Here is a 56,953-nt window from a genome sequence, read left to right as displayed (position 1 = left end):
TCGACGAGCGTCGTCCATGCGGGGACGTACTCGTCCTGGTGCGGGTTCGGCCAGTGGATCAGATGGAGATCGGTCGCATCGAGCCCGAGCCGGGAGCGGCTCTCCTCGATGCTGATCCGCGCCCGGTCCGCGGGGTGGTGTCGGCCGGGCAGCTTGGTGGTGACGATGATCTCGGCGCGGTCGACGTCGGCGGCGGCGACACCGCGCCCGACGGACCCCTCGTTCTCGTAGTTGAAGGCCGTGTCGATGAGGCGGTAGCCCGCGCCGATGGCCGCGGCGACGGCGTCGGCTCCCGCATCGCCGTCGAGGCGATAGGTGCCCAGCCCGATCGCGGGAAGGGTGAAGCCGTTGTGGGCGGTGACGGTGGGGATGGCGGGCATCGGTGCTCCTTCGGTGGCTTGTGTTCAGCGTAGGCCTTGTCCGCAATATCCCTAAGAGGTATATCTGGAGCATGCAGTTCCTCATCCTCGGGATCCTTCTGGACGCTCCGCTCACGCTCTACGACGTGCACAAGCGGTTCCGCGCCGGGATCTCGCTCTTCTACGCCGCGAGCTTCGGAAGCATCCAGCGCGCCCTCCGTCAGCTCGAGTCGCAGGGCTGGGCACGCGTGGACGAGGCGGCCGCGAACGGTCGGGGAAGGAAGCTGTACCGCGTGACGGCGGAGGGGCGTCGGTCCTGGCACACGTGGATGACGTCGCCGCTCACCGGATCCGACCCCGAGCCCGTGATGCTCGCGCGGATCCACCTCCTGGGACACCTCCCGCCCGCGGAGCGTCCGCTGTGCGTCGAGGTCATCCGCACACGGATCGCGGAGGACCAGTCCCGGCTCGCCGCCCTGGCGGAGGAGCTCGATGCGACCGACGTGCCTGAGGCCGTGCGCGAGCTGTACCGCTTCCGTCGCGCGACCCTCGACTACGGTCTCCGCTCGCACGGGCTCGCGCTCTCCTGGCTCGACGATCTCGACCTGTCCGCATGACTCCCGACACCCTGGAGGTCTCCGCATGCTCGCCGTCGCTCTGACGGGCGCCCTCGTCCTTCTCGCGGCTCTGACGCTGTTCCAGGTCGCCCTCATCTTCGGCGCGCCGCTCGGCCGCTTCGCCTGGGGCGGTGCGCACCGCGTTCTGCCCGTGCGGCTCCGCGTCGGCAGCATCGTCTCGGTCGTCCCCTACGCCGGGTTCGCCGCACTGCTGCTGAGCCGTGCGGGAGTCATCGCCGGGGGTGAGCTGCCCGTCGTCGTCGTGTCGTGCTGGGTGCTGTTCGCGTACTTCGTGATCGGGATCCTGCTCAACGCGATCTCGCGGAGTCCCGCGGAACGGTGGACCATGACCCCGGTGTGCGTGATGCTGGCAGGCATGACCCTGATCGTCGCGCTCTCGTGATGTCGTCCGCACGCTGCCCCTGCGGCTCCGGCAACCCGTTCGACGAGTGCTGCGCGCCCCTTCTCGGAGGTGCGTCCGCTCCGACCGCTGAACGACTCATGCGCTCCCGCTACACCGCTTTCTCCCGGGCGGACGCCGCGTACCTGCTGCGCACCTGGCATCCGAGCACGCGGCCCCGCGACGTCGAGTTCGACCGGGGTCTGGAATGGCGTCGGCTGCTGATCGTCGACCGCGTGGCCGGGGGACCGTTCGACCGCTACGGCGTCGTGGAGTTCGAGGCGTTCTGGCGGCACGGCGCCGAGCGCGGCTCCCTGCGCGAGCGCAGCCGATTCGTCCGCGAGGGCCGGACGTGGCTCTACGTCGACGGCGTCATCGGCTGAGGCCCGGACGACGGCCGACCGACTAGATTTGAGAGCGTGAACGCCACCCCGGAGAACCAGCGCACCCTGCTCGACATCGCGGACCTCGACCGGCGCATCGCGCAGGCCGAGCGCGCCCGCACCCAGCCGAGTCAGGCGGCGCGGATCACCGAGCTCGTCGCCGTCCGCCAGGAGCAGCTCCGCGAGCTCACGGTTCTCACCGGCGCGCGGGACGATGCGCGGGCCGAGCTCGCGCGGCTGGAGTCCGACGTGTCCCTGGCCGAACAGCGTCGTGACCGCGACACCGCGCGTCTGGCGGCGGCGACCAACGCGAAGGAGGCGCAGGCGCTCGAGCACGAGCTCGCCAGCCTGGCCAAGCGCCTGAGCGACCTGGAAGACGCGGAGCTCGACGTGATGGGGCGCGTGGAAGAGGCCGATGCCGCCGTCGCCGCTCAGCAGGCGCTGCTCGACACGACCACGACCGAGGGCACGGCCCTGACCGCGCAGGCGAAGGCCGACGTGGTGGCGGCCACCGAGCTCGGCGCTCAGCTGACGCGTGACCGGGAGGCCGTCGCCGGCTCGATCCCCGCCCCGCTGCTGGCGGAGTACGACCGCCGCGCGCAGAACAGCGCGGGGGCGGCGCTCCTCACCCGCGGCACCTGCGAGGGCTGCCGCATGATGCTCCCTGGCACCGACCTCAACGAGATCCGCCGTGCCCCGGAGGACGCCGTGGTCTCCTGCCCCGAGTGCGGCTGCATCCTCGTCCGCACCGAGGAGTCGGGGCTCTCGTGAGCGCATCCGTCGTGCACCGCCGATGACGGTGCCGGCGTCGGGCACGGAGCGCCGCATCGCCCTGATCGCGCTCGGGGCGGCCGAGTACGCGGCGGTCGAGCTCGACGAGCACGACCGGGAGAGCGGTCGGACGCTCGTGCCCGCGGGCGAACTCGCGTCCTGGGTCGCCGCGACGGAGGCGGAGGACGGCCCCCGGTGGATCCTGCGCTCGGCCGCCGAGGTGTACGCACTGCTGCTGCGGGAGGGAGTCCGCATCGGCCGCAGTCACGACCTGGTCCTGTGCCATGCGATCCTGCGGGACACCGCGACGGTGCCCGCGCCGCTGCCTCCGTCTGCCGCCTGGGAGCCGCGGCAGCCCGCGGACGCGACGCCCTCCCTGTTCGACGTGTTCGACGAGGAATCGGGGGAGCCGGCGGTCGTCGCGGCCCTGGAGCAGTACCGCGCGCAACGCCGGGTGATCGCCGCCGCGCGGGACGGTCGGCTGACGCTCCTGTGCGCCGCCGAGTCCGCAGGTGGCCTGATCGCCGAGGAGATGCGCGCCGCCGGGTTGCCCTGGAACACCGAGGTGCACGACGCGATCCTCACCGAGGCCCTCGGCGCCCGGCCCGCGGGCGGCGGTCTTCCCCGGCACATGGTGGAGCGTGCGGACGAGGTGCGAGCGCTCCTCGGCGATGCGACTCTCCACCTGGACAGCCAGCCCAAGCTGCTGCGCGCCCTGCATCGCGTCGGAGTGCAGGTCGAGTCCACGAGCAAGTGGGAGCTGTCGACGCAGGACCATCCCGTCGTCGAACCGCTGCTGGCGTACAAGAAGCTGTCCCGGCTGCTGAGCGCGAACGGGTGGACGTGGCTGTCCGAGTGGGTGCACGAGGGGCGGTTCCGTCCGGTCTACATCCCCGGTGGCGTGGTCACGGGGCGCTGGGCCTCGGCCGGCGGGGGAGCGCTGCAGCTGCCGCGGAACCTGCGACCCGCCGTGCGGGCGGACCCCGGATGGACGCTGGTGGTCGCGGATGTCGCGCAGCTGGAGCCGAGGATGCTGGCGGCCATGGCGGCGGACGAAGCGATGGCCGAGGCGGCGCGCGGTGGCGACCTCTACGCGGGTGTCGTGGCGTCGGGCACGGTCGCGACCCGTGAAGAGGCGAAGTACGCGGTGCTCGGGGCCATGTACGGCGCGACGAGCGGCGACAGCGGCCGTCTGGTGCCACGGTTGCGCCGCGTCTACCCGCGCGCCATGGCCCTCGTCGACGAAGCGGCGCGCACGGGCGAGGACGGCGGGATCGTCTCGACGTGGCTGGGCCGGTCGTCGCCGCGGCCGTCGGACGAGTGGATGCGGTTGCAGTCGGATGCGACGGCCGCGGAGGCCGATCCCGCCGTGGTGGCCCTCGCTCGTCGGCGAGCCCGGGACTGGGGACGCTTCACCCGCAACTTCGTGGTGCAGGGCACGGCGGCCGAGTGGTCGCTCATCTGGCTCGCCGAGATCCGGCACCGGCTGCAGCAGCTGCCGCCCGTGTTCGGGGCCGCCGAGGCCTCCGGCCCGTTCGCCCGCGAGCCGCATCTGGCGTTCTTCCTGCACGACGAGATCATCGTGCATACCCCGCGCGAGCACGCCGAGGCCGCCGCGGCGGCGGTGCGGGAGGCAGCGGAGGTCGCGACGACCCGCCTGTTCGGCACGTTCCCGATCGAGGTGCCGCTCGACCTGCGCATCGCGGATTCCGCGGAGAAGTGAGCGCCGTAGACTGGAGGGGCGAATGGGTCGGCTGGACGGTCGCGTGGCGGGTGACCGCACCGAGGAACGTCCGGGCTCCACAGGGCAGGGCGGTGGGTAACACCCACCCGGAGTGATCCGCGAGAAAGTGCCACAGAGAGCAGACCGCCCGTGATCCTCGGATCGCGGGTAAGGGTGAAAGGGTGGTGTAAGAGACCACCGGGGGCCGTGGTGACACGGCCCGCCAGGTAAACCTCGCCCGGAGCAAGGTCAGACAGAGGATGTTGACGCGGCCCGCCGAGTCCTCGGGTAGACCGCTGGAGCGGCACGGCAACGTGTCGCCGAGAGAGATGGCCGTCGAAGGGGCGAAGAACCCCGGAACAGAACCCGGCGTACAGGCCGGCCCATTCGCCCCACGAGGAAAGGCCCCGCAGATGCTCTGCGGGGCCTTCCACGTGTCGCGGGTGTCAGTCGCCGGCGAGTGACGCGGCGCCGATGATGCCCGAGTTGTTGCGGTGGATCGCCGGGACGATCGGGGTCTTGAGGTCGAGCAGCGGGAGGAAGTCGCCCGCGTTCTTCGACACCCCGCCGCCGACCACGAAGAGGTCGGGGCTGAAGATGAACTCGATGTGGGAGTAGAACTCCTGCAGCCGCTCCGCCCACTCGGCCCAGCTGAGCCCTTCGCGCTCGCGGGCGGAGGTGGCCGCCCAAGTCTCCACCGACTCGAAGCCGCGGAAGTTGAGGTGGCCGAGCTCAGTGTTGGGCAGCAGCACGCCGTCGTAGAGGAAGGCCGAGCCGATCCCGGTTCCGAGAGTGGTGAGCAGCGTGAAGCCGATCACGTCGCGCGCGGCACCGTGGCGAGCCTCGGCCACACCCGCCGCGTCGGCGTCGTTCACGAACACGATGTTGCGGCCGAGCCCGTCGCGGAAGAACCGCTCCGCGTCGAAGTCGATCCACTTCTTCGACACGTTGGCGGCGGACAGGGTCTTGCCGCGCTTGACGATCGCCGGGAAGGCCACGCCGAGGGGGAGCGTCGACTCGTGCACGTCGAGGGTCTTGAGCACGGTCTGCACGGCGAGGAGCACGTCCTCCGGCGCCGCACCCTCCGGGGTGGGCACGCGTACCCGATCCGAGGCCATGGTGCCGTGTTCGAGGTCGACGATTCCCGCTTTGATACCCGTGCCGCCGATGTCGACGCCGATCGCTTTTGCCATGGCCGATAGCTTAGCGACCGCTGTGTGCGCCAGTAGGATCGATGACATCACCCGAACGACTCGCGGGAAGAAGGAGAAGCCATGACCGACGGCGATCACAAGTACTGGTACAACTCCGCCACGGGCGAGGTCGAGTTCGGCATGCTGTCGCCCTCGATCGACCGCGTCGGCCCCTTCGACACCGAGGCCGAGGCGCGTCGTGCGCCCGAGGTCCTCCAGGAGCGGTCGCGTGCCTGGGCCGAGGAGGAGGCCGCGGAGCAGGGCTGGGACGCGAAGCCGTCGAGCGGCTTCGGCTCCGACGCGAAGGGCCAGGGCGCAGAGTAGCCATGGACAAGCAGAGGGACTTCGTGCTTCGCACGATCGAGGAGCGCGGCGTCAAGTTCGTGCGGCTGTGGTTCACCGACGTGATCGGCACGCTGAAGTCGGTCGCGATCGCGCCGGCCGAGGTCGAGGGGGCGTTCGCGGAGGGCATCGGCTTCGACGGCTCGGCCATCGAGGGCCTCACCCGCACATACGAGTCCGATCTGCTGGCGCAGCCCGACCCGACCACGTTCCAGACGCTGCCGTGGCGCGGGGAGATCGACCCGACGGCGCGCATGTTCTGCGACCTCACCACCCCGGACGGGCAGCCGGCGGTGGCGGATCCGCGTCACGTGCTCAAGCGCGCGCTCGCGAAGGCCGCTGACGCGGGCTTCACGTTCTACACGCACCCGGAGATCGAGTTCTACCTGCTCAAGTCCTCGTCGTTCGGGCCCGAGGGTCCGGTCCCGGTCGACTCCGCCGGGTACTTCGACAACGTGCCGGGCGGTACGGCCCATGACTTCCGGCGCCGCTCGGTGCGCATGCTCGAAGACCTCGGCATCTCGGTGGAGTTCAGCCACCACGAGGGCGGTCCCGGTCAGAACGAGATCGACCTGCGCTACGCCGACGCCCTCACCACGGCCGACAACGTCATGACGTTCCGCACCGTTATCAAGGAGGTGGCCATCGAGCAGGGCGTGTACGCCACGTTCATGCCGAAGCCGCTCAGCGGTCAGCCCGGCAGCGGCATGCACACGCACATGTCGCTGTTCGAGGGCGATCAGAACGCGTTCTACGAGGAGGGGGCGAAGTACCAGCTGTCCAAGACCGGCCGTCACTTCATCGCCGGGCTCCTGCGGCACGCGAACGAGATCTCCGCCGTGACCAACCAGTTCGTCAACTCGTACAAGCGGCTGTGGGGCGGCGACGAGGCCCCCAGCTTCATCACGTGGGGTCACAACAACCGTTCGGCGCTCGTCCGGGTGCCGATGTACAAGCCGAACAAGGGGCAGTCGTCGCGCGTGGAGTACCGCGCGCTCGACTCGGCCGCGAACCCCTACCTGGCTTATGCGCTTATGCTCGCCGCCGGCCTCAAGGGCATCGAGGAGGGGTACGAGCTGCCGCCGGAGGCCGAGGACAACGTGTGGGCGCTGAGCGACGCCGAGCGCCGTGCGCTGGGCTACTCCGCCCTGCCCGCGAGCCTCGACCACGCGCTGGAGTACATGGAGGAGTCCGAGCTCGTGGCCGAGACGCTGGGCGAGCAGGTGTTCAACTACGTGCTGCTCAACAAGCGCAAGGAGTGGGAGGCGTACCGCGGGCAGGTCACGCCGCTGGAGCTGAAGAACAACCTCGAGCTCCTCTGAGGCGCGGCATGGCCCGACCCGACGCCTCCGTCTCGCTCTCCGCGCTCGCACGGATCGGTTTCTCCGAGCTGTCCGAGGCCGCCGCGTCGCTGGCAGAGCTGGAGTCGTTGCTGGACCGACCCCGTGCGGGGCTGCTCGACGGCATGGGCGCCGCAGACCCGGATGCCGCGGTGCGCGGACTGCTCCGGGTGGCGCGCCGTGACCCGGAGGCGGTGCGGCCGCTCGTCGACGATGCGGAGACGCGCCGCACGGTGTGGCGGGTGTTCGGCGCCTCGACCGGGCTCGCCGAGTTCTTCCTGCGCCACCCCGCACAGCTCTCCGTGCTCAGCGAGCCCGTGTCAGCGCTGCCATCGGCCGACGCGCTGCGCAGCCGCCTCCTCGCCGCCGTGGACGCCAGCGACGGTGTCGCGGCGGCGGGCGACGACGACGCGGTCGTGGCGGTGCGCGTGGCGTATCGGCGTGAGCTCGCCGCGATCGCCGCGTTCGACCTCGCGCACGAGCGCCCGGAGGACGCGGTGCCCGCGGTCGCCGCGGCGCTGGCCGACCTCGCCGGTGCGGCGCTGGAGGCGGCGCTGGCGGTAGCGCGGGCGCGGCTGCGCGCGAGCACCGGCCACGACGAGCTCGCCGCGACCCGGCTCGCGATCATCGGCATGGGCAAGGCCGGCGCGCGGGAGCTGAACTACGTCAGCGACGTCGACGTCATCTTCGTCGCGGGAACCGCCGATGACGCGGTCGCGTCGGAGGCGCGGGCCATCGACATCGCGACGCGACTGGCGCGCGAGACGATGCGTGCCCTCAGCGCGATCGAGGTCGAGCCGCCCCTGTGGGAGGTCGATGCGGCGCTGCGGCCCGAGGGCAAGCAGGGGGCCCTGGTGCGCTCGCTCGCCTCGCACGCCGCCTACTACGACCGCTGGGCGAAGGGGTGGGAGTTCCAGGCGCTGCTGAAGGCACGGCCGCTCGCGGGCGACCCCGTGCTGGGCGCGGAGTACATCGCGGCCGTGCAGCCCCTCGTGTGGTCGAGCGCCGCGCGCGAGGAGTTCGTCGAGAACGTGCAGCGCATGCGCGAACGGGTCATGGAGCACATTGATCCGGAGGACGCGCCGTACCAGCTCAAGCTCGGCGCGGGCGGTCTGCGCGACATCGAGTTCACGGTGCAGCTCCTGCAGCTCGTGCACGGGCTGACCGACGAGACGCTGCGAACCCGCGGCACGCTGGAGAGCCTCGACGCCCTCGTCGACGGCGGGTACATCGGCCGGGCGGATGCGGCGACCTTCGCCGCCGACTACCGCGTGCTGCGGCTCATGGAGCACCGGTTGCAGTTGCGCGAGCTCTCCCGCACGCACCTGATGCCCCGCACGCCGGCCGGGCGACGGTTCCTCGCCCGCGCGACCGGACTGGCCGACAGCGGCGACGCCATCTGGGCGCGCTGGGAGGCCGTGCGCCGCGAGGTGCGCGAGATCCACACGCGCCTGTTCTACCGCCCGCTGCTGAGCGCGGTCGCCGGTCTGCCGGAGGAGGAGCGCACGCTGTCGCTGGAGCAGGCGCACGACCGGCTCGCGGCGATCGGGTTCCGCGACCCGGCCGGGGCGCTGCGCCACATCGGTGCCCTGACGCGAGGGTTGAGCCGCAAGGCCACGATCCAGCGGCACCTGATGCCGATCATGGTGCGCTGGTTCGCCGACGGCAGCGACCCGGACTACGCGCTCCTGGCGTTCCGTCGCATCAGCGAGCGGCTGGGCGACACCTCGTGGTTCCTGCGGATGCTGCGGGATTCCTCCGGCGCCGCCGAGAGCCTCACGCGGCTGCTGTCGTCGTCGCGCTACATCGGGGAGCTGCTCGAATGGATCCCGGAGTCCGTGGCCTGGCTCGACAGCACGGAGCGCCTGCGACCACGTGGCGCGGAGGCGCTGGACGAGGAGGCGCGGGCGATCCAGACGCGGCACGAGACGGTCGCGGACGCGCTGCGGGCGGTCAGGGCCCTGCGGCGGCGCGAGCTGCTGCGCACGGCCATGGGCGCGGTGCTCGACGTGCTCACGATCGAGGAGGTGGCGACGGCCCTCACCGACATCACCGCCGCGACGATCCAGGCCGGGCTGCGCGCGGTGATGCGTGAGGTCGTGCCGCCGGAGGACGCGGCGCTCGACTTCGCCGTGATCGCGATGGGCCGGTTCGGCGGTGGCGAGCTCGGGTTCGGCTCCGACGCGGACGTGCTGTACGTGTACGACGCGAACGGCGTGGATCCGCAGCGCGCCGAGAAGCTCGCCACGAAGATCGTGGCGGGTCTGCGCGAGCACCTCACCGACCACCGGCTGCCGCTGGAGCTCGACGCCGGACTGCGTCCGGAGGGGCGCAACGGTCCGCTGGTGCGCTCGTTCGACGCGTACACGGCGTACTACCGTCGCTGGTCCCTGTCGTGGGAGGCGCAGGCGCTGCTGCGCGCGCAGGGCGTCGCGGGGAGCGTCAAGCTGATCGCGCGGTTCACGGAGCTCGCCGATTCGATCCGCTACCCCGACACGGTCGACCTCCAGGGGCTGAGGGAGATCAAGCGCATCAAGGCGCGGGTCGAGGGGGAGCGGCTGCCGCAGGGCACGGATCCGCGGCGGCACCTCAAGCTCGGACCGGGAACCCTGAGCGACGTGGAGTGGCTCGTGCAGCTGCTGCAGTTGCAGCATGCGGCGGAGGTGCCGGGATTCCGCACCACCTCGACACTGCGGGCGCTGGACGCGGCGGTCGCTGCCGGGCTCGTGGAGGAGGAGGACGCGGAGCGTCTGCGGGCCGCCTGGCTGCTGTCGAGCCGGCTCCGGTCGGCCATCACCCTGCTCACCGGACAGACCAGCGACGTGCTCCCGGCCGACCGCCGGCAGCTCGACGCGTTGGCGCGGCTGCTGGGCTACCCGAACCGCGCGGCCACGCAGCTCGAGGAGGACTACCTGGGTGTCACGCGCCGGGCTCGGCGGACCTTCGAGCACCTGTTCTACGGGTGACTGTCAACCGAGTTGCGGGAACGGCTCCGGTCGCCCAGGCTGAGCGCATGACGTCTTCTCCTCTGGCAGTGATCTGGAATCCCACGAAGTCGGACAGGGCGGTTCTCGAGGAGGCCGTCCGGCTCGCGTTCGGCGATGACGCGGACATCCGCTGGTGGGAGACCACCCCGGAGGACGCGGGCCGTGGCATGGCGGCGGAGGCGGTCGCGGAGGGCTGCGACCCGGTCATCGCGGTGGGCGGAGACGGGACCATCCGAGCGGTCGCGGAGGCCCTCGCGGAGACCGGGGTCGCCCTCGGCATCGTGCCGCAGGGCACCGGCAACCTCCTGGCCCGCAACCTCGGCATCCCCCTGGAGGGCGTCCTTCCCGCGCTGGAGCACGTCCGCGACAGCGAGCCGCGGAACATCGACCTCGGATGGGTCGAGATCGACGGGGAGGAGCACGCGTTCTCGGTCATGGTGGGCTTCGGCGTCGATGCCCAGATGCTGGTGGAGACCAATGACGACCTCAAGGACCGCGCGGGATGGCTCGCGTACGTCGAGGCGATGGGCCGGGCACTCGCCGGCACGGAGATGACCGACATCACGCTGCAGCTGGACGACGGTGAGCCGCAGGAGCTGCGTGGGCACACCCTCCTGATCGGAAACTGCGGCATGTTGCAGGGCGGCATCCGGCTGCTGCCCGACGCCCTCGTCGACGACGGGCTCCTCGACATGCTGCTGATCAGCGCCGACGGACCGCTCCAGTGGCTCGACACCGTCCGCTCCGTGGTGTGGGACAACGGCATCCGACGGATTCTCGGGAGTGTCGATCAGGCGGTGAGCACGGACTCCACCACGCACGTCTCCGCCGAGCGCATCGAGGTGCGCCTTGCGGCTCCGCAGATGTTCGAGATCGACGGCGAGGAGGTCGGGGAGATCTCGTCGTTCGCGGTGCGCGTGCAGGCGGGCGCCGTCACCGTCCGCTGATCACGCGACCGTCACGGCCGGTGGTGTCTTCTTCCGGTCCTGTGTCGGGAACACCACCTTCTGCACGATGATGATGATGCTCGCCGCGATCGGGATGGCCACCAGCGCGCCGAGGATCCCGCCGAGCGCACCACCCGCGACGGCCGCGATCACCACGAGAGCCCCCGGAACGGCGACCGCGCGGCTCATGATGCGGGGCGATAGCACGTATGCCTCGATCTGCATGTACACGAGGTAGTAGATGATCGCGATGAGCGCGGTCGTGGGCGACTCGAACAGGCAGATCAGCGAGATGATGATCGATGCCGACAGGGTTCCGACGAGCGGGATCATCGAGCCGATGAAGGCGATGAGGGCCAGCAGCGCCGGCACCGGTGCGCCGATGATGCTGAGGAAGATCAGGCTGAGCACGCCGTTGGTCAGGGCGAGGCTCGCCTGACCGATCACGTAGCGACCGACCGCGCTCGAGACGTCCTCCAGGAGTTCGCTGAACGTGTCGCGCTGGTAGGCGGGCACGAAGCGAGCGGCGACGCGCTTCATGCTGCGCAGCGACGCCATGAAGTACAGCGTCAGGATCAGGACGATGGTGACGCCGGTGATGCCTCCGGCGATCCCGGCGCCGACCGCGAAGACACCGCCGCCGATGTCGAAGAAGTTGTCGGGGTCCTGCACGAAGCCGAGCACGCCGTTGACGGCATCGGTGATGGTCGAGCCGAACTGGGCGCTCATGTCCTTGTACCAGTCCGTCTTCATGAAGTCCTCGATCATCTTCGGACCGTCTTTGATCAGGTTGGTGATCTGTTCGACGAGGATCGGGACGATGGCGAGGATGATCCCGGCGAACGCGAGGACGACGCCGGCGACGACGATCGCGACGGCGGCGGGACGGGGGAGCTTGCGCTCGATGCTGGTGACGATCGGGTCGAGTCCGAGCGCGAGGAAGATCGCGACGCCGATGTAGACCAGCACGGTCGCGAGCTGATTGACGATGCCGCCGATCGCGAGAGCGACCAGGACGCCCAGGGCTCCCAGCAGCCCGAACATGAACGGGTTCGCTCTCGCCCCTGCGACCACCGAGGTGGGGGAGCGGCGCTGGGCCGATACGGTCTGCGCCTCGTCGGTCGCGATGATTCTCCTGCGGCGCATGTCCCCTCCAACTGTGCGTGCTCGCACTCGATCTTGCTCCACACCGGGGCCCGGCGCGCTCAGCGACACCCGAGGGCGTGCGGCTGAACGCCGGGCCTAGTCGTCCGAGCCCTTGCCCTGCGAGCCTTTGCCCTTATCGCCCTTGCCGGGCGTCTCGACCGCGGCTCGATCGTCCGTGGTCGGCGAACCCTGGTCCGCGGAACCCGGCTTTCCGCCCCTCGTGCCCTCGCCGTTGCCTTTCGCTCCCTTGCCCTTGCCGTTGTCCTGCTGTGCAGCCGGGTTGTCGTCGGCATGGTCGGTCGAATGCTCGTCGCCGACGGACTCGACGGTGAGGGACTCGGCGGGGGCGGGAGCGACGGCCGCGGGCACCTCGACGACGGTGGGCGGGGCCGTCTCGGCGGCCGTGGGCGACTCGACGGAGGAGATCCCGCTGAGCACGGCGCCGGAGCTCGCCACGACTTGCGTGCCCTGGCCCGACAGCGACACCGCGATCGTGGTGACGGCTCCGATGGCGACGACGGCGGCGAAGAGCAGACTGTCGCGTCGCCGCGGTGTCCGGCGCGGTGCAGCGACCGCACGGGCGGCGAGCCGCCGCCGGGCCTGGGCACGGGTGAGCGGCCGAGCCGGAGCCGCGGGGGCGGGGAGCGGCGGCACGGGAGGGATGACCAGCGGGGCCACGGGCGCCGAGGATGCGGCGGGCGAGGGGAAGCCGGGAATGGGCAGGACGCGCGTGGCGGCGGGCGCGACGACGGCGGGAAGGGGAGCGGTGGCGCGCTCGGCGGCCTCCGCGAGTGCTTCGCTCAACCGCCGCAGCTCGACCGCGACCTCGGCGGCGTGCGGCCGTTCGGCCGGGTCGATGCTCGTCATCGCGGTGAGCAGCCGCCCCCAGTCCTGTCCGAGCGACGCGGGAACGTCCGGCGCCAGGTGCAGGCGGGCGAGGGCGGTCTCGACGCTCAGGGTGGGCGCGAAGCCGGGTGTGCCGGTCAGTGCCTCCAGGAGCACAAGGCCCAGCGCGTAGATGTCGACCGACGGCCGTACCTCGCCGTTGCGCAGCTGCTCGGGCGCCATGTACGTGAGGGTGCCGAGGACGATGCCCGGCGCGGTGACCCGCGACGTGTCGATCATGCACGCGATCCCGAAATCCGCGAGCTTCGCCGTCCACCGGTCGCTGCCCGACGTCGGCGGGGTGAGGAGAACGTTGGAGGGCTTGACGTCACGGTGCACGATGCCCGCCGCGTGAGCGGCATGGAGGGCGGAGGCGACGTCGGCACCGATCGTCGCGACCTCCTGGGGGGTCACGGCGGAGCGGGAGAGGCGGCTGCTGAGCGTGGGGCCGGGAACGAACTCCATCACCAGGTACATCGCCCGGCCGGGGTCGAGGCGGGCGTCGAGGAGCGTGACCAGGTTGGGGTGATTGAGGGAGGCGAGCAGCGCCTTCTCGGAGTGCGCGCGGTCCGTCGAGGTCACGGCATCGTCCGAGGTGCGGAAGATCTTGACCGCGACCGTGCGCTCCAGCGCGATGTCCTCGGCGCGGTACACGGTCGCCATGCCGCCGACGCCCACGGCATCGCCCAGCCGGTATCGGCTGTCGAGCAGAGCCTCGGTCGGCGTCGCCTCCTGCGTCCACATGGTGCCGCCTCCCCGTCGCCGGGTCGGGTAGCCCGGCGACTCTCTCACGCTAGGGCCCTGCACGATTCCCGTCTTCGGGCTTGACTCCGGGGCAGGGACCTGCAAGAGGGTGTGTGGAATGACCCCCGGACACGCGGAAGCGCCCGCCAGGAATCCCGGCGGGCGCTTCGCGGTGCGGGTCAGACCCCGAAGTACAGCTCGTACTCGAACGGGTGCGGACGCTGCGCGATCGGCAGGATCTCGTTCTCGTACTTGTAGGAGATCCAGGTCTCGATGAGCTCCTCGGTGAACACGCCGCCCTCGAGGAGGAACTGGTGGTCGTTGCGGAGTGCCTCGAGCGAGTCGAGCAGCGAGTTCGGCACCTGCGGGATGTTCTTGGCCTCCTCGGGCGGAAGCTCGTAGAGGTCCTTGTCGACCGGCTCGTGCGGCTCGATGCGGTTCTTGATGCCGTCGAGACCTGCCATGAGCTGCGCCGCGAAGGCGAGGTACGGGTTGCCGGAGGCGTCGGGAGCGCGGAACTCGATGCGCTTGGCCTTCGGGTTGGAGCCCGTGATCGGGATACGGATCGCGGCGGAGCGGTTGCCGGCCGAGTACACCAGGTTGACCGGAGCCTCGAAGCCCTTCACCAGACGGTGGTAGCTGTTCAGCGTCGGGTTCGTGAAGGCGAGCAGCGCGGGAGCGTGCGCCAGGATGCCGCCGATGTACCAGCGGGCGATGTCGCTGAGCTGGCCGTAGCCGGCCTCGTCGTAGAACAGCGGCTTGCCGTCGTTCCACAGCGACTGGTGCGTGTGCATGCCGGAGCCGTTGTCACCGTAGAGCGGCTTGGGCATGAAGGTGGCGACCTTGCCCCACTCCTCGGCCGTGTTCTTCACGATGTACTTGAACTTCAGGATGTCGTCCGCCGAGTGCACCATCGTGTCGAAGCGGTAGTTGATCTCCTGCTGGCCCGCCGTGCCGACCTCGTGGTGCGAGCGCTCGAGGATGAAGCCGGCCTCGATCAGCTTGAGCGTGATGTCGTCGCGCAGGTCGGCCGTCTTGTCGACCGGGCTCACGGGGAAGTAGCCGCCCTTGTACGGGGTCTTGTTGGCGAGGTTGCCGCCCTCCTCCTCGCGACCGGTGTTCCACGCGGCCTCCTCGGAGTCGACCTTGTAGAAGCTCTCGCCCGCCGTGACGGAGTAGCGCACGTCGTCGAAGATGTAGAACTCGGCCTCGGGCGCGAAGTACGCGGTGTCGGCGATACCGGTCGACGCGAGGTACTTCTCGGCCTTCTTGGCGACCTGACGCGGGTCCTTCGAGTAGATCTCGCCGGTGCGCGGGTTGTAGATGTCGAAGATCATCACGAGGGTGCTCGCCTCGCGGAACGGGTCCATGTAGGCCGTCGTCACGTCGGGGATGAGCTGCATGTCCGACTCGTGGATGCTCGCGAAGCCGCGGATCGAGGAGCCGTCGAACAGCTGCCCGTCTGTGAAGAAGGCCTCGTCGACCGTCGCCGCAGGGATGTTGAAGTGCTGCTGCACGCCAGGGAGATCGGTGAACCGGATGTCAAGGAATTTGACGTCGTTCTCCTTGATGTAGGCCAGTACCTCGGACGAATCTTTGAACATGTAACGACTCCTGTGATGCGGATCGATGGCTTCGGGGCCACTCTGCACAGTACGGACGGGGGATTTCTCCACGGTATCCGCTTTGTTTCGAGCGTGTTACAGCGTGAGGGCGGAAGGGGCGGTTCCGGCGGCTCGGTAGGCTGGTGTGGTGACGGATGCGGTGAACAGGTACCCCGGTGAACGACTCGGACTCCCGGAGTCGGGAACGGGAAGCATTGCTCGTCCCGGACGACGCATCGGCGCTCTCGTGATCGACTATGCGGCCGCCACGATCATCGCCACCGGCTTCCTCGGCTTCGACCAGTTCGCGCTGCCGTCCGAGGCGGGTCTGACGCAGTTCGCCCCGCTGCTGGTGTTCGCGGTCCTGCAGATCCTGTTCATCCCCACCGCGGGGGGTAGCCCGGGTCACCGCATCCTCGGCATGCGCCTGGTGCGTCTCGACGGCGCCTGGATCGGGCTGTGGCGGCCGGTCGTTCGCACGCTGCTGCTGCTCGTCGTGATTCCGGCGGTCGTCTGGGATGCGGATCAGCGCGGTCTGCACGACAAGGCGGTCGGCACCGTCCTCATCCGCGCCTGAGCCGCGTCGGGTCGCCCGCTTCCCTCAGGCGCGTCCCCGGTTGCGGCGGCGTGCCTCGCGCGGTGCCCTTCCACCGAGGAACGAGCGCGCGGGGTCCACGACGTAGCCGTGACGCAGGGCCTCGCGACCGATGAGCATGCGGAACCCCATCTCGTCCCGGTTGCTGAGGGTGACCTCGGCCAGCACCTCGCGGTCGACCAGGCGGATGATCAGTTGCACCACCAGACGCTCCTGCGCGTGCCCGGACGAGCTGCGCACGGCGCGGCGATCGTGCACAGGGCACTCGACGACGACCGCGTCGTCCTGGCTGTCCTGCCACGGGTTCACGCGGAAGCGGACCCACGCCTCGCCCTCACGCTCGAACTCGTGCACGTCGAACGCGTGTAGCGATGAGGTGCGCGCGCCGGTGTCGATCTTCGCCTTGATCCAGTCGACGCCGAGATCGGGCAGGCTGACCCACTCTCGCCACCCCGTGAGGGTGTTTGAATGGGTAGACCTACTCACCTGATACATCCTGGCAGGAAATCCCCCGTGAAGATCGCAGTGCTGTCCCGTGCGCCGCAGGCGTACTCCACCCAGCGCCTCCGGGCCGCCGCGCTGCAGCGGGGGCACAACGTCAAGGTGCTGAACACCCTTCGCTTCGCGATCGACCTCACCTCCGATGAACCCGACCTGCACTACCGGGGACGCCAGCTGAGCGACTACGACGCGATCCTGCCGCGCATCGGGAACTCGATCACCTACTTCGGTACGGCGGTGGTCCGCCAGTTCGAGCAGATGGACGTGTACACCCCGAACACCGCCAACGGCATCTCGAGCGCGCGCGACAAGCTCCGCGCCAACCAGATCCTCTCCCGGCACAACATCGCGATGCCGCCCACCGCTTTCGTGCGCAACCGCGCCGATGTGCGCCCGGCGATCGAGCGCGTCGGCGGTGCACCCGTCGTGATCAAGCTGCTCGAGGGCACGCAGGGGATCGGCGTGATCCTCGCCCCACAGGTCAAGGTTGCCGAGGCGATCATCGAGACCCTGCACTCCACGAAGCAGAACGTGCTGATCCAGAAGTTCATCTCCGAGAGTCGTGGGCGCGACATCCGTGCGCTGGTCGTGGGCGACCGCGTCGTCGCGGCGATGCGGCGCTCGGCGGCCGGCGACGAGTTCCGCTCGAACGTGCACCGCGGCGGATCGGTGGAGGCGATCGAGCTCGACCCGGTGTACGAGCGGGCGGCCGTCCGTTCGGCGCAGATCATGGGGCTGCGGGTGGCGGGAGTGGACATGCTCGAGGGCGACGAGGGACCGCTCGTCATGGAGGTGAACTCCTCGCCGGGACTGCAGGGCATCGAGACGGCCACGAAGCTCGACGTCGCCGGCGCCATCATCGACTACATCGCCGGGCAGGTGGCGTTCCCCGAGATCGACGTGCGACAGCGTCTGACGGTGTCGACGGGGTACGGCGTGGCGGAGCTGATGGTGCACGGCGCCGCCGACCTGGTGGGAAAGACCCTGGGTGAAGCCGGACTGTGGGAGCGTGACATCACCGTGCTCACGCTGCACCGCGGGGTGAGCGTGATCCCGAACCCGCGCAAGCACGTCGTGCTGGAGGCGGACGACCGGTTGTTCTGCTTCGGCAAGCTTGAAGAGATGCGCTCGATGATCCCGGAGCGTCGTCGTCGCCGGGCGAAGGTGCGGCGCCTGCCGAAGCAGCCGCTGTCGGAGTGACGACGCGCGGCCGCCCTCCGAGGAGGACGGCCGCGCGTCGATCGTGCGGTGTGCGGGTCAGCGCGGACGCTGCGGGCGCACCTTGGTGGGGTCGATGCCCTTCGGGATCGGCAGCGACGAGAGCGACTGCGACACGGAGTCGACGCGACGGATCACCGCGGCCATGGTGGCCTTGTCGATGGCCTTGGGAAGCTTCTTGATGGTCTTGGCGAGGTCGGCGATGGGCACCTCGTCCTCGCCGTGCCCGACGTAGAGCACGGTCACGGGGACACCGTGCGCGACGCGCTGCGCCTTGCTCCGCTCCTCGTTGACCAGGCGCGTGAGGCGGCCGCGGGCACCTTCGCCGACCACCACGATGCCGCCGCGACCGATCGTTCGGTACACGGCCTCCTGGGTCTTCGGGTTGATCCCCACCGGGGTCTCCGATGCCTGCCAGCGACGCCCGAGACTGGTGCTCAGCACGTGACCGGTCGCCCCGGGCATGCCGTCGATCTTGGTGTACATCGCCGAGGTCGACAGTCGCGTCATGAGGAACAGCGCGCCGAGCACGCCCAGCATGAGGCCGGTGATGCCCCAGAGCACGAGGGTCCACACCTGGAACGGCGGGATGAGGTAGCCGGCGACGAGGCCGAGAAGGATGCCGCCGACGAGGATGCCGGCCTGCGCCCAGGGGAGCCACGGGTAGGCCTCGCGCGTGAACCGGAAGAGGGACTTGATCTGGGAGAAGAACCCAGGACGCTTCTCGGGTTCGGGAGCACGCTTTGCCATGACATCCAGCCTACCGAGTCCCAGACCCTGACGATGTCGTCGTTCGCGCGGAGCGGAGCAGCACGAGGACTCGCTCTGCACAGCCAGCCGCAGCCGGCGGACCTTTCCGCTCACGCCGTGGATGGCTCCGGGCGCACGATCCCTCGGGTGAGATGGGCGCATGACCGACGCCCAGACGATCGAGACGGCCCCACCGCCCCTGCTGGCACGAGCGCACCGCACGCTGCGGATGCTGTCGTCACCGGACACCCCCTTCGCGGGGGCGCTCGTCACCAGCGGCGACGGCGTGGCGGTGCGGTGTCCGAGCGAGGAGCTCGCGGGATGGGCGGGCTGGCACTTCGCGGGCGCACAGCACGTCGCCGGACCGCTGGACGTCGTCCGACGTGCGGACGGCCACGATGTGCTGCTGCCCTGGTGCACCGATCGGTTGCAGGCGTTCATCGACCGACGGTCCGCCTCGGGGCAGCGGTTGCGTCAGGGTGAGGTGTGCACGGTGGCGGTGAGTCTGCTGCGCGGCATCGGTGAACTGGCGCGCATGGGCAGCGGCGTCGAGGGTACGTGGTGGCTCACCGACGGCGGGCGACCCCTGTTCGTCATCGGTGAGGGGAGCGGGATCCGGTCCGCAGCGGCGACGATCGTCGAGACGCTCAGGGACTGCGAGACCGATCGAGCGCTGAGGCGTGTTCTGGACCGGGTGGGGGATGGACTGCGCGAACGACTGGAGCACCCCCGGGTCCCGCGGCGGCTTCTCGACGAGTGGGAGTGCGAGCTTCTCGCCCTCGTGTCCCCACGTCCCCTGGAGCATCAGACGACGAAGCCGGTGCGGGCGCGCGACCTCTCCCGCGTCGTCGAGCCCGCTGCGGGCGGGGTCGCCCCGACCCGGAGGAGCCTCGCGACGCGGAGGTCCGCGGTCCGTACCCCACGGACCACCCGGGCGAGAGTCCGCAGCGCCGTGCGGATGTTGCGGGAGAACATCGCGTCGCGGATCGCCGACGCCAGGGAGGCCGTCCGCGTGCGGCGGGCGACGAGCGGTAGGGGGCGGGATCGGGCCGCGGCTCCCCGCGCACCCCGTCGCCGACTGCTGTTGATCGCGGCAGCGGGTGCGGCCGTCGTGCTCGTGGGCGGGCTGATGTGGCCGAGCGGCGACGGCGGGAGCGACGCCCGAGGTGCCTCCACCGCCGTGGGGACGGCGCCGACGCCGACGTCGACCGCGGATGGTCGGGCGAAAGGCGGGTCATCGACGACAGGAGCCGAGCACGCGTCTGCTGCCCCCACGCCGCCCGTCGCGGAGGCGGGCGACCCCGCCGCCGCCGTCCCGACGCTCGTCTCCGCCGCTGAAGCCTGTCACTCCGCAGGGGACACGGAGTGCGTCGCCGCGATCGCGCCCGGTTCCGCAGGAACCGTCGACGCCGTGCGCGCGCTCAGCGGTGAGCTCACGGTCGAGCTGGTCGACGAGTACGGCGACGTCGCGGTCACCCGCGTCGCTCGGCCGGCGGAGGCGGGCGCCGCGAGTCCCACCGCGATGGTCGTACTCGTGCGGCAGGACGACAAATGGCTGGTCCGCGACGTGTACGACGTCGCGGACCAGCCAGAATGATCGTTCGGTCAGGCGCCCAGCTGCGGGGCGAACTGCGCCGCTTCGAGGCGCGCCTTCACCGCACCGAGGAAGCGCGCCGCGTCGGCACCGTCGATGATGCGGTGATCGTACGACAGAGCGAGGTACACATACGAACGGACCGCGATCGCGTCGGTTCCGCCGACCTTGACGAGACCCGGACGCTTGACGACCGTGCCGGTGCCGAGGATGGCGGACTGCGGAAGGAACACGACGGGCGTGTCGAACAGCGCACCGCGGGAACCGGTGTTGGTCAGCGTGAAGGTTCCGCCGGCCAGCTCGTCCGGCTTCAGCTTGTTGTCGCGCGTGCGGGCCGCGAGGTCGGCGATCTCGTGAGCGATCTGAGCGATGTTCTTCGACGCGGCGTCGCGCAGCACCGGAGTGAGCAGCCCGCGCTCGGTGTCGACCGCGATCGAGACGTTCTCGGTGGCCGGGTAGACGATCTGCTCACCGTCGACCGTCGCGTTCACGATCGGGAAGGCCTGCAGCGCCTCGGCGGCGGCCAGCGCGAAGAACGGCAGGAACGAGAGCTTGTCGCCGGTCTTCTCGAGGAACGAGCCCTTGACGCTGTCGCGGTACTCCGCCAGCGCGGTGACGTCGACCTCCACGACCGTGGTGAGCTGCGCCGTCTGCTGCATGGACTCGACCGCGCGCTTGGCGAGCACCTTGCGCAGACGCGACATCGGCTGGGTCGTACCCCGCAGCGGGGAGACCTCGAGCGGTGCGGGAGCCGGAGCCGCATTCGTGGCGGCCGGAGCCTGCGATGCGGACTCGGCAGCCTTGAGCACATCCTCCTTGCGGATGCGCCCGCCGACACCGGTACCCGTCACGGAAGCGAGATCCACGCCCTGCTGTGCGGCCAGACGGCGTACCAGCGGGGTGACGTAGAGGTTGTCGTTCTCCGTCGGCAGCGAGAGCTTCGGAGCGGGCGCCTCGGTCGCTGCGGGAGCCGGTGCGGCCTGCGCCGGAGCAGGGGCAGCCGGTGCAGGGGCCGCGGCCGGAGCCTGGGGCTGGGCGGGAGCCGCCTGCGGTGCGGCGGGAGCCTCAGCGGGTGCCGGGGTGGCGGGCGCCTCGGGCGCGGCCTGCGGCGCGGCAGGTGCCTCGGTGGCGGCAGGCTGGGCAGCGCCGGAACCGACGCGGGCCAGGACGGCGCCGACCGCGATGGTCTCGTCCTCGGCCGCGACGATCTCCTGGAGCACGCCGGCGACGGGCGAGGGGATCTCCGTGTCGACCTTGTCCGTCGAGATCTCCAGAAGAGCCTCGTCGACCTCGACCGAGTCACCGACCTGCTTGAGCCAGCGGGTGACCGTTCCCTCGGTGACGCTCTCGCCGAGCTCGGGGAGCACGATGTCGGTGGCGTCACCGGACGGCGCAGCCTCGGCGGCGGGAGCGGGAGTCTCGGCCGCAGGAGCCTCGGCCGGAGCCGGCGCTTCAGCAGGAGTCTCGGTCGCGGCAGGGGCCTCGGCAGGGGCGGCCTCCGCTTCGGGGGCGGCCGCAGCGGGCGCGTCGCCCGCCGGGGCTGCGGCGCTGCCGTCGCCGATGCGAGCGAGCAGGGCACCGACCTCGACGGTCTCGTCCTCGGCGACGAGGATCTCCTCGATCACGCCGGTGACCGGGGAGGGGATCTCGGTGTCGACCTTGTCGGTCGAGATCTCGAGCAGGCCCTCGTCCGCCTGGACGGTGTCTCCCACCTGCTTGAGCCAGCGGGTGACCGTACCCTCTGTGACGCTCTCACCGAGAGCGGGGAGGACCACGGATGTGCTCATGACTGAGTCTCCTTCAGAAGTTGTATGACGCTTGTCTAGCTTAGTGACTCGGGCACCGGTTGGTGCTCAGAGGGCGTGCAGGGGCTTTCCGGCCAGCGCGAGGAAGGCCTCGCCGAGCGCTTCGCTCTGCGTGGGGTGCGCATGGATGAGCGGAGCGATGTCCTCGGGGTGCGCCTCCCAGGCCACAGCGAGCTGACCCTCGGTGATGAGCTCGCCGACGCGGTCACCGATCAGATGCACGCCGAGCACCGGGCCGTCGTTCTGGCGGACGACCTTGACGAGGCCGCCTGTTCCGATGATCTCGCTCTTGCCGTTGCCGGCGAGGTTGTACTCGTAGGACGACACCGCGTCGGCGCCGTGCGCGGCCACGGCCGCCTCCTCGGTCAGCCCGACCGAGGCGACCTCGGGGCTGGAGTATGTGACCTTCGGGATCTGCACGTCGGGGACCGTCGCGGGGGAGAGGCCGGCGATGCGCTCGGCCACCGCGATGCCCTGCTGGAAGCCCCGGTGGGCGAGTTGGAGCCCTGGGACGATGTCGCCGACCGCCCACACCCCGGGAACCCCGGTGCGCAGTTCCTCGTCGACCGTGACGAACCCGCGGTCGAGGACGACGCCCGCCTCCTCGAAGCCCAGATCGGCCGTGGCGGGACCGCGACCGACTGCGACGAGCAGGTAGTCCGCGGTGAGCTCCGTGCCGTTCTCGAGGGTCACGCTGACGGACGTGTCGTCCTGGGTGGCCTGCTGGAACCGCACTCCGAGCGAGTACTGGATGCCACGGCGCCGGAACGCGCGCTCGAGCCCCTTGCTCATCGCGATGTCCTCGTTCGGCACGAGGTGCGGCAGCGCCTCGACGATCGTGACCTCGACACCGAAGGAGCGCCAGACGCTCGCGAACTCCACGCCGATCACACCGCCGCCGAGCACGATGACGCGCTCGGGGATCACATCGAGCGCGAGCGCCTGCTCGCTGGTCAGGATGCGGCCGCCGATGTCGAGCCCGGGAAGCGTGCGGCTGTACGAGCCGGTGGCGAGCACGACGTCCGTCCCGACGTACACGTCGTCGCCGACGCTGACGCTCCGGTCTGCGTTGAGCCGTCCCGTCCCGGTGACCGTGGTGATGCCACGCGCCTTGACGAGGCCCTCGAGCCCCTTGTACTTCTTCGCGACGATGCCCTCGCGGTATGCCCGCACGCCCGCCGCGTCGATGCCGTCGAGGGTGGCCGAGATCCCCACCGCTGCGGCGTCGCGCACATGCTCCGCCACCTCCGCCGCGTGCAGCAGCGCTTTGGTCGGGATGCAGCCGCGGTGCAGACAGGTGCCTCCGACCTTGTCCTTCTCGATCAGCGCGACCGACTTGCCGAGTTCGCTGGCGCGCAGCGCGGCCGCGTAGCCGCCGCTGCCACCGCCGAGCACGACGATGTCGAAGGTGTGGGTTGTCATCGGTGTTATGCCTCCGTGTGGGATGCTGCTTCGGCGAAGGCGACGATCGATCGGACCATCGCCCCCGTTGGACCCTTCTCCGTGAAGCCGTACGGCGCACCGGCGTGTTCGCCGGAGCCCGCGATGTCGAGGTGCACCCAGGGGATGCGGGCGGCGTCCTCGGCGTCCGAGACCGGTCCGACGAAGCGTCGCAGGAACAGACCGGCGAACGAGGCGCCGCCCATCCGGTCGCCCATGTTCGCGTTCTGCAGGTCGGCGATCGGCGACTCGAGGGACTCCTCCATGTACGAGGGCAGCGGCATGTGCCAGGCGGGCTCTCCGGTCTGCTCCGCCGCGGCGAGGAACCGCGTCACCGTCTCGTCGTCGCCGAACACGCCGGTGTGCCGGTGTCCGAGGGCGGCGACGATCGCACCGGTCAGCGTCGCGACGTCGATGATGACGTCGGGGTGCTCTCGGCTGGCGGCGACCAGGCCGTCGGCGAGGACCAGGCGCCCTTCGGCGTCGGTGTTCTGCACCTCGACCGTCGTGCCGTCGAGGATGCGGATGACATCACCGGGGCGCAGGGCCCGGCCGGACGGCATGTTGTCGGTGATGCAGAGCCAGGCGGTGACGCGCACCGGGAGCCCGAGTCGGGCGATGGCGCGAAGGGCGGCCAGGGACGTCGCGGCCCCGGCCATGTCGAACTTCATGCCCACCATCGAGGCGGCCGGCTTGAGGGAGAGGCCACCGGTGTCGAACGTGATGCCCTTGCCGACCAGGGCGAGGTGCCGCACGGCGTCTGCGGGGGAGTAGTCGAGGCGGACCAGACGCGGCGGCCGGTCGGACCCCTGCCCGACCCCGAGGATTCCGCCGAAGCCCTGCTCCGCCAGCGCGGCCTCGTCGAAGATGTCGACGGTGACGTCGAGCTCGGCGACGCTGTCGGCCGCGCTCTGCGCGAGCTGCGCGGGGCTCTGCCACTCCGCGGGGACGTTCACCAGATCCTTGATCAGCGCGACGGCTTCGCCCAGGGTCTGCGCTCGGGTGATCGTCTCGTTGTCGAGGTCGGCGTGGACGGTGATCCGTTCGGCGCGCGCCTTGCCCTTCTCGGTGCGGTAGCCGTCGAAGCGGTGACCGCCGAGCACGGCCCCCTCGGCGGCGGCGGCGGCGTGGCCGTCGAGGCCGGAGGCGAGCCCGAGCGCGACGTGCGGGAACCCGGTCAGCGAGCGGAGGGCGACACCGGCGGCGCTGCGGATCGCGGCGTCGTCGATGCTCTTCCCTGCACCGACGACGGCGAACGGCAGGGTGGAGACGTCGGGCGCGTACACGCGGGCGAACGATCCGGCGGCACCGGTGAACCCGATGCCTTCGAGGACCTCGGCGAGGCCGGGGTAGGCCCCCAGCGACTCGGCCGAATCCGAGAGATCGGGAACGACGAGCACTGCGGCATCAGCAGCGCTTCCGGGGAACTGATCGGTGGTGTGCGAGAGCACGGGAAGCGTCATGCTCTCCATCCTAGGAGGACCTCTGCGACCGGGCGGCCCCGCGTGCCCCCGCGTGTTCGCTCTCAGCGAGACGGCCCGGGGCCCCTCGTCGGGACCTGCTCGTAGCATGGAGTCATGCCCTTCTCCGGAGAGATCCACGAACGCGTCGCGAACGCGCCGACGGTGCCGCACGGACTGCCCCTCGTCGTGCTCCTGACCGGCTTCACGGATGCCGGGAGCGCGGTGTCCGGACTGATCGACCACCTCCGCGAGTCCGCATCGCCGCAGCCGCTCGTGATCTTCGACAACGATGTGCTCCTCGACTACCGGGCCCGCCGTCCGGTGATCTCCTTCGATCAGGACCACCTCACCGAGTTCCGGCCGCCTCGGCTGGAGCTCTCGCTCGCGACGGACGCCCTCGGTCGCCCGTTCCTCCTCCTCGCGGGCTACGAACCGGACTTCGCCTGGAACGCCTTCGCCGAGACCGTGCTCGACCTCGCCGCGGAATACGAGGCATCCGGACTGCACTGGGTGCATTCGATCGCCATGCCCGTGCCGCATACCCGCCCCATCGGCACGACGGTGAGCGGCAACCGCCGTGACCTCGTGGTCTCGCACTCGGTGTGGCGCCCGCGGACGCAGGTGCCGGCGACCGCGGGGCATCTGCTGGAGTTCCGTTTCGCCGAGCGCGGCGAACGAGTGGTGGGCTTCGTGCTGCTCGTGCCGCACTACCTCGCCGAGACGGAGAACCCCGACGCGGTCAGCGCCGCGGCCGAGAAGCTCATGGCATCCACGGGACTGGTGCTCATGCTCGACGCCGTGCGCGAGCGCCGGGAGGACTACATCGCCAGGGTGGACGAGCAGGTCGCGGCGAACGACGAGCTGCAGCAGATGGTCCACAACCTGGAGCGCCGCTACGACGCCTACATGGCAGGCCGCGACCCCGAGGACGACAGCTACGACGAGGGCGGGTTCAGCGAGCGCGACCTGCCGAGCGCGGACGAGCTGGCGGCGGAGCTCGAGCGCTACCTGGCCACGCGACCGTCGGGCGACGAGGACAAGCCCGGCCGCGGCTGAGCAGGATCGACGCGAACTTCGCCGGATTGCATCCGGAGCGCCACACGTGTGCGATACTAGGAGTCCGACCCGTTGTCAATCGGCGTTTTCGAACTCCGGACTTGACAAGGGTCTTACTAGTGTCCGAAATGTCCCGGGGCCCGTGATCGGCTCCGTGAAAGGCGAAACGTGACTCCTGCCACGACGAAGAACACACGGACGAAGAAGGCCGCCGAAGAACCCACGCCCGACGAGGAGATCGAGGTCGAGAACCTCGACGAGGCAGCGCCCGCCAAGCGCGGTGCCGCCAAGCGCGGCGCGGCGAAGAAGAAGAAGTCGGAGGAGGTCGTCGAGGAAGACGACGCCGCGACCGATTCCGCCGAGGAGAGCGCGGGGGACGACGAGGAGGAGGACGCCAAGCCGGCGTTCACCGAGCCGCTGCCCACCGGCGCGATCGTCATCTCGTCGAACGACGACGAAGACGTCCCCGTCTACTCGACGCAGATCACCGGCGCCACGGCCGACCCCGTCAAGGACTACCTGAAGCAGATCGGAAAGGTCGCGCTGCTGAACGCGGCCGAAGAGGTCGAGCTCGCGATGCGCATCGAGGCGGGTCTGTTCGCCGAGGAGAAGCTGTCCGCGATGACCCCGGCCGAGAAGTCGAGTCAGCTGGGTCTCGATCTCCAGTGGGTCGCCCGCGACGGCCAGCGAGCCAAGAGCCACCTGCTCGGCGCGAACCTGCGGCTCGTCGTCTCGCTCGCCAAGCGGTACACCGGTCGCGGCATGCAGTTCCTCGACCTGATCCAGGAGGGCAACCTCGGTCTGATCCGCGCCGTCGAGAAGTTCGACTACACCAAGGGCTTCAAGTTCTCGACCTATGCGACCTGGTGGATCCGTCAGGCGATCACGCGCGCCATGGCCGACCAGGCCCGCACGATCCGCATCCCCGTGCACATGGTCGAGGTCATCAACAAGCTCGCCCGCGTGCAGCGGCAGATGCTGCAGGACCTGGGTCGTGAGCCCACCCCGGAGGAGCTGAGCCGCGAGCTCGACATGACCCCGGAGAAGGTCGTGGAGGTGCAGAAGTACGGCCGTGAGCCCATCTCCCTGCACACTCCGCTCGGTGAAGACGGCGACAGCGAGTTCGGTGACCTGATCGAGGACACCGAGGCGGTCGTCCCCGCCGATGCCGTGGGCTTCACGATGCTGCAGCGCCAGCTCGAGCAGCTGCTCGACTCGCTCTCGGAGCGGGAGGCGGGCGTGATCCGCATGCGCTTCGGCCTCGGCGACGGTCAGCCCAAGACGCTCGACCAGATCGGTGACACGTTCGGCGTGACGCGTGAGCGGATCCGTCAGATCGAGTCGAAGACGATGGCCAAGCTGCGCCACCCGAGCCGCTCGCAGTCGCTGCGGGACTACCTCGAGTGATGCAGGCGAACGAGGGCAAGGCGCTCGAGACCAGCGTCGACGGCACGAGCTACGCGCGCATCCCGTTGCGCACCCGCGTGGTGATGCCGAACGACGACCTCGACGCGGTCATCACCGAATACGCGAAGGAGGTCGTGCAGCCGGGAGACCTGCTGTTCGTCACGGAGAAGATCGTGGCGATCACGCAGGGTCGGTCGTACCGACTGGACGAGATCACTCCGCGCAAGCTCGCGCTGTTCCTCTCGAAGTACGTCACGCGCACGCCCTACGGCATCGGGCTCGGCATGCCCGAGACCATGGAGATGGCCCTGCGGGAGTGCGGCACGCCGCGTATCCTGTTCGCCGCCGCCGTCTCCGCGGTCACCAAGGCGTTCGGACGAAAGGGTGACTTCTATCGCATCGCCGGGGACAAGGCGCGCGCGATCGATGGCCCCACCAAGCACACGATCCCGCCGTACAACCAGGCCGTGGTGCTCGGCCCGAAGGACCCGGACGGCGTCGCAGCACGGCTCAAGGGCCTGCTCGGTGGGCAGGTGGAGGTCGCGGTGGTGGACATCAACGACCTCGGCGGCAACATCCTCGGATCGACGCTCGACAAGGCCGGCGAAGCCCGGCTGGTGAAGATCCTCGGCGACAATCCGCTCGGCCAGGGACTGGAGTCCACGCCGCTCGGCATCGTCCGCGCGGTCTGATCTGCTGGTTCGACGAGAACGCCCCCGGAGGAATCCGGGGGCGTTCTGTCGTGGTGGTCAGAACCCGATGACCTCGCGGTAGCGCGGCTTGTGGCCGGTGCGGATCCCGGTGACGCTGGGCTTGTTCTCGTACACGCCGGCGCCCCAGTTGCCCTCGACGAGCACGGGACCGTCCGGCGTGACGACGACGTCCCAGCCGACGTACTGCACCTCGGGCACGACCCTGGCCACGCGGTCGATGAAGGCGCGCACCTCGTCCATGAAGGGCAGCTGGAAGTCCGCGATGCGGAAGCCCGAGTCCGGGTGCGTCTCGTGCACGTGGCCGTGCGAGTCGTACCCCGCGCCGACCGCGTGTCCGTTCTCGTCGAGCATCGTGTAGAAGCCCCCGAAGGTCATCTGATCACTCACGGCGCCCCGCCCGAACTTCTGAGCCATCGCGAGGATGTGCGCCTTCTCGCCGTCGAAGAACGCGGTGATGCGGGTCGTGTTCACGGTGCCAGGGCAGACGGCGGCGAGGTCGTCGTGCTGTCGGATGACCTCTTCGATGAGGAGCTCGCCGCGACTCAGCAGCCCGCGGTGGAAGGCATCCCAGTCGTCGATATCGGCCGCGTGGTACCGGTGCACACCGGTGCCCGCCTGACCGACCGGCTCCTTGGTGACGATGGTCCCCAGGCGTTCCGTGAGCGCGCGCACCTCGGCGGCGTTGCCCTCTTCGACCACCAGCCACTCGCGATGGAGGTGCTCGGAGAACTTCCGGTTGAACTCGATCTTGTCCTGGAAGATCCACCGGAAGTCCGGGTGGTCGTACTTCTGGGAGAGCTGGTTCGACACGGGGTGCGTCATGTAGGTGTCGCGCTCGGCACGGGTGAGCATCGCGAAGTCGTAGTCGATGTAGTCCTGGAACCCCACGTTGTGCCGCGCGGCGGACCACAGCATGTCCACGACGATCGTCGGTACGGGCTTGTGGTGCTGTGCAGAGGCCTCCTTCGCTCGCTCGACAACGGAGCCGACGTCGATGCGACGGGCGCGGCCGAGGAGGTAGCGGATGCGGGGCGCGAGAGAAAGACGAGTCATGGAGCTCCGGGGGTTGGGGATGCCGTCCAGTCTACGGGGGAGTCACACCGGGATCCCGGAACACGAAGCTAGGCTGGATCACGTGTGTGACACGACCTCGAGTGCGCTTCCGCGGGCGCTGATCTCCCGCTCCGCCCTCACCGCCGCAGCGGTTGCGGCCGTCCGCGAGGGGGGAGTGCGAGCAGACCTGCGCCGCGACGCCTGGGGTCACGGGCTGCTCGCCGTGGCCCACGCCGTGACGGTGGCCGGTGCCCGCGAGGTGCGCGTGGACAGCGAGGGCGAGGTGGAGATGCTGCGGCTGGAGGGCATCGCGGGGGTCACCACGGGGGAACCGGACATCGACCCGTCGATGCTCTACGGCCTCCCCGGCAGCAATCACGACGCGACACCGGTCCTGCGGCTGACGGGACGCGTGATGTCGACCAAGCCGCTGCGCGCGGGCGACGCCGTCTCTTACGGCTACACGTTCCGCGCGTCGGCCGACACCACGGTCGCGCTCGTGACCGGAGGGTACGCCCAGGGCATCGTGCGCGCGCTCGGCAACGTCGCCCTGGTCGAGGTGGACGGCATCCTCCGCCCGATCGTCGGCCGCGTGGCCATGGACGTCTGCGTCGTCGATCTGGAGGGCACGGAGGCCCCCGTCGGCGCCGAGGTGACGTACTTCGGTGGCACCGGACCCGCCCGAGACGAGATCGTCCGATGGTCCTCGGCGACGGACATGTCCGCCGCGGAGCTGGTCGCCGTCGCCGGTTCGCATGCCGTGCGGGGGTGGGAGGCATGAGCCGCCCCGAGCTGCGGCTGAGCGCGCGGACGCTCCGCGACAACATCGCGGCGGTCACCTCCCGCCTCGGCGGATGCGAGCTCATGCTCGTGCTCAAGGACGACGCCTACGGCCACGGCCTCACCTGGACCGTGGAGACGGCCGTACAGGCGGGGGTGGCGTCGTTCGGAAGCTACGACGTGCGGGGCGGCCTCGACGTGCGACGGCTCGTTGGGCCTGAGGCGAGGGTGTTCGCGTGGGCCACCTCGACGGATGCGGAGATCGACGAGGCGCTGCTCCAGGGGATCGACCTCGGCGTGGGCACTGTGGAGTACCTGCACCGCATCATCGCGCGGGCCGAGGCGCTCGGGGCTGTCGCGCGCGTGCACCTGAAGATCGACACGGGCCTGCACCGCAACGGCGTGCTCCCGGAGGACTGGCCGGGGGCGATCGCGCAGGCTCGGGCTGCAGAGGCTGCCGGACTGCTGTCCCTGGAGGGGATCTGGAGCCACATCGCGGAGGCGAGCGATCGCGAGGACGATGACGCGCAGGCCGTGTTCCTCGATGCGGTCCGCGCCGCCGGGGGGACGGGCCCGACACCGGCCGCCCTTCACCTCACCGCGTCCGCCGCGTCGTGGTGGCGTCCCGAGCTGCGGGGCACCGTCGCCCGCATCGGTGCGTTCTGCTACGGGATCCGCTCCGCGGACGGGCCCGAGCTGGAGGGTGTGCGCCCGGTCGCGCGACTGGTGGCGCCGGTTGCACGCGTGGAGGAGGGTCGCGCGGTGATCGAGGTCGGCGCCTTCGACGGATTGCCATCGACGCTCGTCGGGGCCCGGGTCGGCACGCCGGCCGGAGCACGCGCGCTCGAACGGATCGAACCGTTCTTCGCGCAGATCGAGGGAGGGGCGGGACTGTCCGTCGGGGACGAGGTGACGGTTTTCGGTCCCGGAGAGGCGGGCGAGTCCTCGGCCACGACGCTCGCGGAACGGATCGACACGGTCGGCGAGGAGATCCTCACGCGGCTGAGTCCGCGGATCCGTCGCGTGCCGGTGGACTGAGCCGGCGGGTCCGGCTCACTCCACCCGCGCGATCAGACCGTCTCGACGAGGCGAGCGGTCTCGTCGTGCCAGCTGGTGGCGACGCTGCGGAGCTTCTCCTCGTACTTGCGGCCGTGGTGGGCGCAGAACAGGAGCTCGGAGCCGTTGACCTCGGCGGCGATGTAGGCCTGCGCGCCGCAGGAGTCGCACCGGTCCATCGCGGTCAGCCGGAACTCGACAGCGGAGGTCTCACGTTCGGTCGTTGCATTCATCTCGGGGCCTCCTCGGGTGTCGGCGTCCTTGTTGGTCGTGCTCAATACAACCACGCCCCGCCTGTGGGCATGCCCGGTTGTCGGCGTGTTTCGCTCAGCGCGTACGGGCCGGCGCCGACTGCCGACGCGTGGGGAGTGTCGGCCGAGTCCACGGCGCCCGCGCGAATAGACTCGGAGATTGTGAATGCCGAGTACTCCGCCCATCATCTCCAGGTGCTCGAAGGACTCGAGGCGGTCCGCAAACGACCGGGCATGTACATCGGCTCGAACGGTTCGCCCGGGCTCATGCACTGCCTGTGGGAGATCATCGACAACTCCGTCGACGAGGCCGTCGCCGGCAACGGGTCGCGCATCGACATCATCCTGCACGAGGACGGCAGCGTCGAGGTGCACGACCGAGGCCGCGGCATCCCGGTCGACGTCGAACCGCGCACCGGGCTGTCCGGCGTCGAGGTCGTCTACACCAAGCTGCACGCCGGCGGGAAGTTCGGCGGCGGCTCGTACGCCGCGTCCGGTGGACTGCACGGCGTCGGTGCCTCGGTGGTCAACGCCCTCTCCGAGCGTCTCGACGTCGAGGTCGATCGCGGCGGCAAGACCTATGCGATGTCGTTCCACCGCGGCGAGCCTGGCGTGTTCCGCGACTCCGGCGAGAAGCGACCCGACGCGCCGTTCACGCCGTTCGAGGAGAAGAGCGAGCTGCGGGTCATCGGCAAGGCGCCGCGCGGCGTCACCGGCACGCGCGTGCGCTACTGGGCCGACCGGCAGATCTTCACGAAGGACGCCGCGTTCCAGCTGGCGGAGCTGGAGACGCGTGCGCGACAGACGGCGTTCCTGGTCCCGGGCCTCGAGATCGTGGTGCGCGACGAGCGCGCCGGCACGGCGCCCGTCGGCGACGACGGCGCTCCCGCCGGGCCGATCGAGACGTCGTACCTGTACGAGGGCGGCATCTCCGAGTTCGTCGACTACCTCGCCATCGACCCGCCGGTGACGGACACGTGGCGCATCCAGGGCGAGGGCACGTTCCGCGAGACGGTGCCCGTGCTGCAGGCGGACGGCCACATGGTCGCGACCGAGGTGGAGCGCGTCTGCGAAGTGGATGTCGCACTGCGCTGGGGCACGGGCTACGACACCCGCATCCGCTCGTTCGTTAACATCATCTCCACGCCCAAGGGCGGCACGCACCAGCAGGGCTTCGAGCAGGAGCTGCTGAAGGTTCTCCGCGCGCAGGTCGAGCAGAACGCCCGCCGGCTGAAGGTCGGCAACGACAAGCTGGAGAAGGACGACGTGCTGGCCGGGCTCACGGCCGTGCTCACCGTCAACGTGCCAGAACCGCAGTTCGAGGGCCAGACCAAGGAGGTGCTCGGCACGCCGGCGGTGCGGCAGATCGTCGCCCAGGTCATGCGCAAGGAGCTCCTGCAGCGCTTCACGTCGACGAAGCGCGACGACAAGAGCCAGGCCACGCAGCTCCTCGACAAGATCGTGTCCGAGATGAAGGCCAGGGTGTCCGCGCGGGCGCACAAGGAGACACAGCGCCGCAAGAACGCGCTGGAGTCGTCCACGCTCCCCACGAAGCTCGTCGACTGCCGCACCAACGACGTCGAACGCAGCGAGCTGTTCATCGTGGAGGGCGACTCCGCTCTCGGCACGGCGAAGAACGCGCGGAACAGCGAGTTCCAGGCACTCCTGCCCATCCGCGGAAAGATCCTCAACGTGCAGAAGGCCTCCGTCGGGGACATGCTCTCCAATGCGGAGTGCGCGTCGATCATCCAGGTGATCGGAGCGGGCTCCGGTCGCACGTTCGACATCGAGGCGGCGCGCTACGGGAAGATCATCCTGATGAGCGACGCCGACGTCGACGGCGCCCACATCCGCACCCTGCTGCTCACGCTGTTCTTCCGGTACATGCGACCGCTGATCGAGCACGGCCGCGTGTTCGCCGCCGTTCCTCCGCTGCACCGCATCATCGTGATCAACCCGGGGTCCAAGCCGAACGAGACGATCTACACGTACACCGAGCAGGAGATGCACGCGCTGCTGGCGAAGCTCCGCAAGGCGGGCAAGCGGTGGCACGAGCCGATCCAGCGCTACAAGGGTCTCGGGGAGATGGACGCCGAGCAGCTCGCGAACACGACCATGGACCGCTCCGGGCGTCTGCTCCGTCGCGTCCGCATGGAGGACGCGGAGGCCGCCGGTCGCGTGTTCGAGCTGCTGATGGGCAACGAGGTCGCTCCGCGGCGCGAGTTCATCATCGACTCGGCCGACCGGCTGTCGCGCGAGTCCATCGACGCCTGACACGCAGCGGGGAACCCGGGCGCCCGGGCGCCCCGCTCGACGGCTCTTCGCGCGCTCAGACGATCGTGCGCCCGATGCTGCCGATCACGCCGTCGATGGGCTGACCGGAGGCATCGCGTCGGGCGCCGGACTCCGGGAGCTTGCGGACGGCACCCGTCGGGTCGACCGCGAGCGGCGGGTTGGGACCGACCCACGCGACCGTCAGCCGGTCCTCGCCCTTCAGGAAGGCGTGGGCGCGCACCCCGCCGGTCGCTCGTCCCTTGGCGGGGTACTCCGCGAACGACGAGACCTTCGCGCGTCCTGGATCGGTTCCGGGCAGGATGCTCTCGGCACCCGACACGGTCGCCACAACCGCGTCGACCCCCGGTGCGACCACCCCGAAGAACAGCACCGTGGCGCCGGCCCCGAGCTTGATGCCGGCCATACCTCCGGCGGCAGCGCCCTGCGGTCGCACGCTCGCGGCAGCGAAGCGGAGCAGCTGCGCATCGGAGGTGAGGAACACGAGCTCGGCGTCGTCGGGGGACTCCGCCGCCCCCACGACCGTGTCGCCGGGCTTGAGGCCGATCACCTCGAGCTCCGGGCGGACGGGGAGTGCCGACGGCACGATGCGCTTCACGACGCCCTGCGCGGTGCCCAGGGCGATCGGCGTGTCGCTGTCGAAGCGGACGAACCCGAGGATGCGCTCGCCCTTCGTGGTGATGCCGAGGTAGTCGCGCAGCGGGGCGCCGGCCGCCAGCTGGACCGAGCTCGCCGGAACCGACGGAAGGTCGACGGGGGAGAAGCGCATGACCCGTCCGCTGCTCGTGAGCGCACCGAGCTCGGCGCGCACCGTGGTCTCGACCGTGGCGAGGATGGCGTCGTGTTTGCTCCGGCGGGTGGGGGCCGTGAGCTCCTGGCCGTCGCCCAGGTCGACCCGGACGGCACGACCGGTGGTGGACAGCACGAGCGTGGTGGGCGCGTCGGCGATCTGCAGGTCGGCGGCCCCCTTGGCGGCGCGGGGCTTCGGCGGAGCCGCGTTGAGCAGCAGCGTGCGTCGCGGGGTCCCGTATGCCTCGGCCACGGCGTCGAGCTCGCGGGCGACGGCGGCGCGGAGCAGCGCGGGGCTGCCGAGCAGCTCTCGCAGGTCCGCGATCTCGGCGAGCAGCGCGTCGCGCTCGGTCTCCAGCTCGATGCGGGAGAACTTGGTCAGGCGCCGCAGCCGCAGCTCGAGGATGTACTCGGCCTGCGGCTCGCTGAGATCGAAGACCGAGCGCAGGCGGGTGCGCGCCTGTTCCGAGTCGTCGGAGGAGCGGATGACCTGGATGACCTCGTCGATGTCCAGGATCGCGATGAGGAGGCCCTCGACGAGGTGGAGACGTTCCTCGCGCCGGGCGAGGCGGTAGCGGCTGCGGCGGGTGATGACCTCGATGCGATGCCCGACGTAGACGCTCAGCATCTCCTTGAGGCCGAGGGTTCGCGGCTGCCCGTCCACCAGGGCGACGTTATTGATGCTGAACGAGTCTTCCAGCGGTGTCAGCCGATACAGCTGTTCCAGGACCGCGTTCGGATCGAACCCAGTCTTCACGCCGATGGCCACGCGCAGTCCGTGGTTGCGGTCGGTGAGGTCGGTGACGTCGCTGATGCCCTGCAGCTTCTTGGCCTGGACGGCGTCCCGGATCTTCTCGATCAGTCGCTCGGGGCCGACCATATAGGGCAGCTCGGAGACGATGATGCCCGTGCGGCGGGGGCCGAGCGGCTCGATCGATGTCTTGCCGCGGACCTTCAGGGCGCCGCGGCCGGTGGTGTACGCGTCCTTCACGCCGTCGAGGCCCATCAGGATGCCGCCCGAGGGGAAGTCGGGGCCGGGCACGTACTCCATCAGCTCTTCCGTCGTGGCGTCCGGGTGCTCGAGGAGGTGCACGGCTGCGGCCACGACCTCGATGAGGTTGTGCGGGGCCATGTTCGTCGCCATGCCGACGGCGATGCCGCTGGCGCCGTTGACCAGCAGGTTCGGGAAGGCCGCGGGCAGCACGGCGGGCTGCTGGAATTGGCCGTCGTAGTTGGGGATGAAGTCGACGACGTCCTCGTCGAGGTTCTCCGTGAGGGAGAGTGCGGCGGCCGCGAGTCGCGCCTCGGTGTACCGGGCGGCCGCCGGGCCGTCGTCGAGTGAGCCGAAGTTGCCATGCCCGTCGACGAGCGGCACGCGCAGCGCCCACTCCTGGGCGAGCCGCACGAGCGCGTCGTAGATGGCGGAGTCGCCGTGGGGGTGCAGCTTTCCCATCACCTCGCCGACGACGCGCGCGCTCTTCACGTGACCGCGGTCGGGGCGCAGACCCATCTCGGCCATCTGGAACAGGATGCGGCGCTGCACCGGCTTGAGCCCGTCCCGTGCGTCCGGAAGGGCGCGCGAGTAGATGACGGAGTACGCGTATTCGAGGAAGGAGCCCTGCATCTCGTGAGAGAGATCGATGTCCTGGATGCGTTCGTCGACGGGCTCGGACGGCGGGGTTTTCGGCATGGACTTCCTGGGGGCGTACGGGAGCCTGTGTCAGACTGGCTCGGATGTCCCTCATGCTACCGTCCGCCTCGCCCAGCGCCCGGAGCGTCGTCGGGGTGGCGGGCGACCTGAGCGCCGCTCTCCGCGGCGAGTCGGAGCTGCTCCCGCGCGCGGAGTCGGTCGTGCTGGTGGTGGTCGACGGCCTGGGCGCGCTCGGTCTCCGCGGCCACTCCGGTCATGCGCGTACGCTCAGCGGGGCGATGACGAAGCGGGATGTCGCGCACAGCGTGTTCCCGTCGACGACGGCTGCCGCGCTGACCAGCATCGTGACGGGCGCGTGGCCGGGCGAGCACGGGCTGGTGGGGTACCGCGTCCTCGACCGCGAGCGTGACGTGCTCGTGAACCAGCTCAGCGGGTGGGAGAGCGACGGGCTCGACCCGCTCGCGTGGCAGCCGGTGCCGACCGTCTTCGAGCGGGAGGCTGCCGCGGGCCGAGAGACGTTCGCCGTGGGGCTCGCCGCGTACGCCACGAGCGGGTTCACGCGCGCGACGCTGCGCGGCGCGACCTTCGTCCCCGCGCTGACCCCGGAGGATCGGGTTGAGGCGGCCTTCGCTCTCGCCCACGACCATCCGGGCTCCTTCGTCTACTGCTATCTGCCCGAGGTCGACAAGGCGGGGCACCGCTACGGGATCGCCTCCGCGGAGTGGGTCGCGGCGCTGGAGCGCATCGATGCCGCCCTGAGCGTTCGTGTGCCTCCGGGCGTCGGCGTCCTGGTGACCTCCGACCACGGCATGGTCGATGTCCCCGTCCATCGGCAGGCGGTCCTCGACGAATCGCACTTGCGCGGGGTGCGGCACCTGGGCGGCGAGCCGCGCATGCTGCACGTGTACCTGGAGTCGGCCGCCGACGAGAGCGCGGTGCTCTCCCGGCTGCGCGCCGACCTGGAGGGCGCCGCCGATGTCGTGACGCGCGACGACGCCATCAGGGCCGGCCTGTTCGGTCCCGCGGTGACGGAGGCCGCGGCTGCCCGGGTGGGGGACGTGCTCGTGATCGCGCGCGCGTCCTGGGCGGTGTACGACGGCACCGCAGCGGATCAGCGCAATCGCGGCATGATCGGACAGCACGGTGCCATGACCGATGAGGAGACGCGGGTGCCGCTCATCCGTCTCGGTGCCTTCGCACGGTGACGCCGACGCCACCGCGGAGAGCGCGACTCACTCGTCGGTGCGCGCCCCGAAGACGATCTCGTCCCACGACGGCATGGCGTTGCGCCGACGACGACGGCCGCCGCTCTCCGCCGGTTCGGCGGGGCTGCGCGGCGACTCCGGTTCCGTCGTCTCCGGCTCGCTGACGTCGTCGAAGGCCTCGAAGAGCGAGATCGGGCTCGACTCCTCACGGCTCTCCTCATGCTCCTCCAGCAGCGGAGAGGACTCGCGCTGGCCTCGACGCCGCCGCAGGGCCTCCAGCAGGTCGGCGGTCTCGGCGCTCGGGGCGCTGGAGTCGGGGGCGCGGTTGATCGCCGCGTCCTGGACGGCGGGGGCGGAGCGCTCCGGCAGCGACGGCTCTTCGACCTCCGCCTCCGGGGTGGGCACGAGGCGCGGTCCGAAGGCACCGGAGTCGAAACGGCTGTCGTCCTTGTACGGCGACGTCGTCCGGTCGGCTTCCACCGCGCGGAGCCGGGGGATCAGTCCCTCGGGGAGCGAGCCCTGGCGGGAGAGCTGAGTGGCGTCGGCGTTGAGGGGCGAGAGTGCGCTGCGCCGGGGGTCGAAGCTCCACCGGGCGTCGTGATCGACGTCGTTGGCTGTGAACTCGAGCTTCACGATCCAGCCGGTGTCCTCCTTCCAGCTCGCCCAGCGCTCGGATGTCGCCGCGACCTCTGCGAGCTTGGCGCGCACGGCCGCGCCGAACGTCGGCTGGGCGTCCGGTTCGACCTCGCTGCCGATGAGCACGGGCACGGCGAGAGCCTGGCCGATGATGTGCTCGCGCTCGGCGAGCACCGGCCCCTCGAAGCGGACCACGTCGTCGACCGCGATACCGAGCAGCTCGGCGACCTCGGGTGCGGTGAGACCGGCGCGGATCTGCGCCTGGATGTCGCGCGGGCTCGCGGCGAGCTTCTGGGCGGTCGGTTCGGCCTGTCGGGTGGCGCGGCGGATCTCCCGCTGCAGCACGTCGTCGATGGGCAGCGCGAAGCGTTCGCCCGACTCGGTCGCGAGCACGAGGACTCCTGCTTCAGTGCCGACGATGGTGACGTTTTCCATGCGAATGCCCCTCTGATGGGTGTGCGTTCATGGTGTCACGGGGGAGCGGGCGGAACAGGGAATATCGCGGGCGTGCCGTGAGTTTGCCCTGTCGCATGCGGAGGCATTTGCGAAATGCCCCACCGTCATGCAAACTATGGCCGCCGATTACCCGACGGCACACCCGCCCACTCGCACCATGAAAGTGGAGATTCACCGCATGGCAACCGATTACGACGCTCCCCGAAAGAGTGAAGACGACTCCGAGTCGATCGAAGCCCTGAAGGAGCGTGTGCCGGACAAGCTGTCCGGCACGACGGGGGACGAGGACTCCGACAACCCCTCGAACTTCGACCTGCCGGGCGCGGACCTCTCCGACCTCGAGCTCGACGTCGTCGTGCTGCCCGCGCAGCAGGACGAGTTCACGTGCATGAGCTGCTTCCTCGTGAAGCACCGTTCGCAGCTCGACCACGAGGGACCCGACGGCCCCATCTGCAAGGAGTGCGCTGCCTGAGCAGTCCTCCGAGCGACGCATGACGCGCCCCCGACCATCCGGTCAGGGGCGCGCTGTCGTTGGCGGGTGGCTCAGCCTTTCGCGGCGCGGATCGCCGCAGCGAGGCGGTCGGGGGTGCGGGTCGAGATGGTCCACGCCACGACCGGATCCGCGTCGTCGAGGTTGGGCACCACGACCAGGCCGTCGATGCCGCCGCGGATGAGGTGCCACCCGCGGGCGGGGAGTCCGGGTCCTCTGGCGTGACGTGCGTCAGCTCCATCGAGCGCGAGCGGTTCGCCGAGGTGGGTCACGTCGATGTGCGCGCGACCGGCGCGGAGCACGCCGTCCTCGACCGAGACGACCGGGGCAAGACCGATGACCGCGAGGACGAGCGCGGCGGAGACCAGCGCGCCGAGGACGAGGGCGACCGTCGATCCGACCGGGACGAAGATGAGCGAGACCATCGGTCCGGCGAGAGCGACGGTGACGAGGAGCCAGAGGCTCGGTGCGAGCCGCTCCCGGTAGCGGGGACGTGCGGCGGTGGCGGGGTTCTGCATTAGCCTCATGGGGTGACCGATTCCGTTGATGTCCCCATTATCGCCGCAGTGGTCCCCGGCTATGCGCACCCGGGTGACGCGGGCGCCGATCTGGTCGCCGCGGAGGCCGTGCACCTGGAGCCGGGGAAGCGGGCTCTCGTCCCGACCGGCGTGCGCCTCGCCCTCCCGGACGGCTACGCGGCCTTCGTCGTTCCGCGCAGTGGTCTCGCGGCGAAGCACGGGATCTCCATCGTCAATGCACCGGGCACCGTCGACGCCGGCTACCGGGGTGAGATCAAGGTGAGCCTGATCAACACGGACATCCACAGCGCGTACGATGTGGCCGTCGGCGATCGCATCGCCCAGCTCATCGTGATGCCCGTGACCCGCGCCCGGTTCCTGCCGGTCGAGGAGCTCCCGGACAGCGTCAGGGGCGATGGGGGATTCGGATCGACCGGCTACCAGGCACAGGCCACCGCGAACGAAGCAGGACAGGCGAGATGAGCGACAACAACGCGACCCCCTCCAAGTCGGCGCCGGAGAACCGCGCCACGGAGGGTCCTTTCGATGACTCCGAGGCGAACCCGGTCCGCCCCTACATCGACCTCGGCGGGATCAAGATCCTTCCGCGCGAGGGTCTGAACCTGCGCCTCGAGGTCGAGGAGCAGTCCAAGCGCATCGTCGCCGTCGGTCTCGACTACGCGGAGTCCTCGTTGCAGGTGCAGCCGTTCGCGGCGCCCCGATCGGGCGGTCTGTGGGACGAGACCCGCGTGCAGCTGCGTGATCAGGTGAAGGCGCAGGGCGGACGGGTCGAGGAGCGGGAGGGCCCGCTGGGCAAGGAGCTGCTCGCCGAGGTCCCGGCCACGGCGGCCGAGGGCTCCGGCCTGCGTCTGGCACGCTTCATCGGCATCGACGGCCCGCGGTGGTTCCTGCGCGGTGTGATCGGCGGGGCGGCGGCGTCCGATCCCGAGGCGGCCGCGAAGGTGGAGGACCTGTTCCGTTCCATCGTCGTCGTGCGTGGCGGCGCCCCCATGCCCCCGCGTGACCTCATCCCCCTGAAGATGCCGGCGACCCCGGGCTCGGCGTGAGCTCCCCGGTTCCCGAGGAGCCGGAGCGCCCGCAGACCGCGTCGGAGATCCTGGGTGCCGCGCTGGGGGGAGCGGCCAGGAAGGCGGGCCTCGATCCCGCGCAGAGCGCGAGCACGCACACGGTCGTGTGGTCGGCGATGGGCGGCTGGCGCGGCATTGTCGAATCGGTGCTCCCGAGCCTCGCGTTCGTCATCCTCTTCACCCTCCGCCCGCAGCCGCTGATCCTTCCGCTCGGCGTCTCCGTCGGGCTTGCCGCGATCTTCACGATCGTGCGCCTGGTGCAGAAGTCGCCACCGTCCGCGGCGCTCGGCGGCCTGATCGCCGCGGTCGCCGCCGCAGGACTGGCGCTCTGGACCGGGCGCGGCGAGGACAACTTCGTCCCCGGGCTCATCACCAACGCCGTGTACGGGTCGGCCATCCTCGTGTCGGCGCTCATCGGGTGGTCGGTCATCGGTCTGGCCGCCGGCTTCCTCATGGGCGAGGGCACCGCGTGGCGGACGGACCGCCGCAAGCGTCGCGCCTTCTTCTGGCTCGGCATCGCGTGGGCGGCCCTCTTCTTCGCGCGACTGGCCGTGCAGTTCCCCCTGTATCTCGCGGGCGACGTGACGGCGCTCGGAACGCTCAAGCTGGTGATGGGACTGCCGTTGTTCGCGCCGCTCATCGCGGTCACCTGGCTGGTGGTCCGTGCGCTGTATCCCCGCGCGCCTTCGCGCGAGGATGCCGCCGCGGCGTGATAGATTTATCTCGACATCAAGATAAATCGCAGGCTTTCGCCCACGCGTCGCGGGGAGCAGACTGGTTAGGTCCGCCTTCCTAGCCGCCGGGGTGCGCGGGCGAGCAAGATGGAGGCGCCTGTCGCTCCCATCCGAATAGAAGGAGACGGATTCGTGTCCACGGTGAACAGCTTCGGTGCCAAGAGCACCCTGACGGTCGGCAGCACCGACTACGAGATCTTCCGCATCGACACGGTGCCCGGTTTCGACAAGCTTCCCTTCAGCCTCAAGGTCCTGCTGGAGAACCTGCTTCGCACCGAGGATGGCGCGAACGTGACGAAGGCGCAGATCGAGGCGCTCGGCTCGTGGGATGCCACCGCCGAGCCGAACACCGAGATCCAGTTCACGCCGGCGCGCGTGGTCATGCAGGACTTCACCGGCGTGCCCTGCATCGTCGACCTCGCCACGATGCGCGAGGCAGTCACGGCGCTCGGCGGCGACGCCAACAAGATCAACCCGCTCTCGCCCGCCGAGATGGTGATCGACCACTCCGTCATCGCCGACCTCTTCGGGACCGAGAACGCGCTCGAGCGCAACGTCGAGATCGAGTACGAGCGCAACGGCGAGCGGTACCAGTTCCTGCGCTGGGGCCAGACGGCGTTCAGCGACTTCAAGGTCGTCCCGCCCGGCACCGGCATCGTCCACCAGGTGAACATCGAGCACCTGGCCAAGGTCATCTACGACCGCGAGGTCGGCGGCGTGCTGCGCGCGTACCCCGACACCTGCGTCGGCACCGATTCGCACACCACGATGGTGAACGGTCTCGGCGTGCTCGGCTGGGGCGTCGGCGGCATCGAGGCCGAGGCCGCGATGCTCGGCCAGCCCGTGTCGATGCTCATCCCGCGCGTCGTGGGCTTCAAGCTCTCGGGCGAGATCCCCGCCGGTGTGACCGCGACCGACGTCGTGCTCACCATCACCGACATGCTGCGCAAGCACGGCGTGGTCGGCAAGTTCGTCGAGTTCTACGGCGAGGGCGTCGCCTCGGTGCCGCTCGCGAACCGCGCCACGATCGGCAACATGTCGCCGGAGTTCGGCTCCACCGCCGCGATCTTCCCGATCGACGACGTCACGCTCGACTACCTGCGCCTCACCGGCCGCAGCGAGGAAGCCGTCGCGCTTGTCGAGGCGTACGCCAAGGAGCAGCAGCTCTGGCACGACGCGTCGCGCGAGCCCGTGTTCAGCGAGTACCTCGAGCTGGACCTCGGCACGGTCGTCCCGTCGATCGCCGGCCCGAAGCGTCCGCAGGACCGCATCCTGCTGTCCGAGGCCAAGTCGCAGTTCGAGCAGGACATCCTGGCCTACGCCTCGCCCTCGACCAGCGAGGACATCGTCGACCTCGAGTCGAAGCACTCGTTCCCCGCGTCCGACCCCGGGCAGGTCCCCGGCGAGGAGGAGCCGACCACGCGTCCGGTGCACATCAGCAGCGGCGCCCCGGTCAACGCCTCCAACCCGGTGCCGGTCACCACCCCGGACGGCGAGAAGTACATCCTCGACAACGGCGCTGTGACCCTCGCCGCCATCACGTCGTGCACGAACACGTCGAACCCGTCGGTCATGATCGCGGCCGGTCTGCTCGCACGCAAGGCGCGCGAGAAGGGCCTGAAGCAGAAGCCCTGGGTCAAGACGACGCTCGGCCCCGGCTCGAAGGTCGTCACCGACTATTACGAGAAGTCCGGCCTCGACAAGGATCTCGAGGGCCTCGGCTTCTACACCGTCGGCTACGGCTGCACGATCTGCATCGGAAACTCCGGCCCGCTGATCGAGGAGGTGTCGGAGGCGATCAACTCGCACGACCTCGCCGTGACGGCCGTCCTCTCCGGCAACCGCAACTTCGAGGGCCGGATCAGCCCCGACGTGAAGATGAACTACCTGGCCAGCCCGCCGCTGGTCATCGCGTACGCCCTCGCCGGATCGATGCACTTCGACTTCGACACCGACGCGCTGGGTCAGGACGCCGACGGCAACGACGTGTTCCTCAAGGACATCTGGCCGTCGCCGGAGGAGGTGCAGGAGATCGTCGACTCGTCGATCTCGCGCGACCAGTTCATCAAGCAGTACGCCACGGTGTTCGACGGCGACGAGCGCTGGCGCAACCTGCCGACGCCCGACGACGACACGTTCCAGTGGGACGAGAACTCGACCTACGTGCGCAAGGCGCCGTACTTCGACGGCATGACGATGGAGCTCACCCCGGTGCAGGACATCCAGGGCGCGCGCGTCATGGCGACCCTGGGCGACTCGGTCACGACCGATCACATCTCGCCCGCCGGGAACATCAAGCCAGGCACCCCGGCGGCGCAGTACCTCACCGAGCACGGCGTGGACCGCAAGGACTTCAACTCCTTCGGCTCGCGCCGAGGCAACCACGAGGTGATGATCCGCGGCACGTTCGCGAACATCCGCCTGAAGAACCTCATGGTCTCGGCCGTCAACGATGGTCAGGTCGTCGAGGGCGGGTTCACGCGCGACTTCACCCAGCCGGGCGGCCCGCAGTCGTACATCTACGACGCGTGCATGAACTACGCCGAGCAGGGCACCCCGCTCGTCGTGTTCGGCGGCAAGGAGTACGGCTCCGGCTCGTCGCGCGACTGGGCGGCCAAGGGCACGAGCCTGCTGGGCGTCAAGGCCGTGATCACGGAGAGCTTCGAGCGCATCCACCGCTCCAACCTCATCGGCATGGGCGTCGTCCCGCTGCAGTTCCCGGCGGGCGAGAGCTGGGAGTCGCTGGGCCTCGACGGCACCGAGATCGTCTCGATCACGGGCCTCGAGGAGCTCAACAACGGCGTCACCCCGAAGACTGTCAAGGTCACCGCCACCCCGAGCGAGCACTCGCCCGAGGGCAAGCAGCCGATCGAGTTCGACGCGGTCGTCCGCATCGACACCCCCGGTGAGGCGGACTACTACCGCAACGGCGGCATCCTGCAGTACGTGCTGCGCTCGCTCGTCTGACGCGTCTCACGGAGGGGCCCGGGTCTACGGACACGGGCCCCTTCGCCGTGTCAAGGGGGCGTCGTCCTCGGCGGCTTCTCCGACTCCGCGAGGTAGGATCGGTAGGCGCTCGCACCCGTGACGGGCGTCTCTGTCGAAGCCTGTGAGGAGGCGCAGATGCCCATTCTTCCGAGCATCTCTGGACCCCGCGACCTGGACCGCCTGTCGCCAGAGCAACTGGAAGAACTCGCCTCCGAGATCCGCACGTTCCTCGTCGAGAACGTTTCGCGTACCGGGGGCCACCTGGGGCCGAACCTCGGCGTCGTGGAGCTCACCATCGCCCTCCACCGCGTGTTCTCGTCTCCCGACGACCCCTTCATCTTCGACACCGGGCATCAGTCCTACGTGCACAAGCTGCTCACGGGGCGCCAGGACTTCTCCGGACTGCGCGTGCGCGGCGGTCTGGCCGGCTACCCGCAGCGCGGCGAGAGCCCCCACGACGTGGTCGAGTCCTCCCACGCCTCCAGCTCGCTGAGCTGGGCAGACGGCGTGTCCCGCGCCCTCACCGCGACCGGACGCGCCGACCGGCATGTGGTCGCCGTCGTGGGCGACGGTGCGCTCACCGGCGGCATGACCTGGGAGGCGCTGAACAACATCTCCGACGACAACGACCGCAACCTGGTGATCGTCGTCAACGACAACGGCCGCTCCTACGCACCCACGATCGGCGGGATGTCGCGCTACCTGAACCGGGTCCGCACGGCGGCCGCGTACAAGGACCTCCACCACAAGTCCGACCGTCTGTTCCGCGCGTTCGGCCCCGTCGGCAGGGCCGTGTTCCGTGGGGTGCGGGGTGGCACGCACGGCTTCCTCTCCCGCTTCACGAACAACGAGGCCCTCTACTCGAACCTCGACATCAAGTACCTCGGCCCGGTGGACGGCCACGACCTCCCGGCCCTGCTGGAGACCCTGGAGCTCGCGAAGTCGTACGGCGCGCCCGTCATCGTGCACGCCATCACCGAGAAGGGGCGCGGGTACCAGCCCGCGCGCGACGACGACGCCGATCAGTTCCACGCGGTCGGGCGCATCGACCCCACGACCGGGGAGACGCTGTCTTCCGGCGGGCGCGGATGGACCGACGTGTTCTCCGACGCGCTGGTCGACGTGGGCGAACGGCGCTCCGACGTGATCGCGATCACCGCGGCGATGCTGCGGCCGACCGGACTGGCCCCCTTCGCCGAGCGCTTCCCGGATCGGGTGTACGACGTGGGCATCGCCGAGCAGCACGCCGTGGCCTCGGCGGCCGGACTCGCCTATGGCGGGCTGCACCCGGTGGTCGCGGTGTACGCGACCTTCATGGGCCGCGCCTTCGATCAGGTGCTCATGGACGTCGCGCTGCACCGTGCCGGCGTCACCTTCGTGCTCGACCGTGCCGGGGTCACCGGTCCCGACGGTCCGAGCCATCACGGCATGTGGGACCTCGCGATGCTGCAGATCGTGCCGCACATCCGCATCGCCGCGCCGCGCGACGGCGTGCGACTCACCGAGGCGCTGGACGAGGCGGTCGCCGTCGAGGACGCGCCCACCGTGATCCGGTTCCCGAAGGGGGAGGTCGCGCCCGACCTCCCGGCGATCGAGCGCCTCGCTGACGGCGTCGACGTGCTGGCCAGGGGGGAGAGCGAAGACGTGCTCATCGTCGCGATCGGCCCGTTCGCCGAGCTCGCCCTCGATGTGGCGGACCGCCTCCGCGCGCAGGGCATCGGTGCGACGGTGCTCGACCCGCGCTGGGCGATCCCGGTGCAGCCGTCGGTCGTCGAGCACGCCGCTCGTCATCGCCTGGTCATCACCCTGGAGGACGGCATCCGCGTCGGCGGCATCGGCACGCGCGTGCGCCAGGTGCTGCGCGAGGCCGGGATCGACACGGCCGTGGACGAGCTGGGGCTGCCCGACGAGTTCCTCGACCACGCGTCGCGCGACCAGATCCTCGCGGATGCGGGGCTCACGGCGTCGAAGATCGCCCAGGACGTGGTGGCGCAGGTGCTCGGGACGCGCATCCCCAAGGCGCGCCACGCGGGAGAGACCGGTACGATCGACCTCCCGCTGCACGAGCGCCACTGATCCGGGGCCCGCGGCGGGATCAGTCCAGATCGGCGAGGGTCTCCGCGACGATGCGCTCGACGGTCGGTCGTGCGCGCTCCGCGTCCGCGGCGACCAGCGCGAGGCGGCTGCGTCGTTCCAGGACGTCGTCCGCGGTCAGCGCGCCTTCGCACCGCACGGCGAACTCGACCGCGGCGCGTGAGAGTGCGGGCGGATCCGACGTGTCGTCCGGTGCACCCCACCGCGCGCCCGTGTCCTCCACGAGCCGCAGAGCCGCGGTGCTGCTGGGCGGTGCGTCGATCCCGCGGTGACGCAGGGCGAGGTCGACCGCGTCCTCGGCCATCCGACGGTAGGTCGTGAGCTTCCCGCCGAGCACCGACACGAACCCGCCGGGGGAGATGTGCACCAGGTGCCGCCGGGACACGTCCGCGGACGACGCGGCGCCGTTGTCCACCAGGGGCCGCAGCCCGGCGAACGCCCCGCGGACGTGGTCTCGCGTGAGGGGGGTCGCCAGCAGTCGGTTCAGCGTGGCGAGCAGCGACGCGATCTCGGGCTCGGTGGGCGCGGCGACGCGCGGGACCGGCCCGGGGGCGTCCTCATCGGTCAGTCCCACGATCACCCGCCCGTGGCGCTGCGGCAGCGCGAACACGTAGCGGCTGATCGAGCCCTCCCGGGGAACGGTCAACGCCGCGGTCGGGCGGCCCAGGTCGTCCGCGTCGAGCACGAGGTGCGTGCCGCGGCTCGGGCGCACGCGGATGCTGTCGTCGAGCGTTCCCGCCCAGACGCCGGTGGCGTTCACGACGGCCCGGGCGCGCAGCTCGAGCCGCTCGCCCGTGAGCGTGTCGACGACGGTCGCTCCACCGTCGTGCAGCTCCTCGGCCCGCACCCGTGTGAGGATGCGGGCGCCCCGCCCCGCCGCCGTCCGTGCGACAGCGACCACGAGCGCGGCGTCATCGACCAGCTGCCCGTCGAAGCCGAGCACGCCGCCGCGCAGGTCACGGCGACGCAGAGCGGGGAACAGCCGCTGGGCCTCGCGCGGCCCCACCAGTCGCGGCGGTGGCAGCACCCGACGCGGCGTCCTGGCGCGCAGTCGCAGCGCGTCGCCCATGGCCATGCCCATCGAACCGGCGGAGCGCTGGCGGAGCGTCACTCCGGGGGCGAACGGCAGCAGCTGCGGCAGCGGACGGATGAGGTGCGGCGCGATCACCGTCATCAGCAGGTGTCGTTCGAGCGCACTCTCGTTCGCGGTGGCGACATCCCCGGTGGCGAGATAGCGCAGTCCGCCGTGTACGAGCTTCGAGCTGAAGCGGCTCGTGCCGAACGCGAGGTCTTCGGCCTCGATCAGTGTGACGCGGAGTCCGCGTGAGGCGGCGTCGAGGGCCGCACCGACACCGGTGATGCCTCCGCCGACCACCAGCACGTCGCAGGTCTCCTCCGCTCCCGCGGCGAGATCGCGTCGGCGGCGGGCGGCGTGGAGGGCGGTGGCGGGGTCGGTCACGGTCGCAGGTGCCCGTCCACGGCGGCGCGGAGCTCGCGCTCCCACGCGTCCTCGTCGATCAGGTCGGCCACGGTCGCGTGCGACAGCACGGCCGACTGGGCGATCAGGAGCAGCATCACGGCGATCTCCTCGGGCGCTCCGGCCCGCACGGACCCGTGCCTCTGGCCCCGTCCGATGGCTGCGGCGAGCCAGCCGAGGATGAGCCGTTGGCTCGACCCGACGCGCTGCAGCGTGTAGCGCGTGAAGGCCTCCGGCTCCTCGTCGAGCAGCCGGGCGTAGACGTCGTCGGCGCGGAACAGGGCCGTGAACGTCAGGATGTCGTCGACCAGGGCGGCTCGGGTGTCCGCGACCGCGGAGAAGCGTCCGATGAGGGTTCCGACGCGCCGCAGCAGAGCGGCGCGCACCACGTCGTCGGCATCGCTCCAGGTGCGGTAGATCGTCGGACGGCTGAGTCCGGAGCGGCGCGCGAGCGCTGCGATCGTGACCCCGTGGATGCCGGTGCGCACGATGAGCTCGTCGGCCGCGTCGAGGACCCGCGTCTGCGTCGGTTCCCACACGGGTGGGACTCCGACAGGTTGACGTTCTTCCATGATGTGTCACACTGTAACGCATGCAGGACGAGATTGGCAGGGCCGCCGAACAGGAGCCCATGCGGTGGAACGGCTGGGGCGATCCGGCGAAGGCGAAGGAGCTTCCGCGCGCCGTGCGAGCCCTGATCCCGCTGCTGCTGGGGCGAGTGCGCCGCCCTGCGCCGCCGCCGTCGCTCGCGGAGGTGCGCGTCCGACCGAGCGCGCTCACCGACGACGACCGGGCGGCGTTCGCGGCCGTCGTCGGCGTCGACGGGGTGGACCACGCGGACGAGGCGAGGATCCGTCACGCCGGCGGGCGCTCCACCCCGGACCTGCTGCGGCGCCGCGAGCGCGATCAACGCGTGCCGGACGGGGTCGTGCTGCCCGCCGACCACGCTCAGGTCATGGCATGCCTCGTCGTGGCCGGGGAGCGCGACATCGCGGTGATCCCCTACGGCGGGGGCACGAGCGTGGTCGGCGCGCTCGATCCGGAGCGCGGACCCCACCGCGCCGTGATCAGCCTGGATCTGCGCCGCCTGCGCGGCCTGCTGCGCGTCGATGCGCTCAGCGGCGAGGCGGTGTTCGCGGCCGGGACGAACGGCCCGGACGCCGAGGCGCAGCTGGCAGCGCACGGGCTCGAGCTGGGACACTACCCGCAGAGCTTCCGCTATGCGACCATCGGCGGCTTCGCGGCCGCGCGTTCGTCGGGCCAGAACTCCGCAGGGTACGGACGCTTCGACACCATGGTCACCGGGCTCCGGGTCGCGACACCGACGGGCGACCTCGAGCTCGGCCGGGCTCCCGGATCCGCCGCGGGACCCGACCTGATCCGGCTGTTCCTGGGGTCGGAGGGCATCTTCGGCGTCATCACCGAGGTCCGCGTGCGCGTGCACCCCGTGCCGGCCGAGCGGGTGTTCGAGTCATGGTCGTTTCCCGACTTCGCGCACGGGGTCGACGGACTCCGCCGCGTCGCGCAGCACGGCGCGGGTCCCACCGTGATCCGTCTGTCCGACGAGGCCGAGACCGCCGTCGGTCTCGCGCAGGTCGGCCGGATCGGGAAGGCGATCGCGCGCGGCGCCAGCGTCGTGACGGTGTACGAGGGCGATGACATCGACGCGCGGCGCGCCCGGACGACCGCGCTGCTGCGCGCGGCGGGCGGGACGTCGTCGGGCGCAGGGGATGCGGAGGAGTGGGCGGCCGGCCGATTCGACGGGCCCTACCTGCGCGACTCCCTGCTCGACGCCGGTGTGTTCTGCGAGACCCTCGAGACCGCCACCACCTGGACGGGGCTCGCGACGCTGAAGGCCGCGGTCGAGACCGCCCTGCGCGAGGGCTTCCGCGACGCGGGGGCCCGGTCGACCGTGATGTGCCACGTCTCGCACGTGTACCCCACGGGGGCGTCGCTGTACTTCACCGTCCTGGCCGGGATCCGCAGCGATCCGCTCCCGGTGTGGACGACCGTCAAGGCACGCGTGAACGACGCGATCCTCGCGCACGGGGGCACCATCAGCCACCATCACGCGGTCGGACGGGATCACGCGCCCTGGCTGGCGCAGGAGCTCGGGCCGGCCGGGATGCGGATCCTCGCAGCGATCAAGCGCGAGCTCGACCCGCAGGCGCTCCTGAACCCGGGCGCCGTGATCCCCGCTGCCCTCCCGGCGGGGGACTGACGTGGGCCACATCGCGGTGCTGTCGAACCCCCGCGCGGGCAAGGGGCGCGGCCGCCGTCTGACCGAGCTCACAGTGGCACACCTTCGACAGCGCGGCGCGAGCGTCAGACTCTACGCCGGGGACTCGGCGGCGGACACGACGGCGCTGGCGTCTGAAGCCCTCGTGGGCGGGCCGGACGGGCTCGTGGTGGTCGGCGGGGACGGCACGCTGTCGGGCATCCTCGATGTCGTGTGCGCCGCCGCCGTCCCGATCACCCTGGTGCCCGCCGGGACGGGCAACGACCTCGCCCGCGCGCTCGGCCTGCCGCGACACGACGCCGCCGCAGCCGTCGAACTCGCCCTCACCGGCACGCCCCGGGCGATCGACGTGGGTGAGGTCGAGACGCGCGCGGGTCGTGCCGCCTTCCTCACGGTCGTGGCGTTGGGCTTCGACGCGAGGGTGAGCGACCGCACCAACCGTCTGCGCTGGCCCTCCGGCGCCCTCCGGTACTACCTGGCCCTGCTCATCGAGCTCGTCCGGCTGCGGCCGCTCGACTTCACCGTCACGGTCGACGACGAACGGCCGATCACCGCCCGGGGCACTCTGGTGGCCATCGGGAACACGGCCAGCTACGGCGGAGGTATGCCGGTGTGCGTCGGCGCCCTGCCCGACGACGGGCGGCTCGACGTCGTCCGCGTCGCACCGCTCGGCCGCACCCGACTCGTGCGGCTGTTCCCCCTCCTGCTGCGCGGCGCCCACCTGGCCCGTCCCGAGGTGCAGCACACGGCAGCGCGCCGCGTCACGGTCGCCGCGCCCGGACTCGTGGTGTACGCCGACGGCGAGCGCCGGGGCGAGGACGTCTGCACCATCTCCGTGCGGACGGGTGCGCTGACGATGATGACCCCACCGAGCGAGGGAGACGCCCGTGTTCGATGAGGACGTCGTGGTCGTGGGGTCGGGTTTCGGCGGCTCGGTCGCGGCGCTGCGGCTGAGCGAGAAGGGCTACCGTGTCCGCGTGCTCGAGGCCGGGCGGCGCTTCGCCGACGACGACTTCGCGAAGACGAGCTGGAACGTGCGCCGGTACCTGTGGGCGCCCGCGCTCGGGTGCTTCGGCGTGCAGCGCATCCACCGCCTCCCGCACGTCATGATCCTCGCGGGAGCCGGTGTGGGCGGAGGCTCGCTCAACTACGCCAACACGCTCTACGAGCCGGGCCCCGCGTTCTTCGCCGACCCGCAGTGGGGCTCGATCCGTGACTGGCGGGCGGCGCTCGCTCCGCACTACGCCACCGCGAAGCGCATGCTCGGCGTGGTCGATGCGTATCCGCACAGCGGGCCGGTCGAACGGATAATGGCGGGCGCCGCGGACGACCTCGGCGTAGGGGAGAGCTTCCGCCGGGCACCCGTCGGGGTGTGGTTCGGCGAGCCGGGGCGCCGCGTGCCCGATCCGTACTTCGGCGGGGAGGGTCCCGACCGCACGGGGTGCACGCTGTGCGGCAACTGCATGGTGGGGTGCCGCGTCGGCGCGAAGAACACCCTGGTGAAGAACTACCTCGCGCTGGCGGAGCGACGCGGGGTCGCGATCGAGCCCCTCCGCACGGTCACCGAGGTGCGGGAGCTGGCGACGGGCGGCTTCGCGATCACGACCGTGCGCAGCGGGGCCTGGCTGCGGCGCCGGGCCCGCACCGTGACGGCGCGGGAGGTCGTGCTCGCCGCCGGCACCTGGGGCACGCAGCAGCTGCTGCACCGGATGAAGCACACCGGCGCGCTCCCTCGGATACCCGACGCCGTGGGGCGCCTGACCCGCACGAACTCCGAGGCGCTCGACGGCGCCGTGGCCGTGCGCGTTCCGGAGCAGCTTCAGCTCGCGCGGGGTGTGGCGATCACGACGTCCTTCCACGTGGACGAGCGCACCCACGTCGAGAACGTCCGCTACGGTCCGGGGTCGAACCTGATGGGAGCTCTGGCCACCGTGCTCGTGCCGGGGGAGAGGTCGCTGCCCGGACGCCTGGCAGCGCTCGTGCGGGGAATCCTCCGCGCACCGGTCACCGCGGTCCGGCTCGGGTCGCTCCGGCGGTGGAGCGAGCGCGGGATCATCGCCCTCGTCATGCAGACCGCCGACAACTCCCTCACGCTGTCGCTGCGGCGGCGGTTCGGGCGGTGGCGTCTGACCAGCGCGCAGGGGCACGGTGCGCCGAACCCGAGTCACCTGCCGGAGGCACACCGCGCGGCGCAGGCGATCGCGGCGCGGCTCGAGCAGGAGAGCGGGATCCGTGCCGAGGCGCGCGGGTCGTGGCCGGAGGTGTTCGGGATCCCGCTGACGGCGCACTTCCTCGGCGGGGCGGTCATCTCCTCGGCCCCCGAGACCGGCGTCGTGGACGAGTACCACCGCGTCTGGGGTCATCCCGGGCTGCACGTCGTGGACGGTGCTGCGGTCCCCGCGAACCCCGGTGTCAACCCGTCGCTCACCATCACCGCCCTGGCGGAACGGGCGATGTCGCACTGGCCGCGCCGCGGGGAGCCCGACGAGCGCCCTGCCCAGGACGCGACGACGGGGGCCGCGCGCTCGGCACGGCCCCCGTCGTCGGACTGATCAGCGGTTCTCGATGCCGCGGATCTGCGGCGTGTGGAACGAGCCGCCGAAGGCGCGTTCCGAAGCGCCCTCGCGGTCGAGGTAGGGCGAGGCGCCGCCGTCGATGAACGGCCAGCCTGCGCCGAGGATGAGGCACAGGTCGATGTCCTCCACCTCGGGCACGACGCCCTCGTCCAGCATCAGCTTGATCTCCGTCGCCAGGCCGTCCTGCACGCGCTGCAGGATGGTCGCCGCAGAGGCCGGACTCTTGCCGAGTGCGGGCTTGATGACCTTCTCGGCCTGCTTGCTCCAGCCGACCACCCGGCCGCCCTTGTCCTTCTCCACGACCTGGTCGAGCGCGGCGAGGGCGTGGAAGTTCTCGTTCGCGTAGAACCGGTCGGGGAAGGCGTGCACCATCGTGTCCTGCACGTGGGCGGCGACCTTCCATCCGACCAGGTCGATCAGCTGGAACGGCCCCATCGGCAGGCCGAGCGGCGCGAACGCCTTCTCCACCTCGGCGATCGGGGTGCCCTCGTAGACCGCGCGCGCAGCCTCGCCCATGACCTTGGCCAGCAGACGGTTCACCACGAAGCCGGGCGCGTCGGCGGTCAGGACCGCGTTCTTGCCCAGGTTCTTCGCGACCACGAAAGCCGTGGACAGCGCGGCCTCGGAGGTGCTCGGCGTCTTGACGATCTCGATCAGCGGCATGACGGCGACCGGGTTGAAGAAGTGGAACCCGACCAGGCGCTCCGGGTGAGCGAGCGTCGCGCCGATCTCCTCGACCGAGAGCGAGGAGGTGTTCGTGGCGAGGATGGTGTCCTCCGCCACGATCTTCTCGATCTCGCCGAAGACCTGCTGCTTGACGCCGACCTCTTCGAAGACCGCCTCGATCACGAAGTCGCAGTCGGCGTACAGGCTCTTGTCGGTCGTGCCCGTGACCAGCGCGCGCAGCTTGTTGGCGGTGTCGGCGTCGAGGCGCCCCTTGCCCTCCAGCTTCCCGATCTCGTCGTGGATGTACGCCACGCCCTTGTCGACCCGCGCCTGATCGAGGTCGGTGATGAGGACGGGGACCTGGAGCTTGCGCACGAAGAGCAGCGCGAACTGGCTCGCCATGAGTCCGGCGCCGATGATGCCGACCTTGGTGACCTTCTTCGCGAGCGCCTTGTCGGGCGCGCCGACCGGGCGCTTGGCCCGCTTCTGCACGAGATCGAAGGCGTACATCGAGGCGGCGAACTGATCGCCGGTCACGAGCTCGGCCAGTGCCTCGTCCTCGCGGGCGAAGCCCTCGGCCTTGGTGCCGCTCTTGGCCTTGTCGAGCAGGTCGAGCGCCGCGTACGGCGACTTCGGCACGGTGCCGATCTTCGACTCGAGCATGCCGCGCGCCATCTTGATCGCGATCGGCCACTTGGTGAGCCGCTCGATCTTGCCCGGCTCGTTCTTGCGCTCCACCTTCTTGCCGCCGAGGACCGCGTCGGCCCAGGTCAGCGAGTTCTCGAGGTAGTTCGCGGCGGGGAAGATCGCGTCGAAGATGCCCAGGTCGAACGCCTGCTGCGGCTTCAGCATGCGGTTCTGCTTGAGCGGGTTCGAGATGACGACCTCGAGCGCGTTCTCGATGCCGATGAGGTTCGGCAGCAGGTAGGCGCCGCCCCAGCCGGGGATGATGCCGAGGAACACCTCGGGGAGCGCCACGGCAGCGGCCGAGGCGTCGACGGTGCGGTAGCTGGAGTTCAGCGCGATCTCCAGCCCTCCACCGAGCGCCAGACCGTTCACGAACGCGAACGACGGCACGCCGAGCTCACCGAGCTTGCCGAGCACCCGGTGCCCGAGCTGCGCGATGAGGCGGGCGTTGTCGCGCGAGCCGACCTTGCTGATGTCGGACAGGTCGGCGCCGGCGGCCAGGATGTACTGCTTGCCCGTGATGCCGACGGCCTGGATCTCCCCGGACGCCGCCCGTGCCTTCAGCGCGTCCAGCGTCTCGCCGAGTTCGGTGAGCGTGGCCGGCCCGAGCGTGTTCGGGCGCGTGTGGTCGCGGCCGTTGTCGAGGGTGATGAGGGCGAGGACCTTGCCGGAGGGGAGGCGGATGTCGCGCACGGGGGAGTGCGTGATCACCTCGCCCTCCGTCAGCGCCTGGATGGGCGAGAAGTCGACGTCGTCGTAGCTCACTTCTTCTTCTTTCCGTCGTAGTGCGGGTTCTCCCAGATGACCGAGCCGCCCTGACCGAGGCCGACGCACATCGCGGTCAGGCCGTAGCGGACGTCGGGACGCTCGGCGAACTGTGCGGCGAGCTGGATCATCAGTCGGACGCCGGAGGCCGCGAGGGGGTGTCCGAGCGCGATCGCCCCGCCCCACTGGTTGACGCGGGGGTCGTCGTCGGCGATGCCGAAGTGGTCGAGGAGCGAGATCACCTGGATCGCGAACGCCTCATTCAGCTCGAACAGCCCGATGTCGGAGATGTCGAGTCCGGCCTTCTTGAGCGCCTTCTCCGTGGACGGGATCGGTCCGATGCCCATGATCTCCGGCTGCACGCCCGCGAAGGCGAACGACACCATGCGCATCTTCGGCGCGAGACCGAGCTCCTTCACCGCACGCCCACCGGCGAGCAGCGACATGGTCGCGCCGTCGGTCAGCGGCGAGGACGTGCCCGCCGTGACGCGTCCGTGCGGACGGAACGGCGTCTTGAGTCCGGCGAGGTCCTCCATCGTGGTCTGCGGGCGACGGCCCTCGTCCTCGGTGGCCAGACCCCACGCGCCGTCGGCGCCCTTGATCGCGACGGGAACCAGGTCGGGCTGGATCTTGCCGGCGTCGTACGCCGCCTGCACCTTGTGCTGGCTCAGCATGCCGAAGCGGTCGGAGCGCTCCTTGGTGAGGTGCGGGAACCGGTCGAAGATGCGCTCCGCCGTGACACCCATGTTGAGCGCGCCAGGGTCGACCATCTTCTCGGCGACGAAGCGCGGGTTGGGGTCGGCGTTGGAGCCGATCGGGTGGTGGCCCATGTGCTCGACGCCACCCGCGAGGGCGAGGTCGTACATGCCGACGCCGATCGACGCGCCCATCGTGGTGACGCTGGTCATCGCGCCCGCGCACATGCGCTCCACCGCGAGTCCGGGCACCGTCTGGGGGAGACCGGCCAGGATCGCGACGGACCGGCCGAGCGTGAGCCCCTGGTCACCGGTCTGGCTGGTCGCCGCGATGGCGACATCGTCGATGCGGTCGGCCGGCACGGCGGCGTTGCGCTCCATCAGCCCGATGGTCGCCTTGACGGCGAGGTCATCCGCGCGGGTGTTCCAGTACATGCCTTTTTCGCCGGCGCGCCCGAACGGGGTGCGCACGCCATCGACGAAGAAGACGTCCGAGATCTCGGCCACTCTGCCTCCAGGTTTCTTGGGGTTGACCTCAGTCTAGGAAGCCGTGAAAACCGGGAGGAATCGGTTGGATCGAACCTACGAAGCGGTCGGGGAGGTGGTGTCGGGCGCTTGCGCCGCCTCTACAAAGGCGTCCGCGATCTTCTGTGCGGTCTGTTCAATCTGCCAGGGACGCGCACCGAGCGCGGCGAGGGCGTCGCCGATCTCCGCCGCAGTGGTGCCGGGGGAGTCCCAGCACACGCGGCGCAGGTAGTCGGGCGTGAGGAGATTCTCGGTGGGCATGCCCAGCTCCTCCGCCACCGCCTCGACCGCGGGGCGTGCGGCCTTCAACCGTGCGTCCGCCTCGGGGTTCCGATCGGACCAGGCGCGCGGCGGGGGAAGGGTGTCGCTGGGGACGCGCTCGCGCGGCAGCTGCTCGGCCGCGCGACCGTCGACGATGGCCTGCCACCAGCGGTCGAGCTGGGTGCGGCTCGCGCGACCCTGGAACTCCTTGATGCCGGCCAGCGCCTGCTTCGACGCGGGGTTGGCGAGCACGGCCGCCACGAGCGAGCGGTCGGGGACGAGCCGGCCGGGGGAGATGTCCTGCTGCTGCGCGTACATCTCCCGCGCCTCCCACAGGGCGCGGGCGACGGCGAGGTTACGGGCGCCGCGCACCTGGTGCAACCCGCTGAGGCGCCGCCACGGATCTTCGCGCGGGGCCTTGGGCGTGCGCGCCAGCGTGGCCGCGAACTCCTGGGCGGCGAAGTCGGTCTTGCCCTGCTCCTCGAGCTCGGCGACCAGGGCGTCGCGCACGTCCACCAGGTGCAGCACGTCGAGCGCGGCGTACTCGAGCCAGGCGGCGGGGAGCGGACGGGTCGACCAGTCAGCCGCCGAGTGCTCCTTCTTCAGCGTGATGCCCAGTGTGTCCTCCACCACCGCCGCGAGCCCGACGCGGTCGTGACCGAGCAGCCGCGCCGCCAGCTCCGTGTCGAAGATCGTGCGCGGCTCGAGGTGCAGCTCCCGCAGCGACGGCAGGTCCTGACTCGCGGCGTGCAGCACCCACTCCACATCGCCGATCGCGGTCTGCAGTGCGCCCATGTCACCGATCGCCGGAGGATCGAACAGGAAGACGCCGCTGTCGCGACGGAACACCTGCACCAGGTAGGCCCGCTGCGAGTAGCGGAAACCGGACGCCCGCTCGACGTCGACCGCCACGGGGCCTGAGCCCGCCACGAGCGCCGCGCACGCCGCCAGGAACTCCTCGGTGTCGGAGATCACGGAGTATTCAGTCACGTACAGCC

The 56,953-nt window shown here is 70.5% G+C and carries 49 protein-coding genes and 1 other RNA gene (2 of these 50 only partly in view); 29 read left to right on the top strand and 21 right to left on the bottom strand.

The genetic code is table 11. The features are described 5' to 3' along the window. On the bottom strand, positions 1–380 hold the start of the coding sequence (locus ACWH95_RS14545; protein WP_454120870.1) for an aldo/keto reductase. The gene continues 460 nt to the left of window position 1, outside the view; the window shows 380 of its 840 coding nt (coding positions 1–380); its start codon is at positions 378–380; the stop codon falls past the left edge of the window. Between the two features lie 71 nt (positions 381–451). Here ACWH95_RS14545 and ACWH95_RS14540 point away from each other — a divergent pair, with 71 nt between their 5' ends. From ACWH95_RS14540 to rnpB, 6 genes are all read left to right on the top strand, one after another. Then, on the top strand, positions 452–976 hold the full coding sequence (locus ACWH95_RS14540; protein ID WP_247638842.1) for a PadR family transcriptional regulator: 525 nt from the start codon (positions 452–454) through the stop codon (positions 974–976). 25 nt (positions 977–1,001) lie between these two features. Continuing rightward, complete coding sequence (locus tag ACWH95_RS14535) at positions 1,002–1,379, top strand: hypothetical protein (RefSeq protein ID WP_454120869.1); 378 nt, start codon at positions 1,002–1,004, stop codon at positions 1,377–1,379. Beyond that, positions 1,379–1,759, top strand: a complete 381-nt coding sequence (locus tag ACWH95_RS14530; protein WP_136030242.1) for a YchJ family protein — start codon at positions 1,379–1,381, stop codon at positions 1,757–1,759. Before ACWH95_RS14535 ends, ACWH95_RS14530 begins: the two co-directional genes overlap by 1 nt. 36 nt (positions 1,760–1,795) lie before the next feature. Continuing rightward, positions 1,796–2,530, top strand: coding sequence for a zinc ribbon domain-containing protein (locus tag ACWH95_RS14525; RefSeq protein ID WP_378822832.1), 735 nt, complete (start codon positions 1,796–1,798; stop codon positions 2,528–2,530). 22 nt (positions 2,531–2,552) lie between these two features. Further along, a complete protein-coding gene (locus ACWH95_RS14520; protein ID WP_454120868.1) occupies positions 2,553–4,253 on the top strand; it encodes a bifunctional 3'-5' exonuclease/DNA polymerase in 1,701 nt (566 codons plus the stop codon). Between the two features lie 23 nt (positions 4,254–4,276). Further along, an RNA gene (rnpB, locus tag ACWH95_RS14515) (RNase P RNA component class A) lies at positions 4,277–4,643 on the top strand. 56 nt (positions 4,644–4,699) lie between these two features. Here the strand turns inward: rnpB and ppgK are convergent. After that, complete coding sequence (gene ppgK, locus ACWH95_RS14510; protein ID WP_136036155.1) at positions 4,700–5,446, bottom strand: polyphosphate--glucose phosphotransferase; 747 nt, start codon at positions 5,444–5,446, stop codon at positions 4,700–4,702. Between the two features lie 81 nt (positions 5,447–5,527). Between ppgK and ACWH95_RS14505 the strand changes: the two genes are divergently transcribed. Genes ACWH95_RS14505 through ACWH95_RS14490 form a run of 4 tightly spaced genes read left to right on the top strand, consistent with a single transcriptional unit; the run spans position 5,528 to position 11,062 of the window. Further along, a complete protein-coding gene (locus ACWH95_RS14505) occupies positions 5,528–5,770 on the top strand; it encodes an SPOR domain-containing protein (protein WP_136030250.1) in 243 nt (80 codons plus the stop codon). A 2-nt stretch (positions 5,771–5,772) separates the two neighbouring features. Further along, complete coding sequence (gene glnA, locus ACWH95_RS14500) at positions 5,773–7,110, top strand: type I glutamate--ammonia ligase (RefSeq protein WP_136030252.1); 1,338 nt, start codon at positions 5,773–5,775, stop codon at positions 7,108–7,110. An 8-nt stretch (positions 7,111–7,118) separates the two neighbouring features. Further along, the gene (locus ACWH95_RS14495; protein ID WP_454120867.1) at positions 7,119–10,094 is read left to right on the top strand and encodes a bifunctional [glutamine synthetase] adenylyltransferase/[glutamine synthetase]-adenylyl-L-tyrosine phosphorylase; all 2,976 of its coding nucleotides are present in this window, start codon (positions 7,119–7,121) and stop codon (positions 10,092–10,094) included. A gap of 47 nt (positions 10,095–10,141) precedes the next feature. Beyond that, positions 10,142–11,062, top strand: coding sequence for a diacylglycerol/lipid kinase family protein (locus tag ACWH95_RS14490; RefSeq protein WP_136036954.1), 921 nt, complete (start codon positions 10,142–10,144; stop codon positions 11,060–11,062). Here ACWH95_RS14490 and ACWH95_RS14485 read toward each other — a convergent pair whose 3' ends face one another. From ACWH95_RS14485 to glnA (ACWH95_RS14475), 3 genes are all read right to left on the bottom strand, one after another. Continuing rightward, on the bottom strand, positions 11,063–12,208 hold the full coding sequence (locus tag ACWH95_RS14485; RefSeq protein ID WP_136030295.1) for an AI-2E family transporter: 1,146 nt from the start codon (positions 12,206–12,208) through the stop codon (positions 11,063–11,065). A gap of 96 nt (positions 12,209–12,304) precedes the next feature. Beyond that, positions 12,305–13,837 (bottom strand): serine/threonine-protein kinase, encoded by a 1,533-nt coding sequence (locus ACWH95_RS14480; RefSeq protein WP_454120866.1) that lies wholly within the window; start codon positions 13,835–13,837, stop codon positions 12,305–12,307. 179 nt (positions 13,838–14,016) lie between these two features. After that, positions 14,017–15,441, bottom strand: coding sequence for a type I glutamate--ammonia ligase (gene glnA, locus ACWH95_RS14475; RefSeq protein WP_136030300.1), 1,425 nt, complete (start codon positions 15,439–15,441; stop codon positions 14,017–14,019). A gap of 148 nt (positions 15,442–15,589) precedes the next feature. Here glnA (ACWH95_RS14475) and ACWH95_RS14470 point away from each other — a divergent pair, with 148 nt between their 5' ends. Further along, entirely contained in the window at positions 15,590–16,018 is a 429-nt protein-coding gene (locus ACWH95_RS14470; RefSeq protein ID WP_372490597.1) for an RDD family protein, read from the top strand. Positions 16,019–16,042: 24 nt separating this feature from the next. On the opposite strand, the gene ACWH95_RS14465 is transcribed toward ACWH95_RS14470, so the two are convergent. Then, the gene (locus ACWH95_RS14465) at positions 16,043–16,531 is read right to left on the bottom strand and encodes an ATP-dependent zinc protease family protein (RefSeq protein WP_136030302.1); all 489 of its coding nucleotides are present in this window, start codon (positions 16,529–16,531) and stop codon (positions 16,043–16,045) included. 18 nt (positions 16,532–16,549) lie between these two features. On the opposite strand from ACWH95_RS14465, the gene ACWH95_RS14460 reads away from it, so the two are divergent. Then, on the top strand, positions 16,550–17,737 hold the full coding sequence (locus ACWH95_RS14460; RefSeq protein WP_136030304.1) for a RimK family alpha-L-glutamate ligase: 1,188 nt from the start codon (positions 16,550–16,552) through the stop codon (positions 17,735–17,737). A gap of 57 nt (positions 17,738–17,794) precedes the next feature. Here the strand turns inward: ACWH95_RS14460 and ACWH95_RS14455 are convergent, their stop codons facing one another. Continuing rightward, the gene (locus tag ACWH95_RS14455) at positions 17,795–18,505 is read right to left on the bottom strand and encodes a DUF4191 domain-containing protein (RefSeq protein ID WP_136030306.1); all 711 of its coding nucleotides are present in this window, start codon (positions 18,503–18,505) and stop codon (positions 17,795–17,797) included. A gap of 160 nt (positions 18,506–18,665) precedes the next feature. On the opposite strand from ACWH95_RS14455, the gene ACWH95_RS14450 reads away from it, so the two are divergent. Further along, a complete protein-coding gene (locus tag ACWH95_RS14450) occupies positions 18,666–20,102 on the top strand; it encodes a hypothetical protein (RefSeq protein ID WP_454120865.1) in 1,437 nt (478 codons plus the stop codon). 8 nt (positions 20,103–20,110) lie between these two features. On the opposite strand, the gene sucB is transcribed toward ACWH95_RS14450, so the two are convergent. The 3 genes from sucB to ACWH95_RS14435 all read right to left on the bottom strand — a co-directional run bounded on the left by sucB (position 20,111) and on the right by ACWH95_RS14435 (position 24,807). Beyond that, on the bottom strand, positions 20,111–21,886 hold the full coding sequence (sucB, locus tag ACWH95_RS14445) for a 2-oxoglutarate dehydrogenase, E2 component, dihydrolipoamide succinyltransferase (RefSeq protein ID WP_454120864.1): 1,776 nt from the start codon (positions 21,884–21,886) through the stop codon (positions 20,111–20,113). 66 nt (positions 21,887–21,952) lie between these two features. Beyond that, positions 21,953–23,326 carry a dihydrolipoyl dehydrogenase gene (gene lpdA, locus ACWH95_RS14440; RefSeq protein WP_454120863.1) on the bottom strand — a complete coding sequence of 458 codons (1,374 nt, stop codon included), beginning with the start codon at positions 23,324–23,326 and terminating at the stop codon, positions 21,953–21,955. Between the two features lie 5 nt (positions 23,327–23,331). After that, complete coding sequence (locus tag ACWH95_RS14435; protein ID WP_454120862.1) at positions 23,332–24,807, bottom strand: leucyl aminopeptidase; 1,476 nt, start codon at positions 24,805–24,807, stop codon at positions 23,332–23,334. A 114-nt stretch (positions 24,808–24,921) separates the two neighbouring features. Between ACWH95_RS14435 and ACWH95_RS14430 the strand changes: the two genes are divergently transcribed. The 3 genes from ACWH95_RS14430 to ACWH95_RS14420 all read left to right on the top strand — a co-directional run bounded on the left by ACWH95_RS14430 (position 24,922) and on the right by ACWH95_RS14420 (position 27,962). Next, complete coding sequence (locus ACWH95_RS14430; protein WP_454120861.1) at positions 24,922–25,863, top strand: proteasome assembly chaperone family protein; 942 nt, start codon at positions 24,922–24,924, stop codon at positions 25,861–25,863. A gap of 168 nt (positions 25,864–26,031) precedes the next feature. Further along, positions 26,032–27,270 (top strand): RNA polymerase sigma factor, encoded by a 1,239-nt coding sequence (locus ACWH95_RS14425; protein WP_136036091.1) that lies wholly within the window; start codon positions 26,032–26,034, stop codon positions 27,268–27,270. Then, positions 27,270–27,962 (top strand): coenzyme F420-0:L-glutamate ligase, encoded by a 693-nt coding sequence (locus ACWH95_RS14420; protein ID WP_454120860.1) that lies wholly within the window; start codon positions 27,270–27,272, stop codon positions 27,960–27,962. Before ACWH95_RS14425 ends, ACWH95_RS14420 begins: the two co-directional genes overlap by 1 nt. Positions 27,963–28,019: 57 nt before the next feature. Here ACWH95_RS14420 and ACWH95_RS14415 read toward each other — a convergent pair whose 3' ends face one another. Next, entirely contained in the window at positions 28,020–29,036 is a 1,017-nt protein-coding gene (locus ACWH95_RS14415) for a sugar-transfer associated ATP-grasp domain-containing protein (protein WP_136033014.1), read from the bottom strand. 82 nt (positions 29,037–29,118) lie between these two features. On the opposite strand from ACWH95_RS14415, the gene ACWH95_RS14410 reads away from it, so the two are divergent. Beyond that, complete coding sequence (locus ACWH95_RS14410; protein ID WP_454120859.1) at positions 29,119–29,817, top strand: alanine racemase; 699 nt, start codon at positions 29,119–29,121, stop codon at positions 29,815–29,817. Continuing rightward, positions 29,814–30,854, top strand: coding sequence for an alanine racemase (locus ACWH95_RS14405; protein ID WP_454120858.1), 1,041 nt, complete (start codon positions 29,814–29,816; stop codon positions 30,852–30,854). The genes ACWH95_RS14410 and ACWH95_RS14405 overlap by 4 nt, the downstream gene beginning before the upstream one ends. Before the next feature lie 32 nt (positions 30,855–30,886). Here ACWH95_RS14405 and ACWH95_RS14400 read toward each other — a convergent pair whose 3' ends face one another. After that, complete coding sequence (locus ACWH95_RS14400) at positions 30,887–31,105, bottom strand: DUF7455 domain-containing protein (protein WP_136033021.1); 219 nt, start codon at positions 31,103–31,105, stop codon at positions 30,887–30,889. Between the two features lie 180 nt (positions 31,106–31,285). On the opposite strand from ACWH95_RS14400, the gene ACWH95_RS14395 reads away from it, so the two are divergent. After that, on the top strand, positions 31,286–33,397 hold the full coding sequence (locus ACWH95_RS14395) for a DNA gyrase/topoisomerase IV subunit B (RefSeq protein ID WP_372490596.1): 2,112 nt from the start codon (positions 31,286–31,288) through the stop codon (positions 33,395–33,397). Between the two features lie 55 nt (positions 33,398–33,452). Here ACWH95_RS14395 and ACWH95_RS14390 read toward each other — a convergent pair whose 3' ends face one another. Beyond that, a complete protein-coding gene (locus ACWH95_RS14390; protein ID WP_454120857.1) occupies positions 33,453–35,894 on the bottom strand; it encodes a DNA gyrase/topoisomerase IV subunit A in 2,442 nt (813 codons plus the stop codon). 44 nt (positions 35,895–35,938) lie between these two features. Between ACWH95_RS14390 and ACWH95_RS14385 the strand changes: the two genes are divergently transcribed. Continuing rightward, a complete protein-coding gene (locus ACWH95_RS14385) occupies positions 35,939–37,060 on the top strand; it encodes an alkaline phosphatase family protein (RefSeq protein ID WP_454120856.1) in 1,122 nt (373 codons plus the stop codon). A gap of 27 nt (positions 37,061–37,087) precedes the next feature. On the opposite strand, the gene sepH is transcribed toward ACWH95_RS14385, so the two are convergent. Further along, positions 37,088–38,131 carry a septation protein SepH gene (gene sepH / locus ACWH95_RS14380; RefSeq protein ID WP_454120855.1) on the bottom strand — a complete coding sequence of 348 codons (1,044 nt, stop codon included), beginning with the start codon at positions 38,129–38,131 and terminating at the stop codon, positions 37,088–37,090. 199 nt (positions 38,132–38,330) lie between these two features. Here sepH and ACWH95_RS14375 point away from each other — a divergent pair, with 199 nt between their 5' ends. Further along, positions 38,331–38,624, top strand: coding sequence for a DUF4193 domain-containing protein (locus ACWH95_RS14375; protein ID WP_025103572.1), 294 nt, complete (start codon positions 38,331–38,333; stop codon positions 38,622–38,624). 71 nt (positions 38,625–38,695) lie between these two features. Here ACWH95_RS14375 and ACWH95_RS14370 read toward each other — a convergent pair whose 3' ends face one another. Then, complete coding sequence (locus ACWH95_RS14370) at positions 38,696–39,160, bottom strand: DUF3093 domain-containing protein (RefSeq protein WP_136036097.1); 465 nt, start codon at positions 39,158–39,160, stop codon at positions 38,696–38,698. Between the two features lie 12 nt (positions 39,161–39,172). On the opposite strand from ACWH95_RS14370, the gene dut reads away from it, so the two are divergent. From dut to dxs, 5 genes are all read left to right on the top strand, one after another. Further along, a complete protein-coding gene (gene dut, locus ACWH95_RS14365; protein WP_454120854.1) occupies positions 39,173–39,643 on the top strand; it encodes a dUTP diphosphatase in 471 nt (156 codons plus the stop codon). Next, a complete protein-coding gene (locus ACWH95_RS14360; protein ID WP_136033035.1) occupies positions 39,640–40,227 on the top strand; it encodes a DUF3710 domain-containing protein in 588 nt (195 codons plus the stop codon). The genes dut and ACWH95_RS14360 overlap by 4 nt, the downstream gene beginning before the upstream one ends. Then, the gene (locus ACWH95_RS14355) at positions 40,224–40,961 is read left to right on the top strand and encodes a DUF3159 domain-containing protein (RefSeq protein WP_136045086.1); all 738 of its coding nucleotides are present in this window, start codon (positions 40,224–40,226) and stop codon (positions 40,959–40,961) included. Before ACWH95_RS14360 ends, ACWH95_RS14355 begins: the two co-directional genes overlap by 4 nt. Before the next feature lie 153 nt (positions 40,962–41,114). Beyond that, a complete protein-coding gene (locus ACWH95_RS14350; RefSeq protein ID WP_136036099.1) occupies positions 41,115–43,949 on the top strand; it encodes an aconitate hydratase in 2,835 nt (944 codons plus the stop codon). A gap of 156 nt (positions 43,950–44,105) precedes the next feature. After that, positions 44,106–46,046 (top strand): 1-deoxy-D-xylulose-5-phosphate synthase, encoded by a 1,941-nt coding sequence (gene dxs, locus ACWH95_RS14345; protein WP_136036100.1) that lies wholly within the window; start codon positions 44,106–44,108, stop codon positions 46,044–46,046. Positions 46,047–46,065: 19 nt separating this feature from the next. Here the strand turns inward: dxs and ACWH95_RS14340 are convergent, their stop codons facing one another. Both ACWH95_RS14340 and ACWH95_RS14335 read right to left on the bottom strand, forming a co-directional pair. Further along, positions 46,066–47,523 (bottom strand): glycerol-3-phosphate dehydrogenase/oxidase, encoded by a 1,458-nt coding sequence (locus ACWH95_RS14340; protein ID WP_454120853.1) that lies wholly within the window; start codon positions 47,521–47,523, stop codon positions 46,066–46,068. Continuing rightward, the gene (locus ACWH95_RS14335; RefSeq protein WP_281733208.1) at positions 47,520–48,113 is read right to left on the bottom strand and encodes a TetR/AcrR family transcriptional regulator; all 594 of its coding nucleotides are present in this window, start codon (positions 48,111–48,113) and stop codon (positions 47,520–47,522) included. Before ACWH95_RS14335 ends, ACWH95_RS14340 begins: the two co-directional genes overlap by 4 nt. A gap of 20 nt (positions 48,114–48,133) precedes the next feature. Between ACWH95_RS14335 and ACWH95_RS14330 the strand changes: the two genes are divergently transcribed. The 3 genes from ACWH95_RS14330 to ACWH95_RS14320 are packed head-to-tail and all read left to right on the top strand — an operon-like array spanning position 48,134 to position 52,332. After that, the gene (locus tag ACWH95_RS14330; RefSeq protein ID WP_454120852.1) at positions 48,134–49,762 is read left to right on the top strand and encodes an FAD-binding oxidoreductase; all 1,629 of its coding nucleotides are present in this window, start codon (positions 48,134–48,136) and stop codon (positions 49,760–49,762) included. A 1-nt stretch (position 49,763) separates the two neighbouring features. Beyond that, complete coding sequence (locus ACWH95_RS14325) at positions 49,764–50,678, top strand: diacylglycerol/lipid kinase family protein (protein WP_454120851.1); 915 nt, start codon at positions 49,764–49,766, stop codon at positions 50,676–50,678. Next, positions 50,668–52,332: a GMC oxidoreductase gene (locus tag ACWH95_RS14320; protein ID WP_136036102.1), complete on the top strand. Its 1,665-nt coding sequence runs from the start codon at positions 50,668–50,670 to the stop codon at positions 52,330–52,332. Before ACWH95_RS14325 ends, ACWH95_RS14320 begins: the two co-directional genes overlap by 11 nt. Here the strand turns inward: ACWH95_RS14320 and ACWH95_RS14315 are convergent, their stop codons facing one another. The 4 genes from ACWH95_RS14315 to ACWH95_RS14300 form a co-directional block, all read right to left on the bottom strand. After that, positions 52,333–54,474 (bottom strand): 3-hydroxyacyl-CoA dehydrogenase NAD-binding domain-containing protein, encoded by a 2,142-nt coding sequence (locus ACWH95_RS14315; protein WP_136033054.1) that lies wholly within the window; start codon positions 54,472–54,474, stop codon positions 52,333–52,335. Next, positions 54,471–55,676: a thiolase family protein gene (locus tag ACWH95_RS14310; protein WP_136033056.1), complete on the bottom strand. Its 1,206-nt coding sequence runs from the start codon at positions 55,674–55,676 to the stop codon at positions 54,471–54,473. Before ACWH95_RS14310 ends, ACWH95_RS14315 begins: the two co-directional genes overlap by 4 nt. A 75-nt stretch (positions 55,677–55,751) precedes the next feature. Beyond that, positions 55,752–56,945 carry a ribonuclease D gene (locus ACWH95_RS14305; RefSeq protein WP_136033058.1) on the bottom strand — a complete coding sequence of 398 codons (1,194 nt, stop codon included), beginning with the start codon at positions 56,943–56,945 and terminating at the stop codon, positions 55,752–55,754. Further along, positions 56,938–56,953: the final stretch of a DUF3000 domain-containing protein gene (locus tag ACWH95_RS14300; protein WP_136033060.1), read on the bottom strand. The gene runs 566 nt beyond the window's last position; 16 of the gene's 582 nt are visible here — the last part of the coding sequence; its start codon lies off the right edge, out of view; its stop codon occupies positions 56,938–56,940. The genes ACWH95_RS14305 and ACWH95_RS14300 overlap by 8 nt, the downstream gene beginning before the upstream one ends.

The organism is Microbacterium sp. NPDC055502 (assembly GCF_053643635.1).
The sequence above is the reverse complement of the archived record's forward strand: the minus strand, read 5'-3'. Positions and strand labels throughout refer to the sequence as shown.

Bases quoted from the DNA above. Each gene is read 5' to 3' on its own strand.
- ACWH95_RS14390 (WP_454120857.1), bottom strand. From the start codon at position 35,894: ATGCCGAAAACCCCGCCGTCCGAGCCCGTCGACGAACGCATCCAGGAC.
- ACWH95_RS14335 (WP_281733208.1), bottom strand. From the start codon at position 48,113: ATGGAAGAACGTCAACCTGTCGGAGTCCCACCCGTGTGGGAACCGACG.
- ACWH95_RS14430 (WP_454120861.1), top strand. From the start codon at position 24,922: ATGCCCTTCTCCGGAGAGATCCACGAACGCGTCGCGAACGCGCCGACG.
- glnA (WP_136030300.1), bottom strand. From the start codon at position 15,441: ATGTTCAAAGATTCGTCCGAGGTACTGGCCTACATCAAGGAGAACGAC.
- ACWH95_RS14420 (WP_454120860.1), top strand. From the start codon at position 27,270: ATGCAGGCGAACGAGGGCAAGGCGCTCGAGACCAGCGTCGACGGCACG.
- sepH (WP_454120855.1), bottom strand. From the start codon at position 38,131: ATGGAAAACGTCACCATCGTCGGCACTGAAGCAGGAGTCCTCGTGCTC.
- ACWH95_RS14330 (WP_454120852.1), top strand. From the start codon at position 48,134: ATGCAGGACGAGATTGGCAGGGCCGCCGAACAGGAGCCCATGCGGTGG.
- lpdA (WP_454120863.1), bottom strand. From the start codon at position 23,326: ATGACAACCCACACCTTCGACATCGTCGTGCTCGGCGGTGGCAGCGGC.
- ACWH95_RS14535 (WP_454120869.1), top strand. From the start codon at position 1,002: ATGCTCGCCGTCGCTCTGACGGGCGCCCTCGTCCTTCTCGCGGCTCTG.
- ACWH95_RS14480 (WP_454120866.1), bottom strand. From the start codon at position 13,837: ATGTGGACGCAGGAGGCGACGCCGACCGAGGCTCTGCTCGACAGCCGA.
- ACWH95_RS14540 (WP_247638842.1), top strand. From the start codon at position 452: ATGCAGTTCCTCATCCTCGGGATCCTTCTGGACGCTCCGCTCACGCTC.
- ACWH95_RS14385 (WP_454120856.1), top strand. From the start codon at position 35,939: ATGTCCCTCATGCTACCGTCCGCCTCGCCCAGCGCCCGGAGCGTCGTC.
- ACWH95_RS14530 (WP_136030242.1), top strand. From the start codon at position 1,379: ATGTCGTCCGCACGCTGCCCCTGCGGCTCCGGCAACCCGTTCGACGAG.
- glnA (WP_136030252.1), top strand. From the start codon at position 5,773: ATGGACAAGCAGAGGGACTTCGTGCTTCGCACGATCGAGGAGCGCGGC.
- ACWH95_RS14370 (WP_136036097.1), bottom strand. From the start codon at position 39,160: ATGCAGAACCCCGCCACCGCCGCACGTCCCCGCTACCGGGAGCGGCTC.
- ACWH95_RS14400 (WP_136033021.1), bottom strand. From the start codon at position 31,105: ATGAATGCAACGACCGAACGTGAGACCTCCGCTGTCGAGTTCCGGCTG.
- sucB (WP_454120864.1), bottom strand. From the start codon at position 21,886: ATGAGCACATCCGTGGTCCTCCCCGCTCTCGGTGAGAGCGTCACAGAG.
- ACWH95_RS14405 (WP_454120858.1), top strand. From the start codon at position 29,814: ATGAGCCGCCCCGAGCTGCGGCTGAGCGCGCGGACGCTCCGCGACAAC.
- ACWH95_RS14505 (WP_136030250.1), top strand. From the start codon at position 5,528: ATGACCGACGGCGATCACAAGTACTGGTACAACTCCGCCACGGGCGAG.
- ACWH95_RS14435 (WP_454120862.1), bottom strand. From the start codon at position 24,807: ATGACGCTTCCCGTGCTCTCGCACACCACCGATCAGTTCCCCGGAAGC.
- ACWH95_RS14450 (WP_454120865.1), top strand. From the start codon at position 18,666: ATGACCGACGCCCAGACGATCGAGACGGCCCCACCGCCCCTGCTGGCA.
- dxs (WP_136036100.1), top strand. From the start codon at position 44,106: ATGCCCATTCTTCCGAGCATCTCTGGACCCCGCGACCTGGACCGCCTG.
- ACWH95_RS14375 (WP_025103572.1), top strand. From the start codon at position 38,331: ATGGCAACCGATTACGACGCTCCCCGAAAGAGTGAAGACGACTCCGAG.
- ACWH95_RS14415 (WP_136033014.1), bottom strand. From the start codon at position 29,036: ATGACTCGTCTTTCTCTCGCGCCCCGCATCCGCTACCTCCTCGGCCGC.
- ppgK (WP_136036155.1), bottom strand. From the start codon at position 5,446: ATGGCAAAAGCGATCGGCGTCGACATCGGCGGCACGGGTATCAAAGCG.
- ACWH95_RS14465 (WP_136030302.1), bottom strand. From the start codon at position 16,531: ATGTATCAGGTGAGTAGGTCTACCCATTCAAACACCCTCACGGGGTGG.
- ACWH95_RS14520 (WP_454120868.1), top strand. From the start codon at position 2,553: ATGACGGTGCCGGCGTCGGGCACGGAGCGCCGCATCGCCCTGATCGCG.
- ACWH95_RS14455 (WP_136030306.1), bottom strand. From the start codon at position 18,505: ATGGCAAAGCGTGCTCCCGAACCCGAGAAGCGTCCTGGGTTCTTCTCC.
- ACWH95_RS14360 (WP_136033035.1), top strand. From the start codon at position 39,640: ATGAGCGACAACAACGCGACCCCCTCCAAGTCGGCGCCGGAGAACCGC.
- ACWH95_RS14485 (WP_136030295.1), bottom strand. From the start codon at position 12,208: ATGCGCCGCAGGAGAATCATCGCGACCGACGAGGCGCAGACCGTATCG.
- ACWH95_RS14490 (WP_136036954.1), top strand. From the start codon at position 10,142: ATGACGTCTTCTCCTCTGGCAGTGATCTGGAATCCCACGAAGTCGGAC.
- ACWH95_RS14495 (WP_454120867.1), top strand. From the start codon at position 7,119: ATGGCCCGACCCGACGCCTCCGTCTCGCTCTCCGCGCTCGCACGGATC.